Source organism: Brevundimonas sp. (assembly GCF_041648055.1).
Lineage (GTDB): Bacteria > Pseudomonadota > Alphaproteobacteria > Caulobacterales > Caulobacteraceae > Brevundimonas.
The window spans coordinates 1-56529 of sequence record NZ_JBAZPS010000011.1 but is presented as its reverse complement, the minus strand read 5'-3'; the positions used below and the strand labels follow the sequence as shown (position 1 = coordinate 56529).

57 protein-coding genes (1 of these 57 only partly in view) are annotated in these 56529 nt (G+C 65.2%); 39 read left to right on the top strand and 18 right to left on the bottom strand.

Annotated elements, in window-relative coordinates:
• Nucleotides 1-2367: the 3' portion of a TonB-dependent receptor gene (locus WC585_RS15310; protein ID WP_035305739.1), read on the top strand. 579 nt of this gene lie to the left of the window's left edge; only the last 2367 of its 2946 coding nucleotides appear in the window; the start codon falls outside the window, past its left edge; it ends in the stop codon at nucleotides 2365-2367.
• Nucleotides 2368-2376: 9 nt separating this feature from the next.
• On the top strand, nucleotides 2377-4842 hold the full coding sequence (locus tag WC585_RS15305; RefSeq protein WP_292147488.1) for a prolyl oligopeptidase family serine peptidase: 2466 nt from the start codon (nucleotides 2377-2379) through the stop codon (nucleotides 4840-4842).
• On the opposite strand, the gene WC585_RS15300 is transcribed toward WC585_RS15305, so the two are convergent.
• From WC585_RS15300 to WC585_RS15290, 3 genes are all read right to left on the bottom strand, one after another.
• Entirely contained in the window at nucleotides 4802-6094 is a 1293-nt protein-coding gene (locus tag WC585_RS15300) for an asparagine synthase-related protein (RefSeq protein ID WP_373258764.1), read from the bottom strand. The two genes, WC585_RS15305 and WC585_RS15300, sit on opposite strands and share 41 nt — an antisense overlap.
• Before the next feature lie 467 nt (nucleotides 6095-6561).
• A complete protein-coding gene (locus WC585_RS15295; protein WP_184279843.1) occupies nucleotides 6562-7140 on the bottom strand; it encodes a lasso peptide biosynthesis B2 protein in 579 nt (192 codons plus the stop codon).
• 328 nt (nucleotides 7141-7468) lie between these two features.
• A complete protein-coding gene (locus WC585_RS15290) occupies nucleotides 7469-7954 on the bottom strand; it encodes a helix-turn-helix transcriptional regulator (RefSeq protein ID WP_155988051.1) in 486 nt (161 codons plus the stop codon).
• A 229-nt stretch (nucleotides 7955-8183) separates the two neighbouring features.
• Here WC585_RS15290 and WC585_RS15285 point away from each other — a divergent pair, with 229 nt between their 5' ends.
• From WC585_RS15285 to trbB, 4 genes are read left to right on the top strand one after another with little or no spacing between them, the layout of a single operon-like run.
• Nucleotides 8184-8810: a GntR family transcriptional regulator gene (locus WC585_RS15285; RefSeq protein ID WP_035305731.1), complete on the top strand. Its 627-nt coding sequence runs from the start codon at nucleotides 8184-8186 to the stop codon at nucleotides 8808-8810.
• Complete coding sequence (locus WC585_RS15280; RefSeq protein WP_221415119.1) at nucleotides 8788-10683, top strand: type IV secretory system conjugative DNA transfer family protein; 1896 nt, start codon at nucleotides 8788-8790, stop codon at nucleotides 10681-10683. Before WC585_RS15285 ends, WC585_RS15280 begins: the two co-directional genes overlap by 23 nt.
• A complete protein-coding gene (locus WC585_RS15275; protein ID WP_035306069.1) occupies nucleotides 10676-11113 on the top strand; it encodes a hypothetical protein in 438 nt (145 codons plus the stop codon). Before WC585_RS15280 ends, WC585_RS15275 begins: the two co-directional genes overlap by 8 nt.
• The gene (gene trbB, locus WC585_RS15270; RefSeq protein WP_035306072.1) at nucleotides 11113-12069 is read left to right on the top strand and encodes a P-type conjugative transfer ATPase TrbB; all 957 of its coding nucleotides are present in this window, start codon (nucleotides 11113-11115) and stop codon (nucleotides 12067-12069) included. The genes WC585_RS15275 and trbB overlap by 1 nt, the downstream gene beginning before the upstream one ends.
• A gap of 378 nt (nucleotides 12070-12447) precedes the next feature.
• On the opposite strand, the gene merC is transcribed toward trbB, so the two are convergent.
• Nucleotides 12448-12858 carry an organomercurial transporter MerC gene (gene merC, locus WC585_RS15265; protein ID WP_035306144.1) on the bottom strand — a complete coding sequence of 137 codons (411 nt, stop codon included), beginning with the start codon at nucleotides 12856-12858 and terminating at the stop codon, nucleotides 12448-12450.
• A 267-nt stretch (nucleotides 12859-13125) separates the two neighbouring features.
• Nucleotides 13126-13575: a helix-turn-helix domain-containing protein gene (locus WC585_RS15260; protein ID WP_035306075.1), complete on the bottom strand. Its 450-nt coding sequence runs from the start codon at nucleotides 13573-13575 to the stop codon at nucleotides 13126-13128.
• 80 nt (nucleotides 13576-13655) lie between these two features.
• On the opposite strand from WC585_RS15260, the gene WC585_RS15255 reads away from it, so the two are divergent.
• The 16 genes from WC585_RS15255 to WC585_RS15180 all read left to right on the top strand — a co-directional run bounded on the left by WC585_RS15255 (nucleotide 13656) and on the right by WC585_RS15180 (nucleotide 26520).
• Complete coding sequence (locus WC585_RS15255; RefSeq protein WP_184279841.1) at nucleotides 13656-14057, top strand: mercuric transporter MerT family protein; 402 nt, start codon at nucleotides 13656-13658, stop codon at nucleotides 14055-14057.
• A gap of 22 nt (nucleotides 14058-14079) precedes the next feature.
• Nucleotides 14080-14388 (top strand): heavy-metal-associated domain-containing protein, encoded by a 309-nt coding sequence (locus tag WC585_RS15250; protein ID WP_035306081.1) that lies wholly within the window; start codon nucleotides 14080-14082, stop codon nucleotides 14386-14388.
• Nucleotides 14389-14628: 240 nt separating this feature from the next.
• A complete protein-coding gene (merA, locus tag WC585_RS15245) occupies nucleotides 14629-16005 on the top strand; it encodes a mercury(II) reductase (RefSeq protein WP_373258763.1) in 1377 nt (458 codons plus the stop codon).
• Nucleotides 16006-16482: 477 nt separating this feature from the next.
• The gene (locus WC585_RS15240) at nucleotides 16483-16803 is read left to right on the top strand and encodes a TrbC/VirB2 family protein (protein WP_035306083.1); all 321 of its coding nucleotides are present in this window, start codon (nucleotides 16483-16485) and stop codon (nucleotides 16801-16803) included.
• Nucleotides 16800-17081 carry a VirB3 family type IV secretion system protein gene (locus tag WC585_RS15235; RefSeq protein WP_373258761.1) on the top strand — a complete coding sequence of 94 codons (282 nt, stop codon included), beginning with the start codon at nucleotides 16800-16802 and terminating at the stop codon, nucleotides 17079-17081. Before WC585_RS15240 ends, WC585_RS15235 begins: the two co-directional genes overlap by 4 nt.
• Before the next feature lie 7 nt (nucleotides 17082-17088).
• Entirely contained in the window at nucleotides 17089-19512 is a 2424-nt protein-coding gene (trbE, locus tag WC585_RS15230) for a conjugal transfer protein TrbE (RefSeq protein ID WP_035306084.1), read from the top strand.
• A complete protein-coding gene (locus tag WC585_RS15225) occupies nucleotides 19463-20212 on the top strand; it encodes a conjugal transfer protein TrbJ (protein WP_035306149.1) in 750 nt (249 codons plus the stop codon). Before trbE ends, WC585_RS15225 begins: the two co-directional genes overlap by 50 nt.
• Nucleotides 20213-20223: 11 nt before the next feature.
• The gene (gene trbL / locus WC585_RS15220; protein ID WP_184279840.1) at nucleotides 20224-21633 is read left to right on the top strand and encodes a P-type conjugative transfer protein TrbL; all 1410 of its coding nucleotides are present in this window, start codon (nucleotides 20224-20226) and stop codon (nucleotides 21631-21633) included.
• Nucleotides 21634-21635: 2 nt separating this feature from the next.
• The gene (gene trbF / locus WC585_RS15215; protein WP_035306087.1) at nucleotides 21636-22319 is read left to right on the top strand and encodes a conjugal transfer protein TrbF; all 684 of its coding nucleotides are present in this window, start codon (nucleotides 21636-21638) and stop codon (nucleotides 22317-22319) included.
• Nucleotides 22298-23326: a TrbG/VirB9 family P-type conjugative transfer protein gene (locus WC585_RS15210; protein ID WP_035306088.1), complete on the top strand. Its 1029-nt coding sequence runs from the start codon at nucleotides 22298-22300 to the stop codon at nucleotides 23324-23326. Before trbF ends, WC585_RS15210 begins: the two co-directional genes overlap by 22 nt.
• Complete coding sequence (locus tag WC585_RS15205; RefSeq protein ID WP_373258759.1) at nucleotides 23323-24540, top strand: TrbI/VirB10 family protein; 1218 nt, start codon at nucleotides 23323-23325, stop codon at nucleotides 24538-24540. Before WC585_RS15210 ends, WC585_RS15205 begins: the two co-directional genes overlap by 4 nt.
• A complete protein-coding gene (locus WC585_RS15200) occupies nucleotides 24537-25052 on the top strand; it encodes a S26 family signal peptidase (RefSeq protein ID WP_081836092.1) in 516 nt (171 codons plus the stop codon). Before WC585_RS15205 ends, WC585_RS15200 begins: the two co-directional genes overlap by 4 nt.
• An 8-nt stretch (nucleotides 25053-25060) precedes the next feature.
• Nucleotides 25061-25651, top strand: a complete 591-nt coding sequence (locus WC585_RS15195) for a lytic transglycosylase domain-containing protein (RefSeq protein ID WP_260394843.1) — start codon at nucleotides 25061-25063, stop codon at nucleotides 25649-25651.
• Complete coding sequence (locus WC585_RS15190; RefSeq protein ID WP_035306093.1) at nucleotides 25648-25929, top strand: hypothetical protein; 282 nt, start codon at nucleotides 25648-25650, stop codon at nucleotides 25927-25929. Before WC585_RS15195 ends, WC585_RS15190 begins: the two co-directional genes overlap by 4 nt.
• Entirely contained in the window at nucleotides 25922-26128 is a 207-nt protein-coding gene (locus WC585_RS15185) for a hypothetical protein (protein WP_035306095.1), read from the top strand. The genes WC585_RS15190 and WC585_RS15185 overlap by 8 nt, the downstream gene beginning before the upstream one ends.
• The gene (locus WC585_RS15180; protein ID WP_081836093.1) at nucleotides 26116-26520 is read left to right on the top strand and encodes an AlpA family transcriptional regulator; all 405 of its coding nucleotides are present in this window, start codon (nucleotides 26116-26118) and stop codon (nucleotides 26518-26520) included. The genes WC585_RS15185 and WC585_RS15180 overlap by 13 nt, the downstream gene beginning before the upstream one ends.
• 17 nt (nucleotides 26521-26537) lie before the next feature.
• Here the strand turns inward: WC585_RS15180 and WC585_RS15175 are convergent, their stop codons facing one another.
• The 3 genes from WC585_RS15175 to WC585_RS15165 all read right to left on the bottom strand — a co-directional run bounded on the left by WC585_RS15175 (nucleotide 26538) and on the right by WC585_RS15165 (nucleotide 27996).
• Nucleotides 26538-26783, bottom strand: a complete 246-nt coding sequence (locus WC585_RS15175) for a hypothetical protein (protein ID WP_035306098.1) — start codon at nucleotides 26781-26783, stop codon at nucleotides 26538-26540.
• 81 nt (nucleotides 26784-26864) lie between these two features.
• Nucleotides 26865-27437, bottom strand: a complete 573-nt coding sequence (locus tag WC585_RS15170) for a hypothetical protein (RefSeq protein WP_035306100.1) — start codon at nucleotides 27435-27437, stop codon at nucleotides 26865-26867.
• A gap of 118 nt (nucleotides 27438-27555) precedes the next feature.
• Nucleotides 27556-27996: a thermonuclease family protein gene (locus WC585_RS15165; protein WP_373258757.1), complete on the bottom strand. Its 441-nt coding sequence runs from the start codon at nucleotides 27994-27996 to the stop codon at nucleotides 27556-27558.
• A 235-nt stretch (nucleotides 27997-28231) separates the two neighbouring features.
• On the opposite strand from WC585_RS15165, the gene WC585_RS15160 reads away from it, so the two are divergent.
• From WC585_RS15160 to WC585_RS15130, 7 genes are all read left to right on the top strand, one after another.
• Complete coding sequence (locus WC585_RS15160; RefSeq protein WP_373258755.1) at nucleotides 28232-30940, top strand: TrlF family AAA-like ATPase; 2709 nt, start codon at nucleotides 28232-28234, stop codon at nucleotides 30938-30940.
• Entirely contained in the window at nucleotides 30885-31148 is a 264-nt protein-coding gene (locus WC585_RS15155; protein WP_373258754.1) for a hypothetical protein, read from the top strand. Before WC585_RS15160 ends, WC585_RS15155 begins: the two co-directional genes overlap by 56 nt.
• A gap of 129 nt (nucleotides 31149-31277) precedes the next feature.
• A complete protein-coding gene (locus tag WC585_RS15150) occupies nucleotides 31278-31967 on the top strand; it encodes an HNH endonuclease signature motif containing protein (protein WP_197019703.1) in 690 nt (229 codons plus the stop codon).
• Between the two features lie 168 nt (nucleotides 31968-32135).
• Nucleotides 32136-33386 (top strand): DUF6035 family protein, encoded by a 1251-nt coding sequence (locus tag WC585_RS15145; RefSeq protein WP_035306109.1) that lies wholly within the window; start codon nucleotides 32136-32138, stop codon nucleotides 33384-33386.
• Between the two features lie 260 nt (nucleotides 33387-33646).
• Nucleotides 33647-34111 (top strand): hypothetical protein, encoded by a 465-nt coding sequence (locus tag WC585_RS15140; RefSeq protein WP_035306160.1) that lies wholly within the window; start codon nucleotides 33647-33649, stop codon nucleotides 34109-34111.
• Nucleotides 34111-35370: an XRE family transcriptional regulator gene (locus tag WC585_RS15135; RefSeq protein ID WP_035306112.1), complete on the top strand. Its 1260-nt coding sequence runs from the start codon at nucleotides 34111-34113 to the stop codon at nucleotides 35368-35370. The genes WC585_RS15140 and WC585_RS15135 overlap by 1 nt, the downstream gene beginning before the upstream one ends.
• Before the next feature lie 7 nt (nucleotides 35371-35377).
• On the top strand, nucleotides 35378-36463 hold the full coding sequence (locus tag WC585_RS15130) for a beta family protein (protein WP_035306113.1): 1086 nt from the start codon (nucleotides 35378-35380) through the stop codon (nucleotides 36461-36463).
• Here the strand turns inward: WC585_RS15130 and WC585_RS15125 are convergent.
• Nucleotides 36420-37061 carry a sce7726 family protein gene (locus WC585_RS15125; protein ID WP_146756758.1) on the bottom strand — a complete coding sequence of 214 codons (642 nt, stop codon included), beginning with the start codon at nucleotides 37059-37061 and terminating at the stop codon, nucleotides 36420-36422. The two genes, WC585_RS15130 and WC585_RS15125, sit on opposite strands and share 44 nt — an antisense overlap.
• A gap of 13 nt (nucleotides 37062-37074) precedes the next feature.
• On the opposite strand from WC585_RS15125, the gene WC585_RS15120 reads away from it, so the two are divergent.
• The 3 genes from WC585_RS15120 to WC585_RS15110 are packed head-to-tail and all read left to right on the top strand — an operon-like array spanning nucleotide 37075 to nucleotide 39474.
• Entirely contained in the window at nucleotides 37075-37773 is a 699-nt protein-coding gene (locus WC585_RS15120; protein WP_197019704.1) for a hypothetical protein, read from the top strand.
• Nucleotides 37770-38537, top strand: a complete 768-nt coding sequence (locus WC585_RS15115) for a hypothetical protein (protein ID WP_035306114.1) — start codon at nucleotides 37770-37772, stop codon at nucleotides 38535-38537. The genes WC585_RS15120 and WC585_RS15115 overlap by 4 nt, the downstream gene beginning before the upstream one ends.
• 7 nt (nucleotides 38538-38544) lie before the next feature.
• Nucleotides 38545-39474 carry a hypothetical protein gene (locus WC585_RS15110; RefSeq protein ID WP_373258753.1) on the top strand — a complete coding sequence of 310 codons (930 nt, stop codon included), beginning with the start codon at nucleotides 38545-38547 and terminating at the stop codon, nucleotides 39472-39474.
• 185 nt (nucleotides 39475-39659) lie between these two features.
• On the opposite strand, the gene WC585_RS15105 is transcribed toward WC585_RS15110, so the two are convergent.
• The 7 genes from WC585_RS15105 to WC585_RS15075 all read right to left on the bottom strand — a co-directional run bounded on the left by WC585_RS15105 (nucleotide 39660) and on the right by WC585_RS15075 (nucleotide 45563).
• A complete protein-coding gene (locus WC585_RS15105) occupies nucleotides 39660-41036 on the bottom strand; it encodes a hypothetical protein (protein ID WP_146756759.1) in 1377 nt (458 codons plus the stop codon).
• A gap of 3 nt (nucleotides 41037-41039) precedes the next feature.
• Nucleotides 41040-41891 carry a hypothetical protein gene (locus tag WC585_RS15100; RefSeq protein ID WP_184279839.1) on the bottom strand — a complete coding sequence of 284 codons (852 nt, stop codon included), beginning with the start codon at nucleotides 41889-41891 and terminating at the stop codon, nucleotides 41040-41042.
• Nucleotides 41888-43135, bottom strand: coding sequence for a type II toxin-antitoxin system HipA family toxin (locus WC585_RS15095; protein WP_035306116.1), 1248 nt, complete (start codon nucleotides 43133-43135; stop codon nucleotides 41888-41890). The genes WC585_RS15100 and WC585_RS15095 overlap by 4 nt, the downstream gene beginning before the upstream one ends.
• A complete protein-coding gene (locus tag WC585_RS15090; RefSeq protein ID WP_035306118.1) occupies nucleotides 43128-43463 on the bottom strand; it encodes a helix-turn-helix domain-containing protein in 336 nt (111 codons plus the stop codon). Before WC585_RS15090 ends, WC585_RS15095 begins: the two co-directional genes overlap by 8 nt.
• A 76-nt stretch (nucleotides 43464-43539) precedes the next feature.
• A complete protein-coding gene (locus tag WC585_RS15085) occupies nucleotides 43540-44091 on the bottom strand; it encodes a hypothetical protein (protein ID WP_035306119.1) in 552 nt (183 codons plus the stop codon).
• Nucleotides 44092-44291: 200 nt separating this feature from the next.
• Complete coding sequence (locus WC585_RS15080; RefSeq protein WP_373258752.1) at nucleotides 44292-45143, bottom strand: hypothetical protein; 852 nt, start codon at nucleotides 45141-45143, stop codon at nucleotides 44292-44294.
• 93 nt (nucleotides 45144-45236) lie between these two features.
• On the bottom strand, nucleotides 45237-45563 hold the full coding sequence (locus WC585_RS15075) for a hypothetical protein (RefSeq protein ID WP_035306123.1): 327 nt from the start codon (nucleotides 45561-45563) through the stop codon (nucleotides 45237-45239).
• A gap of 190 nt (nucleotides 45564-45753) precedes the next feature.
• Here WC585_RS15075 and WC585_RS15070 point away from each other — a divergent pair, with 190 nt between their 5' ends.
• Complete coding sequence (locus tag WC585_RS15070) at nucleotides 45754-46626, top strand: DUF2726 domain-containing protein (RefSeq protein WP_052004753.1); 873 nt, start codon at nucleotides 45754-45756, stop codon at nucleotides 46624-46626.
• A gap of 24 nt (nucleotides 46627-46650) precedes the next feature.
• Complete coding sequence (locus WC585_RS15065) at nucleotides 46651-47469, top strand: hypothetical protein (protein WP_052004755.1); 819 nt, start codon at nucleotides 46651-46653, stop codon at nucleotides 47467-47469.
• 128 nt (nucleotides 47470-47597) lie between these two features.
• Here the strand turns inward: WC585_RS15065 and WC585_RS15060 are convergent, their stop codons facing one another.
• Nucleotides 47598-48890: a tyrosine-type recombinase/integrase gene (locus tag WC585_RS15060; RefSeq protein ID WP_373258751.1), complete on the bottom strand. Its 1293-nt coding sequence runs from the start codon at nucleotides 48888-48890 to the stop codon at nucleotides 47598-47600.
• Between the two features lie 739 nt (nucleotides 48891-49629).
• Nucleotides 49630-51540, bottom strand: coding sequence for a response regulator (locus WC585_RS15055; protein ID WP_373258750.1), 1911 nt, complete (start codon nucleotides 51538-51540; stop codon nucleotides 49630-49632).
• Between the two features lie 217 nt (nucleotides 51541-51757).
• Between WC585_RS15055 and WC585_RS15050 the strand changes: the two genes are divergently transcribed.
• The 5 genes from WC585_RS15050 to WC585_RS15030 all read left to right on the top strand — a co-directional run.
• Nucleotides 51758-52054 (top strand): STAS domain-containing protein, encoded by a 297-nt coding sequence (locus WC585_RS15050; protein ID WP_373258749.1) that lies wholly within the window; start codon nucleotides 51758-51760, stop codon nucleotides 52052-52054.
• Nucleotides 52051-52419 carry a response regulator gene (locus WC585_RS15045; RefSeq protein ID WP_008263549.1) on the top strand — a complete coding sequence of 123 codons (369 nt, stop codon included), beginning with the start codon at nucleotides 52051-52053 and terminating at the stop codon, nucleotides 52417-52419. Before WC585_RS15050 ends, WC585_RS15045 begins: the two co-directional genes overlap by 4 nt.
• Nucleotides 52416-54440 (top strand): chemotaxis protein CheA, encoded by a 2025-nt coding sequence (locus WC585_RS15040; RefSeq protein WP_035305819.1) that lies wholly within the window; start codon nucleotides 52416-52418, stop codon nucleotides 54438-54440. Before WC585_RS15045 ends, WC585_RS15040 begins: the two co-directional genes overlap by 4 nt.
• Nucleotides 54437-54958 carry a chemotaxis protein CheW gene (locus WC585_RS15035; RefSeq protein ID WP_008258745.1) on the top strand — a complete coding sequence of 174 codons (522 nt, stop codon included), beginning with the start codon at nucleotides 54437-54439 and terminating at the stop codon, nucleotides 54956-54958. The genes WC585_RS15040 and WC585_RS15035 overlap by 4 nt, the downstream gene beginning before the upstream one ends.
• Nucleotides 54959-54980: 22 nt before the next feature.
• The coding region (locus WC585_RS15030; protein WP_373258746.1) for a methyl-accepting chemotaxis protein at nucleotides 54981-56529 on the top strand (1549 nt) is incomplete at its 3' end.

The following is a 56529-nucleotide window of genomic DNA, read 5'->3' as shown; positions in this document are numbered from 1 at the left end:
GGGCCGGCATCCACGCTCGTGCTAGTGAACGGCAGGCGGATGGCAGGAACCGGCTTCCGGGGCGACTTCTCCGACATCTCCGCCATGCCCTCCGCGGCGGTCGAGCGCGTCGATGTCCTGCTCGACGGCGCCTCGGCCCTCTATGGCGCGGACGCAGTCGCCGGCGTCGTGAACGTCATCATGCGCCGGTCGTTCGACGGATTAGAGACCCGCCTGCGGGCGTCCGCAGCCGAAGGCGGGGCGGAAGATCTCGTCGGCTCCGTCGTCGGCGGTCGCTCCTGGTCTTCCGGATCGGCTTACCTTGCTTATGAGGTTCAGACGATCAATGCGCTGAACTCGCAGGACCGGCCCTATACCGCCGACGGCGATCTGCGGCCCTTTGGGGGAACGGATCGCCGCCTCACCTTCTCGGCTCCGGGTAACCTGGTCGTCTTCAACCCCGCCACCGCCTCCTATATCTCCCAGTTCGCCATCCGACCGAATGCGTCAGGCTCAGCGCAAAGCGCGGCGGACTTCGTCGCCGGCTCCGCGAACCTGCAAGCGCCCTCATTGGGCGCCGATCTTCTGCCTGGGGTCGAACGTCAGGCGGCCTATGGCGCGGTGCGCCAACAGATCGGCGACCGGCTCGAGCTGACGGCCGATGCGCGGTACAACAAGCGGAACATCGAATACGCCGGGCCCGCAAGCATCGGCCTTATGACGGTCACGGCCTCCAACCCGTTCTTCATCTCTCCGACGGGCGCGGCGTCCCAGATGGTCGGATACTCGTTCGTCCGGGACCTGGGGAATCCGCGTCAGTCTCTGGGGTCGGAAAGCTTCGGTGTCACGGCCGGGGCGAGCTACGATCTCGGCGCGCGATGGTCACTTGAGGGGTACGTCTCGTTCGCCGGCGAGAAAGGGTCCGTTCGGGTTCCGGAACGGGTCAACACTCGGTTCCTGAACGAGGCGCTCGGCGTCACTCCGGACGATGCAGCCACCGCCTACAGCGCCGCCCGCGATGGGTATTTCAATCCCTACGGCACAGGCACGGCGAATTCCGCGACCGTGCTGGACTTCATTTCGAGCGGGTTTTCGGAAACAAGCGACCGCAGCCGGGCGTCGTCCGCCAATCTTCTGGTGCAGGGGCCGATCTTCGCCTTGCCGGGCGGCGACGTTCAGCTCGCCGTCGGCGCCCAGGCGCGGCGCGAGACGTTCCAGGCCAGCAGCACGACCTTCTCCTCCACGCCGGCGCCGGTCTCCACCTCCACGCCGGAGAGGGCGCGCAATATCGAGGCCGTCTTCGCCGAGGCCCGCATCCCGATCGTCGGCGCCGACAATGCGAGGCCTGGTGTACGCAGCCTCGAACTGTCGCTGGCGGGACGGTTCGAGGACTACAGCGACTTCGGGACGACCACCAATCCCAAGGTCGGGATCACCTGGTCTCCCGTCGACGGTCTGGCCCTGCGCAGTTCCTGGGGGACGTCCTTTCGCGCGGCCTCCCTGCCGCAGATCCACGACAATCCAGCGATCTCGGCCACCTTCTTCGCGCGCGCCGACGGAAGCCGAGCCTTGGCCCTGCAGCTGGGCGGCGGCAATCCGGACCTCAAACCCGAGACGGCCGAGACCTTCACGATCGGGGCGGACTTTCGCCGTCGCAACCGACTGACGCTCAGCGCCAACTATTTCGACACCCGCTTCACCGACCGGATCGCCCGGCCCGTAGCGGAGAACCTGTCCGGGGTGCTGACCGATCCGAACCTCGTGAATTTCGTCACCCTCGTCCGTCCGACCGACAACGCGGCGGACCTCGCCCTCGTCCAGAGCTATCTGAGCCGGCCAGAGTTCACAGCCGGCGGCCTGTATCCCGCCACCAACTACGCGGCCATCGTCGACGCGCGTTGGGTGAACACCGGGGCGGTCCGCGTCAGGGGGTTCGACCTCTCAGGGCGGGTTCCGACCGTGCTGGGCCTGGCGAATCTCTCGATTGACGGCTCGGCCTCCTACATTCTCGAATACGAGACCCGGAGCACCCCCACCGCCCCGGTCCGGGAGGTGTCGGGATTGATCGGCTTTCCCGTCAAGTTCCGCTCGAGGCTCGGCGCGACCTGGACCGACGGCGCGTTCGCCGCCAGCCTCCACTGGAACCATGTCGACGCCTATGAGGACCGGGCCGGCGTTCGCATCGACGCCTGGGACACCGCCGACGCCCAGGCGAGCTGGAACCCAGAGACGGGAGCTCTGGCGGGCCTGAGGATCAGCCTGACGGTCCAGAACCTTCTCGATGAGGACCCGCCGTTCTACGACGCCGCGAGCGGGTTCGGCTTCGATCCGGGTCAGGGCAGTCTTCTGGGAAGGGTCGTGGCACTTCAGCTCGTCAAGCGCTGGTAGGCCGGTCCCATGGTCCGGACCCTGTCCGCCCTGGCCGGGGCGTTGCTCGCGCTCATCTGCTTCGTCACGCCCGTGTTCCCGCAGGATCGGGGCGTCACGGTCGAGGATGTCGTCGGACTGGAGGCCTTTGGCCGCGCGGCGATCTCGCCCGACGGGCGCTGGGCCATCTATGAGAAACGGGGTCCCTACGACAGCGCGACGCGGTTCGATCTGGGCCAGCGTGCGTCCTGGACGGTCACCGACCTTTGGCTCGTGGATCTGCGGCGCCCGAACGCCGCGTCCGAGCGGCTTCTCCCAGGCGGAGGACCCGGTCTTCTACGCGGGTCCTGGTCGCCGTCGGGCGCTCGCGTCCTGATCTACCGCTTCACCGGCGCCCGGCTTGAGGTCGGCATCGTCACGATGGCCGATCGGTCCGTACTATGGACGGGGCTGACGCCGGAGATGCCGCAGATGGGGGCGGTCGCCGAATGGCGCGGCGATAACGAGGTCGTCGTCATGGCCCGTCGCGACGGCGACCTGCCTTGGCTCCTGCGCTACTACAACGCCAGTCAGACCCGGACCGCGCAGGCCTGGGCGCGAACGGCGTCGGGTCAGGCCCCGTCACGTACGGTCGTCGACACGGCGAACCGCCTGCCCATGGCCGAGGGCGCCGGCAGCCTGCAGACCCTAGTTCTGGTCGACGCCACGACGGGCAAGGGGCGACCTTTGTTTGAAGGCGTCATCGTGGATTTCGCCCTCTCCCCCGACGGCGGCCGGGTCGCCGTGATCGAGGGGGTCGCTCCTCGGCCGCTGCCCACTGATGAGATGTCCCAGTCGGAGGTTCCCTGGGTCCAGCGACTTGTGCTCATCGACCCGCAACGGGTCGTGCGGATTACTCCGGACGCAGACTTCGAAGTAGCCCCGCACCTGTTGCGGTGGTCGCCGCAGGGCGACTCCGTGCTGGTCTGGGGCCGGGCGAGCGGAAAGTCATGGGGCACCGGCGATCTCCGAACAGTCAACCGGAACGGCGCGGTGACTACCGTGGATCGCCACGGGCTGGATCCGACCCCCGGCCGGGCGATCGACCTCGTGACGGGCGTCCGCGCCGACTGGCTGGGGTCCATCCCCATCCTGTTCGCCAGTCAGCCGGGGAGCGGTCGTCGGGACTGGTATGCGCTTCCGCGACACGGCGACGCCCGGTCGCTGACATCGACGATGGCGGCCCCGCCGGATCAGATCTCAACCCTCGGCGGCGACGCCTTGCGAGTCATCGCCGATGGCGCCGCCTGGCGCGTCACCCGGTCTGGCGCCCGGAGAGAGACGCCGGCCAACGGGGGGCTGAAGGCCGTCACGCCTTATGACGTCGAGGCCCCTTTCAGGCTGCGGGTCAACGCTGCGCCGCGCCAGACTTGGATGACGGCCCTGACGACAACCGGCGGCGTCGAAATCCTCACCGACGCCAGGATCCAGACGCTCGGGGTCGGAGGCGGCGAACCCCTCGATCTGCTGGCGAGCTCGCACTCCGCCGCGCTCGTGCTAGAGCGCACCGGAGTGTCGGAAGCGCTCTTGCTTCTCACGCCGGGTGAGGCGCGCACGCTCGACCGCGTCAACGTCGGTCTCAGGGAAGTCGCCCTGCCCACGCCGACACCGATCGACCATCTCGATGCGTCCGGCCGCCCGACGCGAAGCTGGCTGTTCCGGCCGCCTTTGGGATCCGGCCAGAAGATCAGGGGGATCATCGTGTCCCTCTATCCCGGGTCGGCCAGTCGCGGCGCCTGGTCCGGTCCCCTCGGTCTGATCTATGGCGTCAGACCGGCCATACTCGTCGGAGACGGCTATGCCGTCCTCAGCGCCTCGATCCCAGGAAGCGAGTACGGCGATGATCCAGCGGACTACTTCACCCGCAGCGTCGATCTGGCGTTCGAGGCCGCAGTCGCGGCCCATCCGGAACTCCCAGCCGACCGGGCCGCGATTTTCGGGCACAGTTTCGGAGGGTATGCGGCGCTCGCGGTCGCCACGCGATCGAGCCGATACCGATCCTACATCGCCTGGGCGGCGACCACGGACATGTTCGGGGCTTGGGGAGAGTTCACCCCGGCCAACCGGGCCGCACCCGAAGAAGGATTCATGATGCTCAATCAGCAGGGGTGGGTCGAAACCGGCCAGGGTGGGCTCGGCGAGTCGCCGTTCGAGGCCAGCCAACGCTATGCGAAAGCAAGTCCCTGGCTCGCGGCGGACCAAATCCACAGTCCCGTCCTGCTGATGACCGCCGATATGGATTTCGTCACGACATCGCAGTCGGAACGGATGTTCAGCGCCTTAAGCCGGCTGGGCGGTCGGGCCCGCCTCGTCACCTACTGGGGCGAGGAGCATTTCAACTGGAGCCCGGCTAACATCCGTGACCTCTACGGGCAGATCTTCGACTGGCTCGAGACGACGCTCGCTGCGGAAGACGTTACCGGGACGAAGCCCCGAACCTCCGGGTCCACACCCTGAGCCAGCCTTCGAAGGCGGCCGCGCGGATGATCGCGCCGAACTGGCCCTTCCACATCAGCGCTTCTTCAGTGAGGGCCGCCTCCGTTCGGGCGCGATCAATCAGACCGGACGCCGCGAGCCTTCCGTCGAGAAGCCAGGGACGGAGGACGTCGAGGCTGGAAAGCACCATCCGGCCATAGATGCGGGTCATGTCACCCTTGGACCGGCGCTCGGCGATCAGCGCGGGGAGTCGGTCCGCGAACGCCCGGCGGACCAGACCGCGGTCGCGCCCGCCGATCGTCAGCAAGGCGGTCGGGATCGCCAGACAGGCCTCGATGACGGGCTGGGCGCAGAACGGGTGCCGGACGTCGATTGTTTCCGTCAGGAGGGACGGACCGTGACGCGACACGCTGTCAATCACGCCGGCGATCTGTCGGATCTTGGCAGGACCGAATGCCTCGCTGCCGGCGAGCCAGGGATGGGACAGCGTTGGAGCTTCTTCCCGGCTTGGGAGCAGGGTGTCGTCACGCAACAGACTGAACCCCTGTTGTCGGGTATCCCGCCGGGCGCGCTGGATCATCGTCCAGACCGAGACCTCGTTTCGAGCGGCGAGCCGAGCGGCATCCTTTGATAGAAGCGCGCGCCATCCTCTCGCTTTCCAGAGGTCGGTAAAAACATCGGGGCTGGCGTTCTGAAGGAAGATGGAGTCTCCGCCCTTGCCCGTCATCAGGGCCGAGGCGCCGGCCTCGGCGACGCGTCGCGCCCACTCCAGGTCATGATGAACGTCGAGCGCATTTAATCCTGGACGAAAGTCCCCCGAAATCTGCTCGAGGAGCGGCTCGGTCAGACTGCCTGTAGCGTGCGGCGCGAACGTCGGCGATATCCCCAGTGTCTGGGCCAGCGCGTGCACGTAGACCCGCTCATCGGCCTCCTGTGTCGCCCCGTAGGCGTTCAGCCAAAGCGCGACAGGGACCTCGGCTCTGCGCACCAGACTCGCGGCGACGCTGCTGGAATCCAGTCCTCCTGACACCTCCGCCGCCAGTGATCCGTCGAGGCCGGCAAGGCCCGCGACGGCGTCGTCAACGGCCGTCGTCAAGGTCTCGATAGCCTCGTCGAGCGTCCAGCGGCGCGACAGGCTCCGCCGTGCGAAGCCCGAGGGCGTCCAGACCGTGGCCGCAGAAGAGGAGAGCGGCAGGGGCTGGACGGTTCCCGGCGCAACCGTGACGGGGCCGTCCATCAACAGCCAGTCCGCAGAACTCATGGGGTCGCGCATGGCCAAACCGAGCCTGTCGTGGTTTGGACACCACCGGATCGCCAGACCTGCAGGGAGCCAGTCAGGCACGCTCGACGCCACGACCAGAAGTCCATCCTGTTCCCAGGCGACACACTCCAGGGCGCCTGACGGGTCACGAAGGAGGGATCGGGCCTGTCCGTCAGCCGCGAGTTGTACGCCCACAAAGCGTCCCCAGAACCGCGCCATCAGTTTGCGCTCGTAGTCCCACGGATCATTCCGTTCAGTTGGAGGGAACTCGGGCCTTCGCCGATGAAGAACATCCCCAACGAGGGTCCAAGATCCCACCGCCAGCCGGTTGGGCCGATGCGGGCCAGCGAGGCCGAGCCACGCCGCTGTGCTCAGTTCCACGACGGCCCATCCGGCGTTTTCGCAGCGGCGGCGAAGATCGGCCGACAGAGCCTTGGCGGCGGTTTGGGAGGACGCGCTGATGAGAACGTAGCGACCCATCAGGCGACCATGATCGGCGTATAGCTACGGACCCGCTCCAGACTGTCGCCTACGAGGAGGTCCTCGACCTGGATCCAGCAGTGCGCCGCGAACGGCCAGGTTCTGACCCCGAAGATCCAGTCGGATGCGATCCCGTGAGAACGAAGAAGGCGCTTCAGAAGAAAACCGCGCTGGAGACATTCGCCCTCGAACGGCGTCCAGGGGAGGGCCGCGCGATAGTCCGCGAGCACCGTCGTCAGATCGGACTTCCGGGCGTCCGACCTTGGGCCGACCTCCACGGCCGCGGTCAGTTGCGCCAAGGTCTTGCGATGGAAGACCACGGTCGAAACGAGGAGATGGGCCAGGGCAAGGGAGACGGGCGCCGCGTCGGTTGAGCCGGCAGACCGCGGCGCTTCATGCGAGGCCAGAACAGGTGTTCGAGGCTCGCGCAGAGGGCGGTCGGTCTGGACGATACCGTGGGTCTCGAGTTCTATCGCGAGGTCGTCGTCGTCGATCGCGATGCGGCCCGCGTCCTCAAGCCTGACGACGGAGCCAGCGCCCAGCAAACAGCTGTACGTGTCGGCGGCGACGTCGAGCATGATGAGATCGTCACCCACCCGGGCGAAATGAATGCCGTCGCGCGGCCAGAGATGTGTGGGCATTTTCTGTACGACCGGTGTGGGCGGCGGTGAGCCGCCGCCCACGTTTTCGTTCAGCCGAGGGCCAGCGGGCGGGGGAACACGCCCATCTCGGTGTCTTCGCCCTGGATGTTGTCCCGCGTCAGAGCCTTGGCGCTGCCGAAGCTGACGAGGCGCAGTTTGGTCGTCTTCATCTCAGTCTCTCCTTGGTTGATCGCCACGGCTGTGGCGCAACCAGTGAGCGCGCAGATCGGTCAGCTGCAAAGCTATATCTGGAGTATATTTGAGCTCAGCGTCCTGGCTTGGGTCGCTTGGCGCGCAGATTGGCCGAGCCTTTCTCGATCCAATCCCGGGCCGGATCTCCTTCGCGCAGCGCCTTGGCGAGCTCCTCGAACATTCGCACGATGGCGGCGATGATGCTCCGGCTGTCGAGGTTGCGGATGTCATCGCCGAGAAGGTGGTCGAACTGTTCGAGCCCGATGGTGTAGATGGAGCCCATCTGGTTCTCTGCGCACCGTCTGGCGTGCTCAGGCGATCCAATCGCCACCGCCATCAGGATCGCTTGGGCGTCGCTTTGCGTCGCGGCGGCGAAGCGGTGGATGTAGTCGAGGTTGAGCCGGGTTTCTCCGGCCTCAAAGCGGGCATAGGTCCGGATGGCGATCCGCATGGCCGCAGCCGTCTCCGCCTTCGTCATCCGGCGGTAGCGGCGCAACGACTTTAGGGTCGCCGAGAGCAGCGCGCCATCGTCTGGAAGTTCCGGGTCGTCTCCACTCATCCGCGCATACCCTTCCGTCTTCCGACGTAGAATCAGTCCGGCTTCTGATCAACGATCACGTGTGCGGCTGCGAAAGCAAACAGGAAAATCGGCCACATATCGGCATGTTTTGCAGCGCCTCCTGACCGAGATTCGGACGATTTGCGACCGAGACGGATCGCCCGTGGCTGCAACTCATTGGCGAGGCGTGGGCAGGCGCCATAGTGGGCGTTTGCCATCGGAGCTCACCTTGATCCGCAAGCATGACCCTTTCACCCTGGCCCTGGAAAGCCTTCGCGCACGGGCCGAACAGGGCGCCTTCACGCCGGGAGCCCCGGTGGTGATCATCGAGGAGGCGCGCCGGCTGAATCTATCCGCTACGCCGGTTCGCGAGGCCCTGGGCTGGCTGTGTGGGTTCGGCCTGATCGAGCGAGCGCCCCTGGGAGGCTTTCTGGCTCCCCGACTTGACGCCGCTCTTGTCCGCGACAGGTTCGCCTTCCGCCTGCTGTGCCTCACGACCAGCCTGAAGGGCGGGGATCCCGCGGCGAGACCCGTACTGCGCGGCGGTGGACTGCAGAGAACATGCCGCACCCTTTCCGATCACATGTTCAGGGCGGTTAGAACCACAGGCAATGCGGCCTTGGTGGACGCCTATGACCGGGTGAACAGTCCGCTGTTGCAGCTGGCCGAGGCGGAACGCCGGGTGTTCGAGGATTTCGACCATGAGGCGGCGGCGCTGGTGGGTCTGTTTAAACGGTCGTCGGGAACAGATTTGGTCGACGCCTTGACCGCCTATCACCACCGTCGAATGGACGCCGCTCCTTCGTTGATCCTTGAAGCTGAAGCTGGCCGGGATGTCCGGCCTCCGGACTCCTGAGGTGTGGGCCAAGCTGACAGGATTGGGGTTCGGCCTCGCCGTGGGCGCCCAGGGCGCGACGGAGATGTTCGCCTGGACCTACCATTGGGCCGACGCTCTGGGACCGGCATGGCGCATCGGCCCCGACCTCGCCCTCTATCCGCCCTGGGCCATTTTGCACTGGCGGTATGCCTTCGGCGCCGAGGCGCAGGCCGTGATGTCGCGGTGCGCGCCGTTGATCCTGGTCGGCGGCGTCGGGGGGCTGGGGTTGGGGACGCTGGCGGGAGACAAGACCCATCGACGCATCCGGGGCTGGGGAGAGCTCAAGGACGCCAAAGGCGCCGGGCTGACTGCCCTCGGCGGATGCATCCTCGGCGTCCTTGGACGACGCGTTCTCGCAACGACCGACCTCCGTCCCAGTCTCGTGACCGGCGGCACCCGGTCGGGCAAGGGGCGCGGCCACGTCATGCCGACGCTGTTGTCGTGGAACTCCAGCGTGCTGGTTCATGATCCCAAGCGGGAGCTCTGGCGGCTCAGCAGCGGCTGGCGCGCCCGGTTCAGCCACGCACTGTACTTCGATCCGCGCGATCCAGCCTCGGCCTGCTGGAATCCGCTCGCGGAAATTCTGCCGGGACCGGGAGAGCTCGCCCACGTTCAGCGACTGGTCTCCATTCTCTCCGATCCCGGCGGCGTCCGCGATGATGAGGCGATCTGGGACAAGGCTGCGTCGGAAATCCTCGAGGCCGTGATCCTGCACGTCCTCTACACCGCCGAGGATGACGAAAAGACCCTGGTCAAGGTCCGCGAAATGTTGGCCGACCTCGACAGCGCCGCCGACGTCATGACCAAAACTTTGCACCGTCCGGGTCCAAGCGGCGAACCGAAGACACATCCGTTCATCGCCACGGCGGTCAAGGGCTATGCGGCGATGCATGATCGCTTCCGGACCTCGGTCCAGGGGACGGCGCGCTCCTACCTCAAATGGCTGGCGGGCGAGGACATCGAGCGCTCCCTGTCCCGGTCGGATTTCTCCATGGGGGACCTGATGTGCGCTGAGGCGCCCCTGTCTCTCTATGTTCAGGTCGCGCCGGCTGACAGCGCAGCGCTGAGGCCCTTGGTGCGTCTTTTCTTCTACGCTGCAGCCCAGTCCCTGACGGTTCGGGAGACCGAAGCCGCCGATGGGCGGCCCAAGCGCCATAACCTTCTCATGCTGATGGATGAGTTCCCGTTGCTCGGCCGGGTCAGTTTTTTCGAGAAGTCCCTGCGCCTGCTCAGCGGCTACGGGGTCAAGGTGATGTTCGTCGCCCAGTCTCTTAACGATATCGTCGAGACCTACGGCGCCAACAACACCATTCTCGACAACCTCCATATCTACACGGCCTTCAGCGCGCTCGATCCTCTGACCCAGGACAAGGTGTCGAAGCTGACGGGGTCCGTGCTGGAGACCCGGACCAGCCGCAGTTCGCCGGCGGGGCTGGCGGCTGGCCGCAGCTCGGTGTCCCGGTCGCAGATCGAGCGGCCGCTGCTGGAGCCGGGCGAGATCCGCGCCCTTCCGGACGACATCCAGCTGGTGTTCGCCGCCGGCGCCCGACCGCTGCGGACGACCAAGCTTCTCTATGACGTCCGCGAACCGTTTCGGACCCGGGCGCGCGACCACGCGCCTGACCAAGAAGAACGGCTAGATGCGCCGCCCGGAACTCCGCACCCATGGGCCGGTCGCCGCAGTCTGGGCGAGGATGCAGAGGCGTCTCTGCCGCTGTTCAAGGAAGTGGCCGCAGCGATGGACGACAAGAAGGTCGCAGCGCGTGTGGCCGATATCTACGGGCGGGTGGCGCAGGAGATGGCCGCGCAGGATGCGGCGTTCGATCATTTGCGAGGTCTAGGCGATGGCTAGGAAAGAAGCGGCGAGCGCCCGCGTTCAGGTTTATCTGACCGACCCTAAGATCGTATCCGGTCTCAATCGGGAGGCGCGCAGCGGCAAGATGCCGCTCAGTCAGGCGGCGGGCCGGGCCATCGCCCGTGGCCTGCAGAAGAGTCCCCAGGCTGATCCCGAGGATCGTCTGCTGCAGCTCGAACGGTCGCTTCGCGACCATATGCGATCCACGGCTCGCGACATGCAGATCGTCCAGGAATTGCTGATCGAGGTGGCCCGCGCCTTCTTCGTCCGGCTCCCCGACGCGATCGTCGACGAGGACCCCACGGTCCAGGCGGCCGTCGATCGTCGTATCGAACGACTCCTGGACGCCACGGCCGCCCGCATTGTCGCCGGACGGACTGAACGTCCCGTGCCCGACGAAGGCCGGGCGTTCGGCCAGGCCAACTGATGGCGGTCCATCCGATCATCGCCGAGCGCAAGCTCGAGGCGCTGCGCCATGCATTGGGCGACACCATTCTGGCGGCCCTGGTCGAGCCGGCGGTCGTCGAGATCCTCGTTAATCCCGATGGCCGTCTGATCCTCGACCGCAGCGGCGAAGGGCGTCGGGATACAGGCGCGACGCTGTCGGCGGAGTCGCGGGAGCGCGTCATTCGTCTGATCGCAGACTATGTCGGCGAGACCGTAACGCGCGACGATCCCCGGCTCGCTGGAGTCCTGCCTGGGACAGGTGAACGGTTTCAGGGCATGCTGCCGCCGGTCACGAGCGCGCCTGCGTTTTCGATCCGCAAACGACCTTCTGTAATCTGGAGTCTCGAAGACTATGTCCGCGACGGCGCCATGACCGATCAGCAGGCGGTCGTGCTGCGTGGCGCTGCGGAGCAGCGACTCAACATCCTCATCTCGGGAGGCACCGGATCCGGCAAGACCACCCTCGCCAACGCCGTTCTTGCGGAGCCGGCCTTCGCCCGGGATCGAGTCTTTCTCGTTGAAGATACGCCAGAGCTTCAGTGTTCAGCCTGGGACACTGTGTCGGTGTTGACCCGCCGACAGCCGATCCCGATCGGTGTGGTCGATCTGGTTCGTGACGCGCTGCGGATGCGACCCGATCGGATCGTCGTCGGTGAAATGCGCGACGGGGCGGCAGCGCTGGAGACCTTGAAGAGCTGGAACACGGGCCATCCCGGCGGACTGTCGACCCTTCACGCCAACTCGGCCGACGATGTTCTGCGTAGAATCGAAGACCTGATTGCCGAAGTTTCGTCGCGTAAGCCGAGCCGGGCGATCGCTCAGGCGGTCGATCGAATTGTCCACATCCGGCGGACCGCCGCCGGACGGCAGGTCGAAGCTGTGCTCGGGGTCGAGCCCGCAGGCGACGACGGCTACGCGATCAGCGTCCTGGCCTGATTTTGGTCGAACGTATTCGGCGGGGCCGATCACCTTGCCGTCGGCGAGGGCGACAGCGTGGTCGGCCGACAAATAGTCCAGCAGCGCCAAGCGACATGGGCACCGATTCGGCCGGCGCTAGAACAAGGGCGACAGGCAGCAGCCAAGGTTGGGTCCTCACGCCACTTCTTCGGGTCTAGCTCGCGTAACCAGACCGGCCGCATCGCTTCGGAACGGAGATAGAGTCTGTGGGCCCTGCAGATTCAAGGACATGACTCAGCGCTCTGAATCTCCTTACCACCGATCCTGTTCTGACGAACGATGAGTTGGCCGCAGGGTGTGATCCTACGACGAGAGGCCTTGGTGCTCATCCGCTCGTCTTTACCGGGGAGAGGGAACTCAAGCCGCGCCGGTGAGCCTCCTTTTCGGCGTGGACACCAGATCCCAGATCGACACAGCGATCATCAACGTCAGCCCTGGGTAAAGGAGCCAAGCCGTGGGCCAGCCAAAGCTCGCCATCAGCAAGGCGGCGGCCAATACCAGCAGAGGTCCGACCATGCCTAGGGTCATTCTCGACCATCGCCGATGGCGCATGCCGCCGGCCACATTGGCGGCCAACGCGATGACCGCGAACAGAGGGAGCAGGTAGCGGATGAAGACCCCTTCATACTGACTCAAGAAGCCTAGACCCAAGGCTGCAGCCAAGCTGCCGAGTGCGGGAAAACACGCCGCACAGCCCATAGCCGCGACAATCGCGCCGACTACGCCCGCCTTGTCAGCTGCGCGGGTGATGGGTTTTTGGTCCGGCATGATTTTCCTCGGTGAGCTGGATACGGCGATCTGACCCCAGCAAGGGTTGAGCGCGCTGGTGTCGACCGTCTCGGACAACAGAGTAGGGTCTGTAGTCCCTACAGATACAAGAGCGTTCTCGTCTTTGCAGAATCCGTCGAGTCGACTGCGTGACGTGGTGAGGCGAGGCTCACCGTCACGGAACAGCGCCAGAGATCAACGGCCAGAACCCTGGATGAGGCGGGATACAAAGTCCGATCCTGAAAGCTGCGGGCGGGCAGGGGCCGTTCACCGCGCCGGCCGGCTCCCGGCCTCGGAATCAAACAGGGCTTCCAGGATCGGGCAATCCGGCGTGGTGCCATCGGCGCAGCGCGAGACCATCTCGACGAGCACCTCTTCCATCTTCCTCAGGGCAACCAGCTTGGAGCGGACGTCGCCCAGATGGGCGGCGGCGACCACGCGTGCCTCCGCGCACGGAAGATCGCGCTGCTCGGCCAGTTCGAGCAAATCCCTTATTTCATTCAGCGTGAACCCAAGCTCCCGGGCCCGGCGCACGAAATTGAGCCGGAGCAGATGGCCGCGGCCATAGAGGCGGTGTCCACCCCTGCTGCGAGCAGGCGCGGGCATCAGGCCGATCTTCTCGTAATAGCGCACGGTTTCGATGTTGACCCCGGTCCGCCGGGACAACTCGCCAATAGGAAGCTGTGGGGCCGTATCCCGCAGGGCCGATTTGTCCATAAAGCGTTTTACCCCTTGTATCTGTAGTGACTACAGACCCTACCTAGTGTGTATCGACCCGTGAAGACGTGAGAGTGTCAATGGCAGACGGCAAGCAAGAACTCGGCGGACATTTGGCGCGCAACGACAAACCCAACGCTCGCAGGTGGCTTGCCGTCGGAGGACTTGTCGCCGCGATCGGCGCGACTTCCTGCTGTGTATTGCCCCTGACCTTGTTCGCGCTCGGAATCAGCGGAGCATGGATCGGCAACGTCACGGCGTTGGCCCCCTACCACCTTTATTTCGTGGCCGCCGCCGTGGTCTTCGTGAGCCTCGGCTTCTACCGGGTCTACCGTCAGCCGCGGGCCCTCTGCGCCGAAGAGGTGAACTGCGCCCGGCCTCCCTCGACCCGCCTCGTCAAGATCGCGCTCTGGACGGCGACCCTGCTTGTCGTCCTCGCTCTGGCATTTCCCTATGTCGCGCCGCTGCTGATCGGCGCCTGATTTTTTCTTGGAGACTACGATCATGAGCCTTTCAATCCGCACCGCCCTCGTTTTCGCGGCGGCTCTCACAACCGCCGATGCCGCCAAGGCCGCCGAACGCACGGTGAGGCTCGACGTTAGCAATGTGTCCTGCGGGACGTGCGCTCCCATCGTCCGTCGGACCATCTCGCGCGTGCCCGGCGTTGCGGCGGTGACCGTCACCGTGACCCCGGGCGGGACTGGACAGGCCGTGGCGATGGTGACCTATGATGACGCCCGGGTGACGCCTGCCGCCCTTGCGCTCGCATCGACCAGGGCCGGCTATCCCGCGCGTGTTCAGGCGGGCCGATAGAGGCTGCCGGCATCCGGTCGTGACGCCTCGAGGCTAACATTCGATCAGGTTTCCCGCGGTCAGTCTCCGCGTCAGCAGACGATCGTGATGACATCCAGCTCGCGCCGCTATCCGACGAAGGCCGGGCCTGTCGGGTTTGAAGCCGCCTTGTTAGCGGCAGAGTCTATTTAGAAGGATCCGGACCGAATGAGTGATTGTTGCACGCCCTCACGAGATATCGCCAAGACCTACGATCTCGTCGTGGTGGGGGCGGGATCGGCCGGATTTTCGGCCGCCATCACGGCGGCGGAACAGGGCGCTCGGGTCGCGCTCGTCGGAGACGGAACGATAGGCGGAACTTGCGTCAACGTCGGATGCGTACCGTCCAAGGCCATGATCCGGGCGGTCGAACCCCTACACCAGGCCCGGGCCGCGAGCCGCTTCGACGGCGTCCGGGCATCGGCCGCCATCGCTGAGTGGTCCGAGACGGTTCGCCAGAAGGACAGACTGGTCGACGACCTTCGCCAGGCCAAGTACGAGAACGTGCTGCAGGGCTATGACGCCATCACCTACCACGCTGGCGCGGCGAGACTCATCGAGGGCGGCGTGGAAGTCGGAGGCGTCCGGCTGACTGCGGATAAGGTGATCATCGCGACAGGTTCCCGTCCAGGGGTTCCAGCGATCTCCGGCATCGAGTCCGTGCCCTACCTGACCAGTACGACCGCGCTCGAACTGGAGTCCCTGCCCCGATCGATGCTGGTTATCGGCGGCGGCTATATCGGCGCGGAACTGGCCCAGATGTTCAGCCGGGCGGGCGTCCGCGTCACCATCGCCTGCCGCTCCCGGCTATTGCCTGAGGGCGAACCCGAAATCAGCGAGGCGCTGCAACGCTATCTCACCGAAGAGGGTGTCAAGGTCGTGGCGGGGGCCGTATACGGGGCCATCAACTCGTCCGGCGAGGAGGTGACGCTCACCTTCACGCAGTCCGGCAGCCCCGGGGCGATCACCGCGGAGCGTGTTCTGAACGCGACGGGCCGGGTTCCTAACTCCGAGGGGATGGGGCTATCCGAGATGGGCGTTCAGATGTCCCCAACGGGAGGCATCGTTATCGACGACCGGATGCGCACGACGCGCGCGGGCGTCTACGCCGCGGGCGATGTCACCGGGAGCGACCAATTCGTCTATATGGCCGCCTACGGCGCGCGACTGGCCGCTAGGAACGCCCTGAACGGCGATACTCAAGTCTACGACAATCGCGCAATGCCGGCGGTCGTCTTCACCGATCCGCAGGTGGCGACGGTGGGACTGACGGAAGCTGCGGCCCTCGCGGCTGGTCACGATGTCCAGACCTCGATGATCACCTTGGACCATGTCCCTCGCGCGCTCGCAGCCAGGGACACGCGTGGACTCATCAAGCTGGTGGCGGATCGCAGCACGCGGCAACTCCTCGGCGCGCATATTCTAGCGCCGGAAGGGGCCGACAGCATCCAGACCGCAGCGGTGGCGATCAAATGCGGAATGACGGTGGAGCAGTTGGCCGACACGATCTTCCCCTATCTTACGACCGTCGAGGGCCTGAAGCTGGCCGCACTGACATTCAACAAGGACGTCAGCAAACTCTCTTGCTGCGCCGGTTGAGGGCACGACCGGACGCTTTCGATTTCGCCATCTGTCGGGTTGGGGAAGCCAGTCGTCCAAATTTTCCTCTGAACACCGCGCCGCACGATCATCCATTGATCGATTAGATGCCCACATCTGGCGCGCCCTGACCGGGCGGAAGGTCCAGGCTGTGGTCGGCGTCGAGCCGTTGGGTGACGACGGCTACGCAATCAGCGTCTTGGCTTGAGGCCAATCCTTCACCTGAAATTGAGGCGGCGTCGTTTGGCAACGAGCGCTGTCGGGCACGAAACGCAAGTCGTGGGAAGTCGCCATCGAGGTCGGGGCGACTTTTGGACCACAAGTCATCACAAGTCATATTTTGAGTCTTTTCGAGTTGTCTGACAGTCGTTTGCAAGTCGCGTAAAATAATCGATCCACACAGTTGACAACCTGTGGATAGATTTGCTTGCAATGTGATGCATCGCGCTGAGACGCGCTGAACACAGGAAGCAAGACATGCGTGGAAGACTTGGGCGCCGCCTGTTCGGCGCGATGATGACGTGCGGCCTGATGATGGCCCGGCCGGCCCTGGCCGGAGGTTCAGGGATGCCCTGGGAAGGGCCGCTCCAGCAGGTGGTCCAGTCCATCACCGGGCCCGTGGTCCAGGCCGCAGCGGTCGTTGCGGTGGTCGTCTTCGGCGCCGGGATCGCGATGAGCGAGAACGGTTCCTCGATGCGGCGCGGTCTGGGCATCATGTTCGGCCTTTGCATCGCCTTCGCGGCCTCGACCTTCTTCCTCGACTTCTTCGGCTTCGCCGGCGGGGCGGAGATCGGATGATGGCCGGCTCCCTCCAAGACGGCCGACCGGAGGGCTGGGACCTTCCGGTCGCCCAGGCCCTGACCGAGCCCGTCCTCATGGCCGGGATGCCGAGAGACTACGCCATCGCCATGGGCACGATCGCCGTGGTGCTCGGCCTCGCACTGCGGATCTGGTGGCTCGGCCTCCTGTGGTGGGCCGTCGCCCATGCGATCGGCCTGTGGGCGGCCAGGGCGGACCGCCGGTTCTTCGACGTGCTCCGGCGACACCTCGCCCTGCCTGGCCATCTGGACGCGTGAGGGGCCGATGCGCTTTCTCGAAGAACATCGCAGACGCCCGGCGGCCTTGGCCGACCACCTGCCCTGGGCCGCCTTGGTCGCGCCGGGCGTGGTCCTCAACAAGGACGGCTCGTTCACGACGGCTTTTCGGTTCCGGGGACCGGACCTGGAATCCTCGACCGAAGACGAGCTGATGGCCGTCCGGGCGCGTCTGAACAATGCGCTCAAGCGGCTCGGGACGGGCTGGTGCCTGCATATGGAGGCGCGCCGCCGCGAGGCCGCCCCCTATCCGGAGAGCGCGTTCGACCTGGATGTCGCCTGGCTTCTCGACGAGGAACGTCGGAGCCGCTTCGAGGCCGGCGACCCGGCCTTCGAGACGGATTTTCGTCTGGCCCTGACCTGGCTGCCGCCGGCCGACGAGACGCGGAGAATGGAGCGCTGGCTGTTCGACGGCCTGGCCAAGGGCGGCGCGGACTGGCGCCAGGCCGTGGCGGTCTTCACCCGCGAGGCGGCGACCACGCTCGACCTCCTGTCGGACGCCCTTCCCGAGATCGACCCGCTAGACGACACCGACCTGCTGACCTGGTTGCACGACTGCGTGTCGCCCAGGACCTTCCCGGTCGCCGCGCCGGATTCGCCGATGTATCTGGACGCCTGGCTGGCGGACGCCGACCTCTCGGGCGGGATCGCCCCACGCCTCGGCGATCGCTGGCTCAAGGTCGTGTCCGTGCGGGGTTTGCCATCGGTCACCCGGCCCGGGTTGCTCGACGCGCTGGGCGCCCTTCCTTTTCCCTACCGTTGGACGGCCCGCTGGATCGGTCTCGACAAGCCGGAGGCCGAGCGCGAGATCGTCAAGCTGAGGAAGCGCTGGTTCGCCAAACGCAAGGGTGTCGGTGTTCTCCTGCGTGAAGCCATCACCAAGGAGGAGGTGCCGCTCCTCGATACCGACGCGGCCTCCAAGACCGAGGAGTGCGATGGGGCGCTCGCTGCCCTGGGGGCCGAGGCCTGCGCTTTCGGCTATCTCACCCTCACGGTAACGGTGCTGGATGCGACGGAAGAGGGCGCTGCCGCCAAGGCGCGAGCCGTCGAGGCGGCCTTGAACGCCCAAGGTTTGCTGGCCCGGATTGAGGATTTGAACGCCGTTGAGGCCTGGCTTGGCTCACTGCCCGGCGAGCCCTATGCTGACGTCCGCCGGCCGCTCGTCTCGACGCTGAACCTGGCCGATCTGCTGCCGGTATCGGCGGTCTGGGCCGGCCCGTCCGTGGACCTCAATCTGGACGGCCCACCGCTGGCGACGGCCCGGACGACGGGATCCACACCTTTCCGGCTGGTGCTCCACGTTGGCGATGTCGGCCACGCCATGGTCGTCGGACCCACGGGCTCGGGCAAGAGCGCGCTTCTGTCCTTCCTGGCCCTGCAGTGGTTCCGCTACCCCGAAGCGCGGGTGGTGTTCTTCGACAAGGGCCGATCGGCGCGGGCCGCGACACTCGCTGCCGGCGGTTGCTGGCGTGCACTGGAGCCCGGCGCGCGGTTCTCGCTGCAGCCTCTGGCGCGCATCGACCAGGAGATCGAACGGGCCTGGGCGTCGGAATGGATCGCAGAGACCGTCCGGCTCGCGGGGCTGGAGCCTGTTCCAAGGATTCGTGAAGAGATCTGGGCGGCGCTCGCGGCCCTGGCCGACGCCCCCGTGCCGCAGCGCACTCTGACCGTCTTCTGCGCCCTGGTTCAGGACAAGGCCGTCGCTGCGGCGCTGGAGCCCCTGACACTCAAAGGTCCGCACGGCGCCCTGCTCGACGGAGAGGGCGAGGCGCTCGTTCCGAGCCGCTTCGACACCTTCGAGCTCGAAAGCCTGATGACCACGCCCTCGGCCGTGGCTCCGGTTCTAGCGGCGCTCTTCCATCATCTCGAACGCAGCTTCGACGGTCGGCCCACGCTGCTGGTGCTCGACGAGGCCTGGCTCTTCCTCGGCGAGACCGCCTTTGCCGCCAAGATCAGGGAGTGGCTGAAGACCCTGCGCAAGAAGCGGGTCGCCGTCGTGTTCGCGACTCAGAGCCTGGACGACGTGGCCGCCTCGCCGATCGCCTCCAGCCTGATCGAGAGCTGCCCGACCCAGGTCTTCCTGCCCAACCCCCGCGCGCTCGAACCCTCGTCGGCACGGCTCTACCAGGCCTTCGGCCTGAACCGCCGCCAGCTCGAGCTGATCGCCTTCGCCACGCCCAAGCGGGCATATTACTGGCGCCAGCCGCGCGGCCGACGCCTGTTCGACCTGCGCCTGACCGGCGTGGCCCTAGCCTTGTGCGGGGCCAGCGCACCGGAAGACCAGACCCTCATCGACGACATTCTCGCCGCCTCCGGAGGGGCCGGATTCGCGCGGGAATTTCTCACAGCCAAGGGAGTGCACAATGTTGATGCTGTTTTCGACGCCTTCGCCCGACCGCTCGCGGCCGAATAGGCCGGCCCAGATCCTGGCCGCCGGCCTCATCGCGGTCAGCCTGCTGGCGACCGCGACCCCGGCGCCTGCACAACAGGTCGTCTTCGACCCCCGCAACCACATCGAAAACGCGCTTCAGGCGGCGCGTCAGCTGGAGAGCCTGGCCAATGAGGCCAAGAGCCTTGCGGCCTCGCCTTACAGCCACCTGACCGGCAACAGCCAGGCGTTGCGCGACATGGCCGAACTGGCCCGCACGGCGCGCGGAATCGCCAGCTCGGTCGGCGGCCTGGAGCAACAGTTCCAGAGCCTCTATCCCGATGACCTGTCCGGTTCGGACATGCTGCGCCTTCTGGAGCAGGGTCAGGCCCGCACCGCGAACGCCCGGCGCACGGCCGAGGATGTTGCGCGCACGGCCGCCGAACTCGAACGTTTGGGACAGGGACGCAATCAGCGGCTGACCGGCGCCCTCTCGGCCAGCGAGGCCGCCGCAGGCCAGACCGCCGCGATCCAGTCCTCCAACCAGATGCTGGCTGTCCTGGCCGAGGATCTGGCGGCGCTGCGCACCATCATGCTGGCCCAGTCCCGGCTTCTGGCCGAGGCGACGGCGCGCGACGCCGCAACCCAGGCCTCGGGGGACGAGGCCCGTCGCCGCCGCTGGGCGGGCTCGGCCGGAACGCCCGCCGCACCGGCCTTCGATCCCCTGTCGCACGCGCGGGACTGAGGAGCGGAACGATGTCGGTCGGAGTGGAAACCCCCAATGAGCTGATGGTGGTGTTCTCAAACACCATTTCGGCTGGGTTCGACGCCCTGCAGGGCGCGGTCAACGGCGTCTTCGGGCTCCTGATCGTCCTGGTCGTCGCCCTGACCGGTATCCAGTGGGCGATGTCGTCCAATCGCGAAGTCCTGGCCTCCGGCTTTGGAAAGGTGCTGCTGATCGGAGCCTTCGCCTGGCTGATCAATGACTGGCAACAGCTGTCGGAGACGATCTACGCCGGCTTCATTGAGCTTGGTCTGACGGCCGGCGGCGGTTCGCTCAGCCGGGCCGACTTTCTCAATCCCGGGGCCATCCTGGCCCAGGGCTGGGAGATCGTGAAGGCGCTCGGCGAGACGCCTGCGCCCGTCGACAATCCGCTCGACGTGGTCGGCAACATGGCCGACGCCCTGATCCTGGGCTTGGCCATGATCGGCATCATGCTGGCCTTTGCCGTGCTGGCGCTGCAGATCATCGTGGCCCTGCTCGAGTTCAAGATCGTCACTCTGGGCGGGTTCATCCTCCTGCCCTTCGGCATCTGGAACAAGTCCGCCTTTCTCGCGGAGCGGCCTCTCGGATACGTCGTGTCGTCGGGCCTCAAGGTGCTCGCCCTGGCCATCGTGATCTCCGGGGCCCGGACCGTCTTCGACCAGCTCCAGCCCTCGGCCAATCCCGACATCTACGAGGCGTTGAGCATCCTCGTCGCCTCGATCCTTCTGGCCATGCTGGCGATGTTCATCCCTAATCTGGCCTCGGCCCTGGTCACGGGCGGGCCGGCCCTGGGCGCCGGCTCCGCCATCACGGCCGGGATCGCCGTCGGCGGCAGCGCCGCTTTGGCCGGAGCCGGGATCGCGGGTGCGGGCACGGCCGTCGCAGGCGGCGCGGCGAAGATGTCTGGCCCGGCCCGGGCTGCGGCCGGCGCTGGAGGCGGCCGACCCCCGACCCCGCCAATGTCGCCTCCGCCCTCGACGCCTCCCAAACCCTCCAATGACAATCCCTCGCCGTCCGGTCCGCGTCGGCCGTCGGGCGGGGCGATGTCCGCCGCACCCTCGTCTTCCCTTGGCGGCGTGTCTGAGCCCGCCGTGGCTTGGCAGCCTCGCCAGGCATCGGGTTCGGCTTCGGGCGAAGCCACAGGGTCCGGCGGCGCGGCCAACGATGGCGGCGGGGCGCGTTCCGGTCGGCCGGCCGGGAAGGTCGCGGCGGAGGCTCAGGCCGCCAATTCCGATTTTCACCGGGCCGCCGCCGGATCGACCGCGTCAGGCGGATCGAGACCGCCTGCCCGCGCCCAGGCCCTGCAGGCCTTCTTCGTCGCCAACGCCGGGCGGGGGTTGATGCCCGCCGGTGAGACCAGCGGCGTCCTGTCTCCCAACTTGAGAACCGAGGAGTCCTGACCATGCACCCCTTCTTTCGTCCCAAACGCGCCCTGGCCTCGGCGCCCGAGACTACCCCCTATCAGCGCGCCGGCCAGGTCTGGGACGACCGCATGGGCCTGTCCCTGGCGCATGCCCGCAACTGGCGCCGTATCGCCGTGGCCAACCTCGTCCTCGCCGGCTTCCTCGGGGCGGGCTGGTGGGTGCAGGCCGACCGGGCCGTGGTCAAACCCTTCGTCGTCGAGGTCTCCGATCTGGGACAGACCCAGAGGATCACGGCGATCGGCGGCCGCTACGAGCCGACCGAGGCCCAGATCGGCCACGCGCTGGCCGGCTGGGTGCGCGATGTCCGCTCCAAATCCATCGACCCCATCGTCATCCGTCAGAATTGGCTTCGGGCTTACGACCTGATGACGCCCAAGGCGGCAAGCTTCCTCAACGCCTGGGCCCAGACCCACGACCCGTTCGCCGAGGTCGGGCACGAAGCTGTCAACGTCGAGGTGCTCAACGTCGTGCGGCGCACCGAGCGGACCTACGATCTTCAATGGCGCGAGACTCGCTTCGTCAACGGCCAGCAGGCCGGCGTCGAGCGCTGGCGCGCCCTGATCACCACAACGACCCAGCCGCCCCGCACCGAGGCCGAGCTGATGAAGAACCCCCTTGGACTGAAAATCGAGGACGTATCATGGACCCCCGACGCCTCCTGATCCTGGCCGGCCTGGGCCTCACCCTGTCCGGCTGCGCCGTATTCGGCCGAACGACCATGCCGCCGACGGTTGCGCCCCTGCCCGTCGTCACGGCCGAGGCTGCCGTCATCGCCGAAGCCGAAGCCCTGCCGCAATCGACGGTGCCGGTCGATGAGGCGCTGGTCGCCGATGCGACCCCGGCGCCCGCCGTTCCCGTCGGCACGCCCTATGAGGCGCAGCCGACGGCCGTGGCGCCGGCGACGGGGATGACCGGCCGCCGCGCCATCGTCGCCGCCAATCTGGACGCCCGGGCCCCGTCCCGTTCAGACGCCTTCGTCGGCGGGGTCCAGGTTTTCGCCTGGTCTCCGGGTCGGGTGTTCGAGGTCTGGACCGCGCCTCTGCGGGTCACCACCCTGACCCTGGCGGCCGGCGAGACCCTGGTCTCCAAGGCGGCCGGCGACACCGTCCGCTGGCAGATCGGGGAGACCACGTCCGGGGAGGGCGCAGGTCAGCGAACCCACGTCCTCCTCAAGCCACTGCAACGAAGACTTGAGACCAACCTTGTCCTGACCACCAACCGGCGGGTCTATTTCATCGACCTGAAGAGCGGTGACGCCTCAGGGTTCAATGCCGCGATCGCGTGGGACACCGAGGCGATGGATCCCCCGACCAGGGCGCCGATCGCCGAGGCGGCAGAGATCCGCGTGTCGGACCCGGTGGCGATGCCGGAGGGACCGATCGACGCCCGTTACCGGATAGAGCCGCAAGGGCGCCGTGCACGGTGGACGCCGGCTTCGGTCTTCAACGACGGGCAGCGCACCTTCATCACCTTCAATCCCGATCTTCAGATCGACGAGGCGCCGGCCCTGTTCGTGATCGCCGCCGACGGCGAGAGCCAGATGGTCAACTACCGCCAGGCCGGGGGTCTGTTCATCGTCGATCGCGTCTTTGATCGCGCCGAGCTCAGGCTCGGCGATCGTCGCCCCCAGATCGTTCGTATCCGCCGCCTCCAGGGAGCCGCCCGATGACCTCGTTCCAGGATAGCCCCCACAATCCCGACGACGTCGCTTCCTCGGCAGCGTCAGGCGTCGGCCCTGAGGTCAGACCCGACCTGGCCAGCGCGGCGAAGGCGCCGCCGCCCGGCCTGTCGATGCGGGCGCCGCGGCCGCCGGTCACCCGGCTGCGTAAGTCGGTCGTCCAGACGATCGTGATCGGCGGCGTGATCCTCGTCTCCGGCTCCCTGGCCTGGGCCTTCGTCGTCCAACCGGAACTGCGCGACAGCGCCCGGCTCCGCGCCGTCGAAGGCCGGGAGGACCAGGCCCGGGGCTCCGTTCGGCCCTCCGAAGCGGTCACCGATCAGCCGGCGACCTATGACCGGCTGCCCGAGCCCCGCGTTGGGACCGAGCCCGAGACGGCTGAGCCTGGTGTTCCGCCACCGCCGCCCGCGCCGGGCCGGTATAGCGCCGGTTATGCGCCATCGCGGACGACCCGGGCGACCGGGCCAAGTCCGGGCGAACAGGCGGCGCGATCGGACTTGTTCTTCGAGGGGCAATCGACCGGGGCCGGTCCTGCCGCGCGTGCCGGGACGGCTCCAGCGACGGCCGGCGCTCGTGCGGACGCTGCGGACGTCGGCGCCACCTATAATGGCCACACCCTCACGGCGCCGCTGTCACCCTATGAGCTGAAGGCCGGCGCGATCATTCCTGCGGTCCTGTTGACCGGGGTGGACACCGCGCGCGCCGGGCCGGTCGTCGCGACGGTGTCGCAGAATGTCTATGACACCGTCAGCGGCCGCCATCTCGTCCTGCCCCAAGGGACCCGGCTTATCGGCCGTCATGAGGGCGAAAGCGCCTATGGCGACCGGAGGGCCTTCCTGACCTGGGACCGGCTGATCCTGCCCAACGGCAAGAGCTTGGTGCTGACCGGTGAGCCCGGCGTTGATGCGCAAGGCGCCGTGGGCGTGAGCGGCCATGTCGATCGGCGGCTATTCCCCTTGCTGGTCGGAACCCTGTTCGCCGGCGCGATCACCACCCTCGGCCAAATCGCCCGTGACGGAGATGGCGAGGGTTCGGGCGGCCTGCTCGGCGACGCCGGGGACGCCGCCGCCATCGAGGGCTCCCAGGTCGGGGAGCGGCTCGTGGACCGGGAGCTGGACGTCCGGCCGTCGATCCGTCTGCGCGCCGGCGCTGCGGTCCGCGTGATGATCACCCGCGACCTGATCCTGGAGCCGTACCGGCCATGACCTGGACCCCGCTCGATACTGGAAACCGCTGGGCCGTGCTCGGCGTCACCGTCTTCTTCCTCACCCTGGGCGCCCTGATCGCCGACCAGACGCCAGCCCTCGCTTTGGTCAACGAGAGCCCCAGCGTACCGCGTGGCCTGTATCTGCGACATCCAGGCGGCGCGCCGGAGAGGGGCGCGATGGTCGCTCTGCCCCAACCCCCCATCGCCCGGCGCTACCTGGGCGCGCTCGGCATGCCGGACGAGGTCCTTTTGATCAAACGGGTCGCGGCCGTCGGCGGCGATCCCGTCTGCCGGCAGGGAACTGCGGTTCGAATGCCTGGCCGCGTGGCTCACGTTCTGGATCGTGATCGGCGCGGCGCGGCTCTGCCCGGCTGGACCGGCTGCCGTCGGCTCGCGCCGGACGAGCTCTTCCTGCTCGGCGACACGGCGGGAAGTTTCGACAGTCGCTATTTTGGCCCCGTCCGGACCCGAGACCTGGAGGGGGTGTTTCGGGAGACCCTGACATGGTGAGACCCTTTTTGGCCGCTCTGGCCCTGGCGCTCGCAGCGGGCAATGCATCCGCTCAAGCGGTCGACTGGCGCAACGCCGGCGGCGATCTGTTCGGCCGTCCCGCCGCGCAGCCTGTGTCGGACGGGGCCGGCGTCGATGACCTCACGCCCCGACTTCCGCCCCTTTCACAGCCGTTCATGGACGCGATCGCCGTCGCCGCGGAGCGCCACGGCATCGACCCCAAGATGCTTCATGCCCTGGTGATCGTGGAATCCGCATACCGGGTCGATGCCGTGTCTCCGGTCGGGGCCGGCGGCCTGACGCAGTTGATGCCGGGAACGGCGGCGGATCTCGCGGTAAGAGACCGGTTCGATCCGATCGAGAACCTCAACGGCGGAGCGGATTATCTGGCCCGGCAGCTGCTCCGCTTCGGGGACGTCCGGCTTGCGTTCGCGGCGTATAATTCTGGGCCGGATCGTGTCGCCAGACTTGGGCGCATACCGAACATTGCGGAGACGCAAGCCTATGTCGCCGCAGCCGTTGACTGCTACCTCGCGCTCTCGGCCGGGAGGGGCGCCCGCAATTCCCGGCAGTGCCGGGTGCCGGAGACTGATCGATGATACCCGCCACAGAACCGGTGGCGGCGGTGACTGACGCGGCCGATGAGGATCTGCTGACCCGCAAGGAAGCGTCCGCCTTCCTGATCCAGTTCGGCATCCGCATGAAACCCGAGACCCTCGCTCGGCTGTGGTCCACCGGAGGCAACGGCCCTCCCTGTCTCCACGTTCGGCACAGGCCCTACTATCCGCGTGGCGTGCTTCGCGCTTGGGCGTTGGATCAGGTCAGCGACCTTCGCGCGTCTGCCCCGCCCGCGGCCAGGGGTCGGCGTCATGGCTGAGGCGGGATTGGAAGGGTTTAGAACGGAGTGGGCGCCCAGCGTCGCGGACCTGCTGGTCGACCCGGCGGTCAGCTTCGCCCTGAAGGACGTTCTTCGCACCTGGGAGGTTCGAGATCCGGTCGATGCGGCGCGGGACGCCCGGTTGCTGGCCGAGGTTCTGGAGCGCCGGGCGGACGAGGCGGTGTCATGGACAGTGTGAGCGAGCCGCCTCCGTTCGACGCGTTGGAAGACCGGATTCTCCCCTGGTCGCAGGTGAAGGTGATCTGCGGTCTGAGCCGGACGACGGTCTGGCGCATGCAGAAGACCGGAGATTTCCCGGCCTGCGTCCAGGTCTCGCAAAACCGAGTCGGATGGTGGCAGAGCGAGCTGCTGGCGTGGCGACGGGCGAGGACACCGAGGCGTCTGCCGGAGCCCCGGGCCATAGTGGAGAGGCCGGAGCCGGTTAGACCGCCAGTCAGGAGAACCCTGGAAGAGCCGCCTAGAAGACCGGCGCCTGAGGCTGCGACCGGTTCGGATCAGCCCGTCAGGAGCCGTCGGAAACGGAAATCTGGTGTTCCGGAAAACCAGGCTGCGTTCGACTTCGGAGGCTAGCGGGCGGACCGGGTCGATTAGACCCGCTTGAAACGGACGCGGTCGGCGCCGGCGATCAGGAAGGCGTCGAAGCCGGCGTCGCCCCAGGCCTTGCGCTGAACGTGGGTCGTGGCCGGGTCGGTTGTGTTCGCCCACCACTGCGGCAGGCCCGCGCTCTTGGGTAGCATATAGCCGATCTTGCGCTCCATCTCGGCGAAGGAGAGCTCGAGTTCATCGGTCTTCTGCTTGCGAAGATAATCCCGGAGCGGATCGTATTTGGCCATGGCGGTCTTTCATAGCTCAACGCGCCATAGAGGGGGCGGCGGGAAGGTGCCAGGCCTGAGTGCCCACCGCAGGCGCTTGGGTCAGTCCGGCGTGTCCGAACTCTGCAACCTTGCGAGCAGCGGCGAAAGCATTTTGAGCGTGTATTCGCGAACCCGATGAGCGTCCGCAGGCTGCTGCTCGTTGAGGTCCCCGATGTGCGCCAGCGCCATGCGCACAAAGGACATGCAGACGATCGCGCGCCGTTCCGGGACGGTCAGCGCCCGGAGCGGCCGCATCAGCCCCTCGATCACCGCGTCGGTACGCAGGTCGAGCTCGGCAAGTCCTTCGGCTGAGCGGATGTCGGGCCGCCAGGCTTGTCGCGCGTCGAGCTTGCCCTGATGGCTCCACTCCAGGCTGGCCAGGCCGTCCTCTTCAACCTGATCGGCGAGCGTCCGCAAAAGGCTGGCCGCCTCGAACCGCCGATCCCGGCTGCTGCTCTTATAGGTCACTCCGCTCATGGCGGCCGCGACGAAGGCCTCGGCGATGTCCCAGCCGGTCTCGGCGCGGGGCTGATCCAGGGCGGCTGAGTCGAACTCCCTGAGTTTGAAAAAGGCGCTCAGAGCAAGATCGTAAACCTGCGCCTTGTACTTCATACGCTCCGGAATGCCGCTCATAACGCTTCTGCTCCAACGATCTGCCGTCGACGCCTTTAGCGATTACCGCGACGGTCTTGTCGAGCCTTTGGGGTTCATGGGGAAGGGCGGCGCGCCTTGGCCTCCGACGACCGGCTGGTTAGTTACCGCCCTCGGGGGCGCGTCTCGCGCGGAGCAGATCTCCGATAGAGCGGCCACCGACACGGCAGACGGCGATGACGCGGTCGTGTACGATGACGCGGCCGCTCCTGCCGCGGCGTGCGTCGCAGACCACATTCTGTCCGAACGCGACCTGTCGCAGAAGCGACTGGGATAGCCGTCCGTCAGGCGAGTGGAGTTCGGGCGCGTCGAAATCCGCCAGCCGCACTTCGATCCAGCTATTGGGATCTCTGGAGCTGCCGACGCACAAACTGTCCCCGTCGCCGACATAGCGCACCGATCCCGTGAACGGCTGACCCGGCTGGGAGGGGAGCCGCCCCTCGCAAGGATCGGCCGATGCGGGTGTCGCCATAGCAGCCAGGAACAGGGCGCATAGCGCGAGAGCCGGGAGGCTGAGGAGGGGGCGGTACGTGTTGGGCATGAGCCTCGACAGGGTTGTGACAGACGGCGAAACAGCTGTCGCTGCTGAGCGATCTTTTCGGCTCGCACAAGTTCAGGAACAGAAGTCGCCCGAGTAGGGATGCAAGGTCATTGCACGCGAATTGATGATCGTTACACGATAGGGTGGCGTAAAAAAGCGGGACGGGGGAAGCATGATTAGTCGAGGTTCTGAGTGGCGCCGTTGGGAGCCTCACATCCATGCGCCCGGGACCGTGATGAACAATCAGTTCACCGGCCCCACGGCGTGGGAGGATTATCTATCCGCGCTTGAAAGGGCCACGCCGCTCATCGAGGCGATCGCCGTCACCGACTATTATGTCACCGACACCTATGAGCGGGTGTTGCAGCACAAGGCCGACGGGCGATTGCCGAAGGCGACGCTGATATTTCCCAATGTCGAGCTGAGACTGGATGTGGCGACCGCGAAGGGCGGATTCGTAAATCTGCATCTGTTCGTCAGCCCCGAGGACCCGGACCATATCGCCGAACTGCAGCGCCTTCTATCCCGGCTGCACTTCACCGTGCAGCAGGATCGCTACGACTGCACCCGCGCCGACCTGATACGCCTGGGCAAGAAGGCCGACCCGAACATAACCGACGACGGCGCCGCGCTCTCCTACGGGGCGAACCAGTTCAAGGTCAATTTCCGGCAACTGCGCGAGGTGTTCGGCGAGAGCGGATGGGCCAAGAAGAACGTCCTGATCGCCGTCGCCGGCGGCGCCACCGATGGCACATCGGGCGTGAGGGAGGCCGCCGACCAGACCATTCGTCGCGAGATCGAGGGATTTGCCGACATCATATTCGCCAGCAGCCAGGCGCAGCGGGAGTTCTGGCTCGGTCAAAAGGATCTCGACGCCCAGGCGATCCGCGCCCGATATGGCGGTTTGAAGCCCTGCCTTCATGGCAGTGACGCGCACAGGCTCGAAGACGTCGCCACGCCGTTCGGCGACCGATTCTCATGGGTCAAGGGCGGGCTGGAATTCGACACGCTGCGACAGGCCTGCATCGACCCCCGGGGCCGGGCCCATGTCGGCGCCGAGCCGCCGAAGTCCGCAACGCCGTCCCAGGTTATTTCCGAGATTGAAATACTCGACGCGCCTTGGCTCCAGACGTCGACCATCCCTCTGAACTCCGGCCTGGTGGCCATTATTGGCGCGCGGGGATCGGGCAAGACGGCCCTGGCGGACATGATCGCGGCGGGCTGCGATTCCATATCGGACGAGGCCTGGGCCGCCGATGAATGGGCGAACCCCTCGTTCCTGGTGCGCGCCCGGCCTCTTATCGGCCAGGCCAAGGTGAAGGTCAGTTGGGCGGCGGGCGCTCCAGGCACGCGGTCGTTGGATGGGGCCGATGCCAACGGCCCGCTGAGCTATCCTCGGGCGCGATACCTGTCCCAGCAGTTCGTCGAGGAACTGTGCTCATCCAGCGGCCTGACCGACGGACTCCTCCGCGAGATCGAGAGAGTGATCTTCGAGGCCCATCCCGATCATGATCGTGACGGTGCGTTGGACTTCGCCGAACTGCTGGAACATCGCGCTTCACGCCATCGTCTGGCGCGCGATCGTGAGGCCGAGGCCGTCTCCCAGATCTCGGAGCGGATCGGCACTGAACTCGAGAAGGAAAAGCTGGTCGCCAGCTATGAGGCCATGGTCGCGCAGAAGCGGCAACTGGTCGACGCCTATACCGCCGACCGCGCCAAGCTTGTTTCGGCGGGCAGCGAAAAGAGGGCTCAGCGTCACACCGAGCTGGCTGGCGCGGCCAACGAGGTCAGGACCAAGTTGCGGCGGTTCACAAACCAGCGGCAGACCTTCCTGGCCCTTCAGGATGAGGTGAGGGACCTTCGGCGCAACCAGGCGCCGGAGACACTGCGGCAAACCCAGGCCAGACATACGCACAGTGGAATGTCGAACGACCAGTGGGCCGCTTTCATTCTGGATTATACCGGGAAGGTCGATGACGACCTGAACGACTACGTCAAATGGGTTGATGGCAAGATCGCGGGGCTGAAGGGCGCTGCACCGCCAGCCGGTGATGCGAACACGGCGTTCTTTGCTGATGAGACAGACCTGACGACGCTGTCGCAGGCGGTCCTGGAAGCCGAGATGGGGCGGCTGGAAAAACTGGTCAGCTCCGACAAGGAAACGCAGCGGCAATACACGGCGCTGTCGGGCCGGATCGCGACCGAGACTGCGGCGATGCAGACCCTCGCGGCCAAACTTCAAGACAGCCAAGGCGCCAAGGATCGTGCCCGGGATCTGCAGGCCGAACGCGAAGAGGCCTATGGCCGGGCTTTCGACGCCCTCATCGCCGAACAAACCGTTCTGGAGGAATTGTACGGGCCCTTGATGGCGCGTCTGGCGGCGGCCTCCGGGACGTTGAAGAAGCTGTCCTTCTCTGTCGCGCGGGTCGCCGACGTGGCCCAGTGGGCGGGGCAGGCCGAGGAGGGTTTGATCGATCTCCGCAAGGGCGGGGCGTTCCGAGGCAAGGGCACCTTGCTTCAGAAGGCCAACGAGGTCCTCAAGCGGGCTTGGGAGACAGGGTCGTCAGCTGAGGTGGTGTCGGCGATGGCGGAGTTTCGTCGGCTTTATCAGAAGGAACTGCTCGACCACTCGCCGGTCGCCCACACCGAGCAGCTGGAGTTTCGGGCCTGGTCGAAACGCTTCGCTCAATGGCTGTTCAGCACTGGTCATATCGAGATCCACTACGGCATCGAATATGATGGCGTGGATATCCGCAAGCTGTCTCCCGGAACCCGCGGCATCGTCCTGTTGCTGCTCTATCTGGCGTTGGACGATGGGCGATGGCCGCCCGCTGATCATCGACCAGCCGGAGGAGAACCTCGACCCGAAATCCGTCTTCGAAGAGTTGGTGGGTCTGTTCATCGAAGCCAAATCGAACCGCCAGGTGATCATGGTGACGCATAACGCCAACCTTGTGATCAACACTGACGCCGATCAGATCATCATCGCTGAGTCAGGGCCGCATCCGCACGGTGCCTTGCCGCCGATCACCTATCAGTCCGGTGGCCTGGAGAACGCTGACATCAGAAAAGCGGTTTGCGACATCTTGGAAGGTGGGGAAGGCGCCTTCCAGGAACGAGCCCGCAGATTGAGAGTCAGGCTGGAGCGATGAGGTGCTGAATAGGCTAAGTTCGGTCGAGCCGTTTGCTGGCGCGCGTCGCGCGAGATGAGGCCGTCGGAAACGACGATCAAAAGGCTCTTCGCGACGTCGGGGAATCTCTGCGCCTTTCCAAGGTGCGACTTGCCCATCGTCGAAGCCGTGGGGACGATCACCGGCGAAATCTGCCATATCCGGGCGCGAAATGAGGGCGGCCCCCGCTTCGACGTCACCCAGAGCGAGGACGAACGGCAGGGCTTCGAAAACCTGGTTCTGCTATGCCGTCGACACCATAAAATGGTGGATGCCGAACCCGATGTCTATTCCGTAGAGGCGCTCGAGGAGATCAAGCGGATCCGAGAAGGTGATATGGGACGGCCCGAACAGGCTACCGATGCTTTCTATGCGAAGATCCTCCTCGGCGACCTTCGGCGCATCGAGGTGACCAACAATAGTGGCAACGTCGTCATCGACAGCCCCGGCGCGATCATAGCCAAAACCGTCAATGTGAAGACCACCCGTAACACGGTAAAGATTCAGCCCGCGGCGGGCACGATCGGGGCCGATCTCAAGGCGAGCCGGTATACTCAGCACCTGATCAGCCGATACAATGAATTCGCGAGCGCCGATAAAACGCGCGACACGAAGTTCAGTTACGAGGCTATTTCCAAGAATATTGAAGCGAACTTCAGAGGCCCCTGGAGGATGCTGGCGATCGAGGACTTCGACGCCCTGTGCGTCTATCTTCAGCAGAGGATCAGCCGAACGCGCATCGCCAAGTCAAACGCGGCTAAAGGGATGAAGGCCTTCTCCAGCTTCGAGGACTATACCTAAAGGGCGAGCTGAGCGACGATGCGGCACGGCGAGACGCATTGGCGCCGATGTGACCGCACCTCTGCCGAAGGCGGACTTTAGCTTTACCAGCCGACTCACCAAGTCACGACCGATACTGGCGCACCGACTGTGTGCAATCCTTCCTGATTCGGAGTTGGCGGGACGGAAATGGCCCAGAAACCTCAGCGCATCATCGAGGTGGCGGTGATCGACAAGGTCGGTCCGATCACGGCCGAGCGGCTGATGGCGATGTCCGAGGCTGAGTGGGGCCTGCTGAGGCAACGCATTACCGACGCTCGGCGAGGACGGGATCACCGATCCATTGCCGCCTGTCTTCGTTGCGGCGGCGCCGTCTTCATCAAGGCGCGCGCCTTCCGTCAAAAACGGCTTCCCTATTTCGCCCACTTCAAGGGCGCCGTTGCCGCCTGTCCTTGGTTTACCGGCGATACCCAGGACCCCGATAGCCTGAAGGCGGGCCAGTACCACGGTCACCAGGAAAGCCCGGCGCACCGGCTGATCTGCGAGCAGATCGCCCAACTTGCCAAACAGGATCCAAGCTGCACGCGGGTGGCAGTAGACACCTATCTTGCACCTACCGCCGGCGGCCATGGCCGATACCCGGACGTACTCGTGACGTATACTAACGGCCGCACGGTCGCCTTCGAGATCCAGTTGTCCAACACCTTCCAGACGGAGATTTCCGACCGGTCACTGCATTACAGGCGCGAAGGGGTCGGTTTGATCTGGGTTCTGTTGGGGCACGAACTCCAGTCGGGCGATCTGCCGCAGTCGTTCCGTGACGTAATCCTCCGCCATCGGGACAACGCCTTCGTGCTCGATCAGGCGGCCATAGAGACGTCTCTAGCCGCTCGACGCCTGATGCTAACCTGCTTCCTGCGGAAGTCGGACGGCAGCTTCGGCGACGAGAGACAGGTCGCTGTCAATGATCTCACTTTTCCTGAAACCGGCTGGCCCTACTATGAGGATCGGGTCACGCCGAGTTTGCTGGCGCGAGGGGAGGCCGTGCGCGCGCCTTGGAAGGTGGCGCTGCAGGCCCGCACTGATTTCTCCTACTCGGAGCTCACGACGCCGGCGTTCATTGCGGCCAACAGCGATCTGTGTGCGCGCGTGCCCGGTCTGGCGCTTTGGCAGCATCAAAACCTCGATCGTTGGCAATTTGCGCACTTCATCGCGGTGATGTTCTCGACACTTCGCTACGCCGCGGGGCGTTCAAGAACTACGCTTCCCGACAGCCGAACATCCAGGCGATGCTCAACAGCAAGTTGTCGGGACACCCCCTCATGCCCTTCGCGCCGGTTCTTCAAACGGTGCTCGCCCGAACCTCGGCAGGCCCCCTGCTCGAGGGCACCGTCGGCGTGCACCTCCGAAGGGCACTCGAGTTGGGCGAGGGCAATCTAGTGCTAGAGGCGCATGCGATCTGGCCGGCGATTCACGTCTTGCTGCCAGAAGTTTTCGATGGGGCGCTGCGGCTACAGCTGGAGACTCTTGGCGCCCTTCCGGCCTGGGCGAAGTCGAGCACCGACCATCTGGCTTATTCTTACGAATGATCCCGCCGGCCGGACGCCAAGCAGGCGTCGCCAAGGCTGTTCCGCACACACCTCCGCGCACACCGTTCACCCGACTGGACAATACATGCACACAACGATATTGTTGTGTTCATGATCCCTTCCCTTATTGATCCGGGCTTTGGCGCGCCTTGGGCGGTTCTGCCTTCGGGCGTCCACGAGACGACGCTGGAGGAGGTTGCCGCCCGGTTCGCCACCACGCCACACCGACAGTGGTTGTTCGGTGGTTTTCAACGGGCGGTGGAGGCGCTCCGGCTCGCCGGATGCCGTGCCGTCTACCTCGATGGCAGCTTCACCACAGCGAAAGACCACCCCGGTGATTTCGACGGCTGCTGGGATCATGCGGGGATGGACTTTTCCTTGCTTGACCCCGTTCTCCAGAACTTCGCCGGCAAGCGCGAGGCTCAAAAAGCCAAATATCTCGGCGAGATGTTTCCGGCCTTCGCCCCGAACGGCGCGACGGGCACCTTCCTCGATTTCTTCCAGATCGAGAAACATTCGGGCCAGCCCAAAGGCATTTTGCGGCTGACGCTCGCGACCTCGAAAGGGGCGTTGTAATGATCACGAACGAAAGACAGTACCGGTCCACGTGCGCGGCGCTGGACCAGCTGAAAGCCTCGGCGGGCGCGCCGGCGGCCACCAACGTCGATCCCGCGTTCGCCGTCATCGCGCGCGGTGCGCTCCAAAGCCAAGTGGCGGAACTCGAAGCCGATGTCGCCCTTTACGAGGCCCTGAAGTCAGGAGCGCAGACGACGTTCTCGGCCGCACGCCTTGCCGATCTCCCCGAGACGCTCATCCGCGCACGGATCGCGAGAGGCATGAGCCAGAAGGATCTCGCGGATTTTCTGGGGCTGAAGGAACAACAGGTCCAGCGATACGAAGCCGAACGCTATCGATCCGCGAGCCTTGAGCGTTTGATCGAGGTCTCCGATGCGCTCGACGTGCGCATCGAGAACCGTGCGTCGCTCGCCGGGAACGGGAGCCTGGAGTCGGTCGATCCCACCGCCTGGCAGGCTTTCCCTCTGGCCGAGATGTACAAGCGCGGTTGGTTCGAAGACTTCTCCGGAACGCTGACGCAGGCGCGCAAGTCCGCCGACCACCTCGTGCCGGCCTTCCTGCGGAGTGGCTCGGCCCGATTCGTCCCTGCCGGCTTGCACCGGAAGTCTGTGCGGTCGAACGGCGCTGTGCACGAACCGGCGATCGCGGCATGGGAAGCGCGTGTGCGACAGCTGGCCGCCCGAAACCCGCCGACGGCAACCTTCGATCCCGCCTTGATCGATGATGCCTGGATCGCTGCCCTCGTCGCCCTGACCCTGGATGCCGACGGCCCACTGAAGGCCGTCGACCACCTGCGCCAGATCGGCATCGCCTTCGTTGTCGAACGGCATCTACCCGGAACCCTGCTGGACGGCGCAGCCATGGGCTCGTTCGACGGCTACGGGCTGATCGGCCTGACGCTCCGCCATGACCGGCTGGACAATTTCTGGTTCACGCTTTTGCACGAGATCGGACACCTCAAGCTCCACATCGGCCCGGAAGCCTTTGCCGCCATCTTCGACGACACGGAGAGCCCGTCGGACGAGCGCCACGAAGAGGAGGCAGACGGCTTTGCACGGAACGCGCTGCTGCCTGTGGCTCAATGGGATCTCGCGGTGTCACGGTTCTCGCGCACGGAGAAAGCAGTGCTGACTGACGCCAAACGCTTCGGCGTCGGCCCAGCGGTCATCGCCGGCCGGGTTCGTCGCGAGGCTGGCGACTACACTGTTCTCCGTTCTCTCGTCGGCGCCGGGGAAGTGCGCCGCCAATTTGGTCTTTGAGGTTCAAATGGCGATCGCCCCGACCCAGTATGTCCCCCTCCTGCGCTGGCGGATGGGCGAGTATCAGGCCCTGTTCAAACTCGCGGCCGGACTGAAGCCGGCGGTCGTTCCTCTAATCGAGGTCCTGCCGCCGGACTTCGATTTCGAGCAATGGCGGCCGAAGAAGGAGATCGACGACCACCTCGGTGGTTTCGCGGCCAAGCTGGAAAAGAAGTGGAGCGATCGTCCCGCGCTCATCGACGGCCGCCAGTTGGCCCCTGCGACCCGCATGGCGGACGGCCGGCACACGATGACGTTCCTGTTCGATGAGGCCCGCAAGCTTGGGGCCTCGTTGACGCCGGTCATCAACCTCGAGAGCGACGCTGCCTACCGGAAGGCGGTCCACGACATCGATGCTATCGACATGAACGGCGCGGTCCTGCGGTGCACGCTCGAGGAGGCGCTCGATCCAGACTTTGACGATCATGTTGATGCCTTGCTCAAAGCCTTGGCGATCGACATTGCCCAACTCGACATCGTACTGGATCTGGGGGCGCCAGCCTATTCGCCCCAAGGCCCGCTTGTGGGCGTCATACGCGCCGCCCTGAACGGCGCGAGAATGCTGTCCGCGCGTAGCGTTGTCGTTATGGCGGCGTCCTTCCCCGAGACGATGACCGAGCTCAAACTCCCGATCCAGACCGTGTCGCGCGAAGAGTGGCGGCTTTACGCAGCCTTGGTGACGGCCCAGTCGCCCCAGGAACGACGTCCGTCCTTTGGCGACTATGCGGTCGCGGCGGTTAAATTCGCCCAAGGGGATATGCGATTTATGCGGGGATCCCCGAACGTACGCTATGCGGTGTCGGACGGCGGCTGGCTGGTCGCGCGCTCCAAACGCAAGAAGGGCGAGACTAACCAGGCCTACCCCGGCCTATGCGGTCTGATCCTAAGCTCGGGTCAGTACCACGGCGCAACGTTCTCGGAAGGCAGCGCCTATATCGAGGATTGTCACGCTGGCGCCGCCAAGCGCGGCAACCCCACGGTCTGGAAGTGGGTGGCGACCAACCACCATATCACTGTGGTCTTGGACGATCTCGCCAAACTGCCCGCGCCTTGAGCGTTTCCCTGACCCGCGCGCCTAGCACGCGTCGCGGCAAGGCGGAGGCGAGAATAGGATACAGAGCATCGCGAGGTGCTCTGAGCGTGCGCTCCGGGTGCCCGAGATCGCGTAGCATTTGAACGATCTCCGGGCGCCACAGCAAGCGCGCGAGTGTCACCGGATCGATAGAGCGGTTGACCTTTTCGTCACGGATTCGCCTAAGCGCGACTTCACCGTTGGCGCACCGTCGCGCTAGCACGACCCCCCACCAGTCGGGCACGAGGAGCCGAGCCGCGTCGAGGTGACGTTCGGCCACGATGAGAGAGGCCTTATCGACGACTTCGCCATAAGCGCTGACTTGGAACGGAAGGCGGGCCAGGGTATCCGCTTCGGCCTTGATCTCTAGCCCGCGGATGTGGCCGTTGATCACGGCGATATCGATCCGGCAGGATCCGTGATCGAGACCGAGTTCATCGATCACGAGCGTATCAGCGCTGCGCATCGCGGAGCCGAGCATACGTGCATAGACTGCACGCCGTACGTCTCCATCTTTGAACAGGGTTGCCATACCCCGGCATAGCTCTCGGGAATTGCTCAGGGCAAGCGGTTTGGCCATGCCAGCAAAGTCGTTGATCGACGCGACCGAACGAACTCAGGGCGACAAGGGGCGAAAAATGCTAGTCAAGGATCAGTTGCCGCGCATCTTCCAGGCCAACCTTGCGCGACTGTTTGAGCGGGTGGTCCAGCCCGCGATGGAGGCGCTGCCGGTTCATTCGTCGCTCGAAAGCGGCGAGGCGGCGACGATGGATCAATTTCTCGTTCGCGCTGCGGCCCAGGTCGACAACTACACCGCCAATGAGGCGGCGAAGGCGTTCACGCTGATCCTCGCTGCGACCTTCGAGCGTCAACTGAGTATATGGGCGCGAGCGGTCCATCGCGATGACGCGACGGACATGCCCAAGGCGCGGGGTTTCCGGGAGCTCCTGGCGATCTGCGCCGAGCGCGCCGGGATAGACGTCGGGCACGGCGGGTTGGGTGCTGATCTGACCGAGATGTTCGTGGTCGCCAACGTCGTGCGTCATGGCGAAGGTTCGTCGTGCGAAGAACTGAAGACGATCGCGCCGGCGCTATGGGACGAGGCCGCCAACGACTATCACGATCTCCTGGCAGGGCTGCCGATTGCGAGCGAACATCTCAGAATCCGCGCGAGCGACCTCGTTTGCTATATCCGGGCGACAACGCGTTTCTGGGGCTTGGCTGACACTCTTCCGATGGCGGTGATCGATCCGCCCTATCGGTTCGCGACAACGGGCGGGGAAACAACGTGACGGACGCCGACGAATTTGACGATCAGCCGCGTTATCGCGATGTCGCTGAGATCGGCACGAGTGAGCTCCACGAAGCGCTGATGAGCTTGGCCGGCTTTGCCGCCAACCCTTACCTAGCCATGCAGGCGAGCCAGCTTTGCCTCGTCGATAATTCGCTCAACGCGCTGGAGCACGAGGTCATGCGCCACCAGTTCGATGACGAGCCGCCGCGAGGGAAGATCGCGTTGCTGGGCGCGCTCTCGCCCATGTGGATCTACGCGGCCTACGAGCTGTTGCGGACATGGCGCCAGCGCTGTGAAGACGTCATCAAGCTCGCCGAGAATTCAGGAATCGGCCTCAAGGCCGCCCATCTCGAACGAGACCTAGGATACCGCCACTACGATCGCGAGCTGCGCGCGCAGCAACTGCGTGATGCCCAGGAGCGGCCCGAACTGGTTGAGCAGATGCGCCTCGACCTGCGGCGGACGGAGATGGGCTTCACTACGCTCGAATTCATCCGCGTCGCGCTCGCCAAGCACGAGGTGAGCAAGAAGGGGAACAAGAAGCCCATTGCGTTCGCGCCGGGCCTTGCCCGCCCCAACCGCTGGTGCGGCTCGATGGAGTATGAGCTGAGCAATGGCGGCGCGATCATCAGAAACGTCACGCGCCGCGACATTGCCGAAACCATTCGGTTCATCCCCGAGGCGGAAAATCCGAGCGACGCTGATCTGGTCGGCTTCCAAGCCTATATGAACCCGCCGGATGTCGAGCCGCCGGCGGGATGACGGGGTTGTGAGCGACCAGCCGCCGCCAGAGCGACCAAAGACCAAAGCCTTCGACCTGCTCGCGTCGGTAGCCGCATTTGCGCGCGAACACTGTATCGCGCTGAACGACCCGTCATTGGTCGAACGCTTTGTCGCCGACGCAACGCCAAAGCTGGAGGAGGCGTTGGCGGACCCGACGCTAATTCATGGCTCGCGAACCGAGCGCCTGTTTGAAGCAACGGTGCTTAGCCTGGGCCACTTTCGATTGCTCAAGACCGAGGATGTTGGCCGCGTCCATGCCGCCGACACCTGCCGCGCGCCGGATTTCCGAGTGGTGCTGGACGACGGCGAGCAGTGGCTCGTCGAGGTCAAGAACGTCCGAAGCAAGGAGCCCTTCAAGCAGAAAACGCAAATGACGGCTGCGTATCTGGCCTCGCTCCAGACCTACGCGGACATGGTTGGCGCGCCGTTGAAGCTGGCGATATTCTGGTCGCTCTGGAACATCTGGACGGTCATCTCTCCGGATCGCTTCCGCCGTCCGAACGGCGGTCTCCGCGTCACGATGAAGGATGCGGTGATCGCCAACGAGTCCGGAAGGCTCGGCGAGGTGATCATCATGACCAAGGCCCCGCTGCGCCTGGTGCTCGGGGCGTCGACCGATATGCCGCGTTCGCTGAGCGCGGAGGGGCTGGCCAACTTCATCATCGGGTCGGCGAAACTCTATAGCGGCGACGTCGAGCTGACGGATCCTAGGGACCGCAAGCTTGCGGAAGTGCTTCTGCTCTACGGGGAGTGGTCCATTGAGGGGCCGCTTGCAGTCACCGACGGCGGCGAGTTCGCGGGTGTCGAGTTTGTCGCGAACCCAGAGGAATCGTCCAATCAGGGCTGGGAAGGTATAGGCTGGGCCAGCCGCATTTTTAGCCGCTACTATGCTGCGCAGACGATAGACGGTGACTAGGTCATCCAGCTCCATGGAGAGGCGGCCCCGGAATGGTTCGCGCCACTTTCGGATTGGGATTTCAAGAACAGCAAGCTGCCGCTCTTGCTGGGGCGGGTTCAGGCGCCTGGATGACCAGGTGCGCGGCGATCCGGAGCTGCCTGTCTGATTCTGCTTCGTGCGTGGGCCTCCTGAGCGCCTGCGTTCTAATCCAGTTCGTCGTCGACCGGCTGTTCCAGCGGTGGCAGCACCCAGCCGTCGGACTGTAGGAAGGTGAGAACGTCTTCGTATTTGTCGGCACGGCGCACGCGGCGAACGTGTTGGTAGAATCGATTGCGCGCGTCAGGGGTCGGCCGATCAGCGGGCGCCGCGTCGCGGAGCACGCCGAGCAGAAGCGTATCCGTTTCGGACGCATCCCAGTTCTGCCCGTTGTCGATGATGGCATCGAGGAGTTGGTCAAGCTGTTGGCCGTTGAGGCGGCCGGCGAACGGCGTGATGAGATCGCTGAAGTTCACCTCTGATCCGCGCCAGCTGCCAGAAGCCTGATACAGATCGACCGCCCGAGGCCAGAGGTCGGCGAGCGGCTGAGAGGCGATTGCGGCGACCAAATTTTCCCGATTGAGGCCGGCGATCAGCGGCAGTAGCGCGGCGCGGAATTGTGGGACAGTCACGCCTGCCAGAATGCGGTAGTCAGCGAGCGCCGCGGGGTCGGCGTTGTCGATGGTCGCTTGAAGGGCCGTCCGAGTCGGCTCCTGAAGCTGCGGCCAGAAATCCGGAAAAGCGGCGATGAACGCGATGGCGCGAGGGCGGTTCGCCGGCTCGAGGTTGTCTATGAGCCTGACGATCGCCAGCGATATATCCGGCCAGGCCTCAGCGGCGCGTTCGCGCACCGCGACCAGCGAGGGGATTATCTTGCGATGGAGCGGCTCCCATTGCGCGGGCACGCCCTTGAGAATGGATTTTGCGAGCACCGTGCCGAAGTTGCGGACGTTCTGAGCGCGGACGCGCGCCAGGTAGCGCTGGTCGACATAGTCCAGGATGCGCGCGTATTCCGTTGGAAAGCCGGGCGACTGCACGTCGATGTCGTACAGCTCGAAGATCGCTTTGCCTTGCAAGGGCTCCTGCGACAGAACAAGATCGACCGCATTGACGAGGTGAAGCCGCACCAGCTCGGGCGACGGCGCGAAGAGATCCGCCTCGGCCGAGAAGGCCGGGTGCGCGCAAAGATGTCTATCTTCGCGCAGGCGCTCCAGATGCGTTCGGGCGATGCGATTGACGACCTGAGTGTTGGCCGTTGCGTCTTCGAGGATGCCTCCCTCAAGCTGAAGCAGCTTGGGGATATCGCCTGTGACGGTCGCGTTGTCCCACGCCTGAAGAAATGCCGTGGCGGCCGCATCGCCCATAGCGCTCAGCTCGCGATACTTGGCGATCAGGTCGTAGACCAGGGCGACCCAGGCTGAGGTGAGTGCGCCACGCAGCGCGCCGGCCTTGTAGGCTTTCACCGCATCAAGAAAATACACCTTCGACTGCGGATGCCGAATTCGGGTGATGAGGATGTCGAGATCAACAAATCCAGTGTCCACGGTTCAGACCCCTCCAATTATGTGTCGGTCCCCGCCGAGCGGGATGATCCAGCCACCAGCGCGGTCCGGTCGGGCGACCGCGAGCGGTCGCGGAAAGGTCTGGCGTGTGAGCGTGCGCAGCGCCTGTGCGAGTTCGGCATGGCCAAGGGGCTCGATCAGGTTGGCGACATGCAGGCGGAGCAGCCCGATGAACGGGGCGTCCTTGTCTTGCGGATCAATGGGAACGCCCTCGTCGATGGGATCGCGAACCGACAGGTGAGCATCAGCGGGATTGGAATTGGCCACGCCCCAACGGGTGGCGACCGCGATCCGCTTTACGGTGACCTTTTGGCCTTTGACCGTCACGTCGATGCGCCCGGCTTGTGTCCAGGCGCGCGCGAGTGCTTTCGCGGGGCCTCCCGGGTCGTGACAGCTCTTGGCCTCCGCGATCGTGAGCGAGGTCAGATCGGATTTGCATGCGATCCAGTCAGGGAGGTCGCCTCGGGCGAGGCGCTTGATCCTGGCCTGCTTGCGGCGATCGAGATCGATCACTTGGTTGCCGAGATGGGCGAAAACGGAGAGGTCAAAATATCGTTCGAGATAAGCGCGGGCGACGAACCGCCCGAACAGGCCCGACAACGCGACCTTCACTTCGCGCGCCTGGCCCAGCGGCTGCCTGAAGAGGAAGGATGTGCCCGCGCCGGTCGGGGCGAGGAGAGCATCCAGGATCGACCAGGCGCCATAGGCTGCGCCCGGCGTCTGGAGCACTTCGCGGATGCCGGCGTCTTCGATGTCGGAGACGTCCAGCGCGATGGTCGCGCCCGGGAACGGGTCCAGTGATGGCGGCGTGAAGTTGTAGATGAAGGTTCGGGTCATAGCGCCAGCGCCCGCTTGAGATCATCGTGCTCGAAGGCGCTGGCCATCCGGGTAATTTCGGCGGAGCGGGCGCCGACGGCCTTGGCGGTGTCACGCCACGTCGCGGTCACGGTCGCGACCTCTTTGATGATGGCGCGGGCCTGCTGCAGCGTGAGGCCGAAGAACTCCGAAGCCGCCTCAAGCAGGTCGAGCGAGCAAGTGCCCTCATCGAGGTCGATGTTGGTCGTCAGCACACGCGCCTTGAGGTCGGTGGGCACAGGGTTGAGGTCGTAAGCGGGAGAGAGGGACCATCCCGTCTTGCCGAGCCAAAGGAAGCCATGGTTGCGCAGGTGATCATCGACATTGGAAATCAGCACGTTGAGGACGACCCGCCGATAGAGGGCATGAGCGTCGGTCTTCCCCTGAGCGCCATGTTGCGTAAGCGCGTCGACGATCTCCGGGTAGCTGCCGCGCTCGCCGTCCTTGGCGCCCATCATCGCCATGGCTGACAGGAAAGGCGTGCGGATCGGGCCGGCGCGATCGAAGCGCCGCGACAGCATCACCGCCTTGCCGGCGACCTCAATGAGTTCATGGTGAGGGGTGGTGATGCCCGCCTGGCCAGCCAGTCGGAGCGCGATCTCTTCCCACGTCTCTATGCTGTATTCGTCGGTCTCCTTCGGAAATTTGGCGATGGAGAGGTGTCCGTGCTGGTCGATGACCGACGCTTTGGGCCGGGCCCCGCCCAGGGAAGAGCCGGGGGCGAAGATGAGTTGAAGGTCCTCGTCCGTTTCCTCGTCGCGGAGGACCCGTTCGGTGATCTGGAGCAGCCGCCCGAGTTCGATCAGGGCGGGGACGCCGGCGCGGATCGGGGCCTGGAACATATCTTCGCCCGCCCAACGAAATCTGAGGGCCCCCAGGCGGGTCTCGTCGGCGACGCCGAGCAGGTAATCGCTTTCCGCAAGGGTGCGAACGGCGCGGCCTTCGCGTTCGGCAAGGCGGCGTTCGGCCCGTTGCATAAGACGTCGCCCCCATGTGTCGGGCGCTGAGTCTCCGATGGAGCCGAAAGTCGCCAGTCCGGCAGGAGGGGCGAAGGCACCGCGGGTCAGGGCAAGGGCAGGCTCTAGCGAGAACCGGTCTGGATCGGCGAGCCACGCGCCATCATATTCGAAAAGGATGGTCTCCGTGCCTCGAACGCGATTGCTCCTCGCCAGGCCGATAGGGCGCGTGCGTCCATCCAGGTCGAGATGTACCTCAAAGTCAGTCATCGCGAGATGATCCGCCTGTTCGCTTGAGATGGACGCGCTTGGGCAGTTCCGCGCTGGCCAGCGCTTGTCCGACCGGGTCGTTGCCGATGTCGGCGATCTGGCCCAGACCGTCGAGCAGGCCGAGCGCCTGAAGGACGCCAGCATAGATGCCGATGCTGACATTGGTGTCGCCAGCCTCGATCTTCTGCAGGGTCGAACGGGACGTGAAGGCGCGCTCCGCGACGACGGCCATTGGCAGCCGCCGACGCCGACGGGCGTCGTGGATGTCCGCGCCGAGCTTTCGCATGACGCGCCGCACGGCGGCGGGAGGCGTATGTGGTGTAGGCATTTGACACCTTCGCACTACGGATTGGCCTAATATGTAGTACGAAGCTTACAATTTATCTACCCCTCGCAGAGAGCGCCTAGCGGGCTTGCTTAACTGCTTTCATGATGCTCAAGGCGACCGAGAGGCTCAGACCCATGTCCAGGCACAACTTGAAGAACTCTTCCGAAGCCTGATGGGCCTCCAGACCGTATTGACGCACGAGTTTGCGGGCGTGTTTGCCAAGCGGGATAGCGTCGCTGAGCGAGACCCACTCGGGATTGCCGGCTTGTTCCTCGAAATCGAGAATAAGCGCTTCCGGCAAGTCGGCGCCGAGCAATATGTAGCGAAGGTGCTTGATGAAATTCGGGTGCGTATAGATGTCTTCGCCCCGGCAGTTATTGCGTTCGAACCCGCCCTTTCTCGACGCTTTGATCCGGCCGGGATTGTATTCGACATCGTTCCAGTAGCGGACCCTCTGGGGCGGCACGCCGTCTCGCTCGCTGAGCGAAGCCAGGAGGGCGAGAATGGGTTCGGCATTCGCGTTGTAGGCGGCATGGGCTTCATCGTGATTGCGATGAGACAGGCGCAGGTCGATCTTGGAGACCAGCGCTTCTTCGGCCTCGGTTAGGGCTATGCGGTACTTATCCATGCGATCCTTTCATCTGTCTTCAGCAGGGGATGACCAAACAATGCCGCCAAGGCTGATGGCAGCGAAACCGGCGGTGCAGGCGCCCGCACGTCAGAATGTCACGAGATAGGCGGGGTAGAACAACTCAACGGGCCCAAGCACATGCCTGTCCTTGAGGACGCTGGCGCGCCCTGCGCGTACTTCAGGGCCGCACGGCTTTTTCACCAGGAATGTTGCGGGAGCGGTGCAAGGTCAGCGGCAAGGAGCAATCGATTCAAGGTTGTGACCACGCGACGCCGCTTGTCTTCCAAAGCCTGTTGAACCGCGAAGTTCGGGATCATCAGCCAGTCATTGTGCTGGCTTACATCGCCGTTTCGCTCGGCTCTCAGCAAGGTGGTCCTGAAGTCGTTCAGCTCACCGGCGAGAGCCTCAGCTCCAAGACGAAGATCGTCATCGTTGAGCGTGCGAACCCCACCAATAGCCCGTTGCACCCGTCTCCCCTCCCTGTCGAGAAGATCACCGGTCGCGAGAAGGCGCTGAGTGTCGATTAGGGCCTGTTTGAAATTGTCGGCATGCTCGCAGCTCAACGGGTCGCGAAACGCAGGACGATCAAAAGCGACCGCGAAAAGCCCGAGCAGTTTCTGATCGCGCTCGGGCGCCGTGAGCCCCTGGGCGACGGTCCGATAATATTCATCCTGCAGCCGTGCATCGCGATTCAGGACCGCGTCATAGTCGCCCCAGGACCAGGTCAGGACACCGAACTTTCCAACCTTCTTGCGGGCAGCCGCCATGGCGGCCGCCTTGTTCTGGATTGCCCGGTCCGGCTTGGCCGTCGTCGCGAGAATAAACAGGTCCAGTTTCGCCGGATGGCTCTCGGCGCGCCGGACAGCGTCCGTCAACGCCTTGACCGTGATGGCCCTGCCAGCCAGAAGCACATTGTCCGCGTCGCGCTCATCGCGCTGTTTGCACTGGATGCCGATTGTGCGGCCATCTTCCGCCTGAACGAGCACGTCGAGTCCGTTCTGGCTCTGGCCCTGCCGCCCGACCTTCTGCGGCGTCGGGTCGCCGAACACGACACGGGCCGCGCCTACGGTCAGGTCTTCGAACTGCTGCCAATAGGCGGGCGGAGCGTGCCCCTGTGTAAGATCAGGCATGGGGCGTCCTTATCAGCGCAAGCGGGCGATGTTTGCGACGTAGCCGCCCAGAGAGGTTGGCTGCGTGACCTTGCCCCAGTACCGGGCGCTCGCGCTTGACACCTTTCGGAGGATCAGGAGGTCGAGATCAGAATCGAGGCCGGCGACCACCGCCTTGCCGACCACGTCGATGTCATCATCGGCTTCGAACAGAATGAACGAGGTCGTCTCGTCCCAGTAGCCCGAGTCGAAGACCTGGACGGCCGCATAGATCGACTGGCGGCGAAGAGACTCGACGCCTTTCGCTGCAGAACGTTCAGTCGCGACCATGAAGCTCAGCCAATAGTTTGCAGTGGCCATGTGCGGCACCCCCATCCCGTCGAAAACTCGACCATCGGAGATATGGATACGGCAAAGCTAGGCCGCAATCGCGGGTGGCCGTATCGCGCGACTACCGCGCAACGGTCGCGCACAGGAGGATCAATCCCTTTGTGCGGTTCGCCCTATGTTCTCGCCGTGCTAGGGCTGACGCGTCAACCCGGAGCCGGCCGTGAAACGCCTTTTCGATCATTACGAGCAGATGACCCACAACGCGGTCAAGCCGGTCGCCGACCGATTCGGCCTGTCCATTTTTCCGAAAGTTCGGGTCGCGGACGTGATTGATCCCGACGAGGTCGGGGCAACCGGCGACCTCAAGACCTACGCGCTAAAAGCGCACTTCGATTTTGTGATCTGTCGCAATGACTGTGACCCGGTCTACGCGATCGAGTTCGACGGAGCGTCGCACCGAAGTGTCCGCCAGCGGGAGCGAGACGCCAAGAAGGACGAGCTCTGCAAGCGAGATAACCTGCCGATCCTTCGGATTCACAGCGAGCATCTAACTACTGGCTACAGCCATCTCACTTTGCTTGGCTGGCTGGTCGAAGTGGCCGAGATGAAGGTGGCGTTCGACGCGGAGCAAGAAGCAGGGCGGATTTCTTGGGAAGAGGATTTCGACCCGTTTTTCCTTATGAGCATTGAGCCGGGCGAGCCGAAGTTTCCTTACTGGATCTCCGGGTTGCCGCGGGTGCGCATCGAGCGGCTGCACAAGCGCGGCCTGATCCACCATCCGTGCGGATCCGGCTTCTTTGGTCTGACGGACGACAAGCTTTATCGAGGCGCAGAACTGATCGCCGTCACCCCGACGGTCGGAATCCTGCTCAAGGGCGCGATGCGCGATCAGAACTTCCCGGCGCCCTTTGGCGACCTCCTGAGTGAAATTCTGTCCGTCAAGTTGGCCGACCGTGTCCAGCACTGGGTTCAGAGCGGCGAGGGCGGCAAACCGATGGAGGCTGTTTATGCGGAAGCCCGCGACCTGATGGGGGGCCTCCAGCTCCGAGGGAGTCATTCCTGCGGCGACGTCACAGATCGGTGGCACCTGTGACATTGTTTTCCGGAAAGGGCGAGCATGCAGTTCCGTCATGAGGCCCGTCAGGCACTTGCGCGGGCGAAGGCGCTGCTGGCCCAAGGTGACGACCAGGCGCTACGCTATGCCGCCTTGGAACTGCGCCTGACGCTCGAGGCGATCGCTTACGACCGGCTGCACGACTACAGGCGAGATGTCCCGCCCAGCGTCTATGAGACGTGGCAGCCACCTAAGGTTCTGAGGCTGCTTCTTGAAATCGACCCTCGGGCCGATACTCCACAGACCGTCAAGATCGCCCGCAACCTGGCTCCCGGAGTGGATGACGCGCGCGCCGCTGTCTTCTTCGAGCAGCCCATCCGCCAAGCGACGTTGAAGGACAATTACGGCGCCATTGGGAGCTACCTGCACTTCCCGACCCTGAAGCAGCTAAATGAAAAGGGCGGCCCCGATTTCGAAAAGTTGCGGCGGCGATGCGAAGCCTTGGTTGAGGAACTCGATCCTGTCGTCACGCCAGCGAAGACCTCCTTCATTATGGGGACCTTCTCTCACTGCCCGTGCTTCAGATGTGGCGAGGACATGCGCAAACGCTTGCCGCGCGACGAAGCAGGTCAGTTTCCTGCAAAATGCGTAGCCTGCGGCGCTGACCATCTCGTCTTCTTCGAGGAGGACGGGGAGGGAAAATGGACAACGAAAGCCTTTCCAGCGCCATGCGCACACGAGAATTGCGACGGTATCCATCGGATTTTTCCCGACGAGATCCGCCAGGGTTTCCAATGGACCTGTGACGCGTGCGGCCGCGATAGCGTGTTCGACTTCGCGATATGCCCAGTTCTTCCGCCCGAGACATCCAGCCAATGCTGAAGGGTCGGATTGATCGAAATTGCAGGTTTATTGGTCGGCCTATTGGGGCGCCCTGAGTGTCGTAACTTGCGGCCTGTCAAACTCGGATTGGATCCTTATGGCATACCTGCCCATCAGAGAGACGCTTGCTAAGTCACCTTAGGACTGAAGCGCTCGCCAATCCGTTCCGCAAGCGCCCGAACTGGGTCATCGCTCAAATGGGCGTACCGTTCTGTAGCGCGGCTGTTGGCGTGTCCCAGCGCCTTGCCGATCATCGGGAGGCTGGCCCCGTCAGCCAAGGCGAAGCTTGCGAAACTGTGGCGCAGGTCGTGGATGCGCACGCCTTCCAGCTTGGCTTTGGGGAGCACCTTGTCGCGCCAGATCTTGGACTCGGACGTCGCATATCCGTTGTCGCCCTTGGTGGCCGGGAAGACGAACTGGCTTCGCCCGCGCGTCTTGTAGAGACGCTGCAGGATTCCGAAGGCCATGTCGTTGAGCGAGATCCGACGATCCCCCGTGCGCCCACCGGCCTTGGTGCGGCTCGGCGGCAGCACGAGCCGGCGCCGGTCGAAGTCGACCTCCGTCCAGCGCAGACCAGCGATCTCGTTGCGCCGCGCACCCGTCAGAAGCAGAAGCCGATAGACCGCGCCCTGCCGTTCGGAGATCGTCGCATCCGCTTCCAGAGCGTCGAGCGCGGCGATCAGGTCCTGGGCCTGGGACTCGGACAGGAAGCGCTCGACCGCCGGTCGGCGCTTGCGTTCGACCTTCGCGCAGGGGTTCGGGCCGGCGAAATGGCCCTTATCGATCGCCCAGTTGAAGGTCGCCCGCAGGGTGGAATAGGTGCGGTCAGCGATGCCTGCTCCGCCCTTCACGATGGATCGACCACGAAATTTGGTCTTTACATCCTTGGCGGTCTTCCCGGCCGTGATCGATCGGATCATCCCGGTGATGTGGTCGCGGGTGACCGTATCAAGCGCCATCTTCCCAAGCAGGGGCGCGACGTGGCGCTCGAGGTTGGTCCGGTCCATGGCCCATGACGAATCCCGTTTGGTCGGTTTGTCGTCCGGCCCTTTCTCCAGATACAACTCGACCAGGCCTTTGACGGTGAGGCCCTCGATGCGCCTGCGGGCTTCTCCGGGATCGATGCCGCGCCGCACATCGACCACCACCGACGCCGCCTCCTTGCGAGCCCGATCCGCCGTGAGCTTGTCCGGCCCATCCCCATGCTCGCCAAGCGTCAGCCAGCGCTGGATCCCGCGGACCCGATATTTGATGGCGAACATCCTTCGGACAGGCTTGGCGGCATGGCCCTGTCGGGTTTCGGTCCCGGGATAGATCCGGAGGCAGAAGCCTGCGATCTCGCTGTCCCAAATTCGACCCTCGCCGCTCTCCGGAACGGGCGCGCTCTCAACCACGCGCTTGGTGAGTTTTTGCTTCGTCATGGCGATGGAAATCTACGCTCATTTCCGAGCCACCGCTACCACTCCGCTACCAACTCAAGTGAAACCGGGCGAAACGCTCCGTAACCGGATAAACAAGAAAACCTAGTTAAAACAACATACAAAACTGATTTTTGGAACGTGCTGAAAAGCCCGGAAATGCTGATCCCCAACATTGCCAAGGTTGGGGTCGAGAGTTCGAATCTCTTCGCCCGCTCCAAGTCGAGACCAAGGTAGACAAGCAGTTAGCCTTCCCCTCCGGGGTCCAAAACTGCTTCCCAGTCGTCCGTGCTACCCTATGGGAAGCAGTGGGCAGCGCAAAATATCGCATCGTAGAAAGCCACGGCGTGACTCCGGTCACTTCGGTGATTTTGCGCGTGCGTCGTCGCGTCCGCAAACGGAAACCTGATGGGCTAGAGTGGGTGTCAGAGGGCCGTGGCGACGTGACCAAAGCGACCCGAATGTCTCTCTCTGGTCACGTTCTCGCTCCCCCCTGGTCGAGCGCATTTTCCACTCGATCAAGCGACGACCTCAGCCAGGGGGCTGCTTCCTGAACACCGTCATCAAGGCCCTGCCCCTGACCCTTGCCGTCAAGGACGCCCGGACGGCCACAGCCCCCCGCGTGGTCTTCAAAGATAGATGTCGCTCCATGTCGGAGCGGATTCCATCAGCGCCCGCGAGGGGCCTATTGCGGCGGATCAGGCGTTGTCACCTGCCTCTATCGGGACATCGAGCTCGAACCCTAGGCGTTCGCGTGACGGCCCAGGGGCGTGCGGGCCGGGGCGTCCGCCAGCAGAGCCTGGATCTCGTTGAAAAGCAGGGCGAGGGTGAAGGGTTTGCCGAGGTGGCGGTCGGCGCCCGCCAGCCGCGCCGCTTCGACATGTTCGGGCTGGGTGTTGGCGGTCAGCATGATGACCGGGACGTGGGCCCGGCCCGCCGCGCGTTCCGCGTCGCGAATGCGGGCGACCGCCGTGATTCCGTCCATGCGGGGCATCTGGATGTCCATCAGGATGACGTCGAAGGTTTCGCGTCCGGCGGCTTCCACAGCCTCGACGCCGTCTTCGGCCGTCGTGACGTCCGCAACGGACTCCAGCATCATTTCGACGATCCGGCGATTGGTCGGATGGTCGTCGGCGACCAGGACGCGCAACCGGTCAACCGGGTCGGTCGTGACTTCGTCCGTGGTTTGAACCGGCGCGGTGGACAGGGGCAGATCCAGCCAGAAGACCGACCCCCCGTCTTCACGCGGCGCGGCGTCGAGGATCCCGCCGAGCGCTCGCGCGGCTTTCCGCGCCAAGGCGAGACCCAGGCCCATGCCGCCGTATTCGCGGGTCAGGGCGTCGTCCTGTTGCCGGAACGCGGCGAACATGGCCGCCTTCAGGGCGGGATCGAAACCGACGCCCGTGTCCACGCAGGCGAAGCGAACACCCCCGTTCTGGCATGGATCGACGGTCAGGCGGATTTCGCCCCGGTGGGTGAACTTGACCGCATTGTTCAGCAAGGGGGTCAGCACCCGCTCTATGCCCGCCGGATCGCCGACGAAGGCTGCGGGAAGAGCGGGGGCGATCTCGACGACGAACGCTAGACCCTTGGCCCTTGCGGCCTCGCGCGCGGGGCGGACGACCCGCTCGATCAGGTCGCCAAGGGCGAAGGTCTCGACCTCCGGCGGCCCGTCTATCCCGTCCAGGCGAGCGACGGCCAGCAGTTGCTGCAACTGATCCTGCAGCACGGCGGCCGAGGCGCGGATCATCTCGGTGACTTCCTGGATGTCGGGCGCGGTCGAGCGGGCGGCGAGAAGGTCGACCCCGGCGATGACGCCGTTCAGGGGGGTGCGAATCTCGTGGCTGATGTTGGTGACGAAGGCGCTGCGGGCGCGGTTGGCCTGTTCGGCCTGTTCCAGCGCCTGATAGAGGGCGTCGGCGTCGCGCTGTTTCTGGGTGATGTCCTCGGTCAGGCCGATCAGATGGCGCACCCCCTCGTCGTCATAGGTCGCGAGCTTGGTGGCGGCCAGATAGCGGAACCCGGCCTCAGCGTGATCCTCGTACACCGTCGACTGGGAGCCCATGCCCGGCACGGCGTCCGCCGCCCATTCAGCGAAGGCGGCGGGCAGGACGTCGGAGGCGCGCAGTCCCGTCAGCCCCTCGAACCGACCGAACAGTTTCTCCGCCGCGCGGTTGGCCAGGATGTAGCGGCCCGTCCGGGCGTCCTTGACGGTCAGGGCCAGGGGCAGGACCTCGATGACGGTGTTCAGGAAGGCGGCGGTCTCGGTCTCCTGGGTGACGTCCTCGGCCTTGACCAGGAGGCGCACGATCCGCCCGGTGTCGTCGCGCACGGCGCTGACCGTCGTATCCAGATAGACCGCCGACGATTGTTCAGTGGTGAATCGCGTGCGGAAGGAGAAGGCCCGACCCGCCTGTGCTTCCTGGACGCCGCGATCGATGGAAAAGCGGCAGTCGACCGGCCAGGCGTCGCGCCAGGCCATGGTATGGGGCGCTGGAGGTTCCGGTTGGAAACGCCGCGCCGCACGGCTGACATGGACGATCCGTCCCTGTGGGTTCAGCAGCCATATATAGGCGGGCGAGGCGTCCGCGATCTGGCCGTGGAAGACGTCGCCCTCATAGCAGGTTTCATCATCTGCATCGACGTAGGTCAATTCGGACCCCCCTGTGTTCAGCGGTTCTGCTGAGGATTCGAATCTAATCCGGGAAGGTGAAGTCGAAGTGAACGACACAGCCTTGCGTTGCTTACGGCCAAGCTAGGTAGATTCACCTATCGCAGTTTTGAAGGCGGTTTAACGCCCATCGTCAACCATGGGGATCAGTTGCATGGCTCTGCGTCATGCGTGGTGGGGATGGGGTATGACGAAACGTGTGCTGATCGACGCTGCTCTCGTAGTGAAGAACGTCGTCGTCCTTCGCCAGTCGATTCTCGACGCCTTCGAGGAAGACGACACCATCAGTCTCGACCTTGCCGATGAGCAGCCCGTCGATCTTTGCGGATTGCAGCTGATCGAGTCTGCGCGGCGCCAGGCCCGGGCGGTCGGCAAGACCCTGGTCCTGGAACGTCCGGCGACGGAATTTCGGCCAACGCTCGATGCGGCCGGCTTCCTGACGGACGCCACGGCTGACGATCTCCAGTTCTGGCTTCACCAAGGACCCGCCCAATGACCGCTTCTATCCTCACGGTCGATGACTCGCCCAGCATCCGCGTCGCGCTGAAGATCGCGCTGACCAACGCCGGCTATTCGGTAGCCGAAGCGGTCAATGGCGCCGAGGGCATTGAAAAGGCCAAGGCCAGCGCCTTCGACCTGATCATCACCGATCTGAACATGCCCGTCATGGACGGCCTGACCATGATCGAGGAGATGCGCCGGATGCCCGATCAGATGGGCGTGCCGATCGTCTTCCTGACCACGGAATCCGACGAAGGATTCAAGGCGCGGGCCAAGGCCGCAGGCGCCACCGGATGGCTGACCAAGCCCTTCGATCCCGATCAACTGGTGCGTGTGGCCAAGAAGGTGCTGGGACGATGAGCGACGAAGCCATCGCCGTTTTCCAGGTTGAGGCGAGAGAGAACCTGGAGTTGATCGAGCAGGGCCTGCTCGATCTGCTGGACCGACCCGAGGATCGCGATCTGGTGGACGCCGTTTTCCGGGGGCTTCACACCCTGAAGGGATCGGGGTCCATGTTCGGCTTCGACGCCCTGGCCGGTTTCACCCACCACTGCGAGACCGCCTTCGACCGCGTCCGCAAGGGCGAGGTGGCGGCCACGACCGATCTGGTTTCGGCCGTTCTGGCGGCGCGGGATCATATGCGCCGCCTGATGGAGGATCCGACGGGTGATCACGGCGCGGCGGGCGATGTCCTGCTGGCCGACCTGGAACGGGCTGTGCGCGAAGCGGACGGGAATGCGCCCGTCGCCGCCGCCCCCGTCCAGACGGCCTGGCGCATCCGGTTCGATCTGCCGTCCCACGCCTTCAAGAACGGCACCAACCCACTGGCGCTGCTGGCCGAGCTTCGCGACCTGGGCGAGGCGCGCGTCGTGGCCGACGTCTCGCGCGTGCCGCCGTTGAGCCAGATCGAGCCGACCGACCACTATCTGGCCTGGGACGTGACCTTGGCCACCGATCAGGGCCGGGGGGCGATCGAGGATGTCTTCATCTTCGTGATGGACGAGATGAACCTGTCGATCGAGCCCCTGGACGCGTCCAATGCGGACGCGGTCGTTGCGGACCAGACCGGTCCGGCTGAGGTCGTCGCCGAGGTTTCTTCGATCCTACCCCAGACCGCCGCACCGGCTCAGGTCGCCGCACCGGTCCAGTCTTCCGCCCCCACCGCTCCGGACGCCGCCGAGGCCGGCGTCGCCAAGACGGCCAAGCCGAGCGAGAGCGTGCGGGTGCCGGCCGATCGCCTGGACGAACTGATGGACCGCGTGGGGGAACTGGTCATCGCCCAGTCCCGCCTGAGCCAGATCGCCAATTCCGGCGTCGACACAGCCCTGCGCGCCGTCTCGGAAGAGATCGAACGCCTGTCGGGCGAGCTGCGCGACACCATGATGGTGCTGCGCATGGTGCCGGTGGCGACCCTGTTCGGCCGCTTCCGCCGCCTGGTCCATGACCTGGCCCGCGAGACCGGCAAGGTCATCGAACTATCGACCGACGGCGAAACGACCGAGATCGACAAGACGGTCATCGAACGTCTGGCCGACCCGCTGGTCCACCTGATCCGCAACGCCGCCGACCACGGACTGGAGACCGCCGAGGATCGCGCGGCCGCCGGCAAGCCGGCCACCGGCCGCATCCGCCTGTCGGCCCATCAGTCGGGCGGCGAGGTGGTCATCACCATCCGCGACGACGGTCGAGGCATCGACCGCGACCGCGTCCGCGCCAAGGCGGAGGCGCAGGGCCTGATCGAGCCCGGCGCCGCACTCAGCGACCACGACCTGCTGCAGATGATCTTCCATCCCGGCTTCTCGACGGCGGCGGCGGTGACCAATCTGTCCGGCCGCGGCGTCGGCATGGACGTGGTCAAACGCACCATCGAGGCGCTGCGCGGCTCCATCGACATCGCCAGCCGGCCTGGCGAGGGCTCGGAGGTTTCGCTGCGGATCCCGCTGACCCTGGCCATCATCGACGGCCTGCTGGTCCGCGTCGGTCAGGGCCGCTACGTGATCCCGCTGGGCGCCGTCGAGGAATGCCTGGAACTGTCGCTGGACGAGGATCTGCGCTCGCGCGGCCGCAGCTTCATCTCGCTGCGGAACAGCCTGGTGCCCTATCTGCGCCTGCGCGAGATGTTCGAGACCGGCACCCCGCCCGAACTGCACCAGAAGGTCGTGGTCGTTTCGACCGGGACCGAGCGGATCGGCCTGGTGGTCGATCAGATCATCGGCGACCACCAGACGGTGATCAAGTCGATGTCCAAACTCCATTCCGGCCTGCCGACCTTCTCGGGCGCCACAATCCTGGGCGACGGCGGCGTGGCCCTGATCCTGGACGTCGGCCACCTGGTCGCCAAGGGCCAGCAGCAGGAGGCGCAGATGCGCGAAGCCATATGAGCACCCAGGCCGAAATCACCACCGCGCCCGGTTGGACCGGCGCCGAACAGGTCGAGGTCCTGACCTTCGAACTGAATGGCGAGCTGTTCGCCCTTCACGCCGTCGGCGTGCAGGAAATCATGGACCTGGCGCCCGAGACCGTGGTGCCCGGCGCCGGCGCCTTCGCCGGGGCGGTCATCAACTTCCGCGGCAAGGTCATTCCCTTGTCCGACCTGCGCGTGGCCTTCGGGCTGGAGCGGGGGGCCGCCACCATCGACAGCCGGATCGTGGTCATCGAGATCGAACTGGCCGGCGAACCGACCCTGGTCGGCCTTCGCACCGACAAGGTCCACGAAGTCACCACCCTGGCCCGCGCCGACTCGGAGGCGCCGCCCAGCGTCGGCATGCGCTGGCGGCCCGAGTTCATCCAATGCCTGGTCAAGCGCGGCGGCGAGTTCATCGTCGTTCCCGACCTCCAGGCCATCTTCAATCAACAGCAGGACGCCCGCCAGCCGGTCGCGTCCGCCACCCGTCATTGACCGGCTATCGGGGAGATCAGCCATGCGTTTCACCATCAAGGCCAAACTAGCCGTAGCCTTCGGCTTTCTCATTCTCGCTTTGGCGGGAGTCGCCGGATACGGCATCTTCAGCCTGGGCGTCGCCAAGGACGCCATGGATGAGGTGGTTGAAGGGGCTGTCGTCCGCCTCGACAAGATGCACCAGCTCAACAGCTACGCCTTGATGGTCGTGCGCGCGCAGAAGAATGTGGTTCTGGCGCGGACACCCGAAGAAATGCAGCGTCAGATCGAAGCTGGCGATGAGGCGCGCGCGAAATATCAGGAGATTTTCGACGATATGCACGGGTCGGCCTCTGAGGCGACACGGGCCCTGTGGGCGGACATAAAGGCCAAGACAGAGGCGTTCGATCGGACTGACGACAAGGTTCGCGCCCTCGCCGCTGCGGGTGACACCGCTGCTGCGGCCGCCTATTCGGGTGGCGAAGGCCGCGAGGCTGCGGTGGCGCTGACCGAGAAGCTGTATGAGGGCGTCCAACTCAACCGCGATCGCGCTGATGCGGCCCAGGCGGATGCGGACAAGGACTATCAGAACACCCGCACCCTTCTGATCACCCTGTCAATCTTGGCGATCACCTTGGCCGTTTCCGCCGCCCTGTGGATCGCCCTGGGCATCAGCGCCGGCCTGAACCGCCTGATGACCGTGGCCGACGCCGTCGCCATCGGCGACCTGGACGAGCGGGTCGAGATCAAGTCGAACGACGAGATCAAGGACCTGGTCAACGCCTTCAACAGACTGACGGACAATCTGAAGACCACCGCCACCATGGCGGACGAGATCGCCAACGGCGACCTGACGGTCCAGCCCAAGCCGCTGTCGGACAAGGACACGCTGGGTCTTTCGCTGCAGTCCATGGTGGAACGCCTGCGCGGCGTGGTCGGCGACGCCCTGTCGGCCGCGGACAACGTCTCGTCGGGCAGCCAGGAGCTGTCTGCCACGTCGGAACAGATGAGCCAGGGGGCGACCGAACAGGCGGCCGCCGCCGAACAGGCCTCGGCCTCGATGGAAGAGATGGCCGCCAACATCAAGCAGAACGCCGACAACGCGGCCCAGACCGAGAAGATCTCGCGTCAGTCGTCCAAGGACGCCGAGGCCAGCGGCGAGGCGGTCAATCGGGCGGTGGACGCCATGCGCACCATCGCCGACAAGATCGGCATCGTGCAGGAGATCGCGCGTCAGACCGATCTGCTGGCCCTGAACGCGGCGGTCGAGGCCGCCCGCGCCGGGGAACACGGCAAGGGCTTCGCCGTCGTCGCCTCGGAAGTGCGCAAACTGGCCGAACGCAGCCAGACGGCCGCCGCCGAAATCGGCGCCGTGTCGGGCGACACCGTCAAGGCGGCCCAGGAAGCCGGCGAAATGCTGCAACGCCTGGTGCCGGATATCCGCAAGACCGCCGAACTGGTGTCCGAGATCAGCGCCGCCTGCCGCGAGCAGGACGTCGGCGCCAGCCAGATCAACGAGGCCATCCAGCAGCTGGACAAGGTGACCCAGCAGAACGCCGGCGCGTCCGAGCAGATGTCGGCCACCTCCGAGG

Bases quoted from the DNA above. Each gene is read 5' to 3' on its own strand.
- WC585_RS15305 (WP_292147488.1), top strand. From the start codon at position 2,377: ATGGTCCGGACCCTGTCCGCCCTGGCCGGGGCGTTGCTCGCGCTCATC.
- WC585_RS15300 (WP_373258764.1), bottom strand. From the start codon at position 6,094: ATGCGCGACCCCATGAGTTCTGCGGACTGGCTGTTGATGGACGGCCCC.
- WC585_RS15295 (WP_184279843.1), bottom strand. From the start codon at position 7,140: ATGCTCGACGTCGCCGCCGACACGTACAGCTGTTTGCTGGGCGCTGGC.
- WC585_RS15290 (WP_155988051.1), bottom strand. From the start codon at position 7,954: ATGAGTGGAGACGACCCGGAACTTCCAGACGATGGCGCGCTGCTCTCG.
- WC585_RS15280 (WP_221415119.1), top strand. From the start codon at position 8,788: ATGTCCGGCCTCCGGACTCCTGAGGTGTGGGCCAAGCTGACAGGATTG.
- WC585_RS15275 (WP_035306069.1), top strand. From the start codon at position 10,676: ATGGCTAGGAAAGAAGCGGCGAGCGCCCGCGTTCAGGTTTATCTGACC.
- trbB (WP_035306072.1), top strand. From the start codon at position 11,113: ATGGCGGTCCATCCGATCATCGCCGAGCGCAAGCTCGAGGCGCTGCGC.
- merC (WP_035306144.1), bottom strand. From the start codon at position 12,858: ATGCCGGACCAAAAACCCATCACCCGCGCAGCTGACAAGGCGGGCGTA.
- WC585_RS15260 (WP_035306075.1), bottom strand. From the start codon at position 13,575: ATGGACAAATCGGCCCTGCGGGATACGGCCCCACAGCTTCCTATTGGC.
- WC585_RS15255 (WP_184279841.1), top strand. From the start codon at position 13,656: ATGGCAGACGGCAAGCAAGAACTCGGCGGACATTTGGCGCGCAACGAC.
- WC585_RS15250 (WP_035306081.1), top strand. From the start codon at position 14,080: ATGAGCCTTTCAATCCGCACCGCCCTCGTTTTCGCGGCGGCTCTCACA.
- WC585_RS15240 (WP_035306083.1), top strand. From the start codon at position 16,483: ATGCGTGGAAGACTTGGGCGCCGCCTGTTCGGCGCGATGATGACGTGC.
- WC585_RS15235 (WP_373258761.1), top strand. From the start codon at position 16,800: ATGATGGCCGGCTCCCTCCAAGACGGCCGACCGGAGGGCTGGGACCTT.
- trbE (WP_035306084.1), top strand. From the start codon at position 17,089: ATGCGCTTTCTCGAAGAACATCGCAGACGCCCGGCGGCCTTGGCCGAC.
- WC585_RS15225 (WP_035306149.1), top strand. From the start codon at position 19,463: ATGTTGATGCTGTTTTCGACGCCTTCGCCCGACCGCTCGCGGCCGAAT.
- trbL (WP_184279840.1), top strand. From the start codon at position 20,224: ATGTCGGTCGGAGTGGAAACCCCCAATGAGCTGATGGTGGTGTTCTCA.
- trbF (WP_035306087.1), top strand. From the start codon at position 21,636: ATGCACCCCTTCTTTCGTCCCAAACGCGCCCTGGCCTCGGCGCCCGAG.
- WC585_RS15210 (WP_035306088.1), top strand. From the start codon at position 22,298: ATGGACCCCCGACGCCTCCTGATCCTGGCCGGCCTGGGCCTCACCCTG.
- WC585_RS15205 (WP_373258759.1), top strand. From the start codon at position 23,323: ATGACCTCGTTCCAGGATAGCCCCCACAATCCCGACGACGTCGCTTCC.
- WC585_RS15200 (WP_081836092.1), top strand. From the start codon at position 24,537: ATGACCTGGACCCCGCTCGATACTGGAAACCGCTGGGCCGTGCTCGGC.
- WC585_RS15190 (WP_035306093.1), top strand. From the start codon at position 25,648: ATGATACCCGCCACAGAACCGGTGGCGGCGGTGACTGACGCGGCCGAT.
- WC585_RS15185 (WP_035306095.1), top strand. From the start codon at position 25,922: ATGGCTGAGGCGGGATTGGAAGGGTTTAGAACGGAGTGGGCGCCCAGC.
- WC585_RS15180 (WP_081836093.1), top strand. From the start codon at position 26,116: ATGGACAGTGTGAGCGAGCCGCCTCCGTTCGACGCGTTGGAAGACCGG.
- WC585_RS15175 (WP_035306098.1), bottom strand. From the start codon at position 26,783: ATGGCCAAATACGATCCGCTCCGGGATTATCTTCGCAAGCAGAAGACC.
- WC585_RS15170 (WP_035306100.1), bottom strand. From the start codon at position 27,437: ATGAGCGGCATTCCGGAGCGTATGAAGTACAAGGCGCAGGTTTACGAT.
- WC585_RS15165 (WP_373258757.1), bottom strand. From the start codon at position 27,996: ATGCCCAACACGTACCGCCCCCTCCTCAGCCTCCCGGCTCTCGCGCTA.
- WC585_RS15160 (WP_373258755.1), top strand. From the start codon at position 28,232: ATGAACAATCAGTTCACCGGCCCCACGGCGTGGGAGGATTATCTATCC.
- WC585_RS15145 (WP_035306109.1), top strand. From the start codon at position 32,136: ATGGCCCAGAAACCTCAGCGCATCATCGAGGTGGCGGTGATCGACAAG.
- WC585_RS15140 (WP_035306160.1), top strand. From the start codon at position 33,647: ATGATCCCTTCCCTTATTGATCCGGGCTTTGGCGCGCCTTGGGCGGTT.
- WC585_RS15135 (WP_035306112.1), top strand. From the start codon at position 34,111: ATGATCACGAACGAAAGACAGTACCGGTCCACGTGCGCGGCGCTGGAC.
- WC585_RS15130 (WP_035306113.1), top strand. From the start codon at position 35,378: ATGGCGATCGCCCCGACCCAGTATGTCCCCCTCCTGCGCTGGCGGATG.
- WC585_RS15125 (WP_146756758.1), bottom strand. From the start codon at position 37,061: ATGGCCAAACCGCTTGCCCTGAGCAATTCCCGAGAGCTATGCCGGGGT.
- WC585_RS15100 (WP_184279839.1), bottom strand. From the start codon at position 41,891: ATGACCCGAACCTTCATCTACAACTTCACGCCGCCATCACTGGACCCG.
- WC585_RS15095 (WP_035306116.1), bottom strand. From the start codon at position 43,135: ATGACTGACTTTGAGGTACATCTCGACCTGGATGGACGCACGCGCCCT.
- WC585_RS15090 (WP_035306118.1), bottom strand. From the start codon at position 43,463: ATGCCTACACCACATACGCCTCCCGCCGCCGTGCGGCGCGTCATGCGA.
- WC585_RS15085 (WP_035306119.1), bottom strand. From the start codon at position 44,091: ATGGATAAGTACCGCATAGCCCTAACCGAGGCCGAAGAAGCGCTGGTC.
- WC585_RS15075 (WP_035306123.1), bottom strand. From the start codon at position 45,563: ATGGCCACTGCAAACTATTGGCTGAGCTTCATGGTCGCGACTGAACGT.
- WC585_RS15065 (WP_052004755.1), top strand. From the start codon at position 46,651: ATGCAGTTCCGTCATGAGGCCCGTCAGGCACTTGCGCGGGCGAAGGCG.
- WC585_RS15060 (WP_373258751.1), bottom strand. From the start codon at position 48,890: ATGACGAAGCAAAAACTCACCAAGCGCGTGGTTGAGAGCGCGCCCGTT.
- WC585_RS15045 (WP_008263549.1), top strand. From the start codon at position 52,051: ATGACCGCTTCTATCCTCACGGTCGATGACTCGCCCAGCATCCGCGTC.
- WC585_RS15040 (WP_035305819.1), top strand. From the start codon at position 52,416: ATGAGCGACGAAGCCATCGCCGTTTTCCAGGTTGAGGCGAGAGAGAAC.
- WC585_RS15035 (WP_008258745.1), top strand. From the start codon at position 54,437: ATGAGCACCCAGGCCGAAATCACCACCGCGCCCGGTTGGACCGGCGCC.